This window comes from Pseudomonas rhizophila (assembly GCF_003033885.1).
GTDB lineage: Bacteria > Pseudomonadota > Gammaproteobacteria > Pseudomonadales > Pseudomonadaceae > Aquipseudomonas > Aquipseudomonas rhizophila.
Map to the genome: position 1 here is coordinate 5,896,472 of NZ_CP024081.1, position 52,044 is coordinate 5,948,515.

Genomic DNA, 52,044 nt, shown 5'->3' on the forward strand with positions numbered 1-52,044 from the left:
CAGTCTGGGCTGTACGCATGCAGATGAGGTGGCAAAGTTGATCGAGAGACATCTGGCCTGCGGGTGAGCGGGGGACTTGTTGCTACTGGGTCAGGGGAAAAGGAAGCAGGGGCATTTATGAAAATAAATCTGTCCCGTTTCTTCACGTTTCTTCACCCCTGACACCGCTCTCAAGTCTTGAAGGCTCGCCCCCCGTGGCGAGGGAGCTTGCTCCCGCTTGAGTGCAAAGCACTCACAGAAAAGCCCATCGCGTTCTCAATACCAGTCCGCCAAACAGCCAACACGCAACTTCAGCCAGCCTAGCGTTATCTTGCGCAGTTGCCGGAGACCGGTTGCATCGATAGCAGAAGGTCGCCCAAGAACCTCCCTTCGTCTCGTAAATTGGCAACCTGACTGACCCGTGCCTATAGTCTTTGGCGCTAGACAGCTACCGGAGGCATGGACATGAGCCAGAGCATTTCGCCCGCCGCTTCAACTGCGCAAAAAACAGGCATGGTCGCCACGACCTTATGGGGCTCGGACAAAATCGCAGGTATCACGGTCGATCCGGACGGTGCTATCTGGCTTGGCGCTTATAGTCGCCTGGGGCTGGGAGGCGAAGAGGATTCAGGTTTCACCGGCAGCCTGGTCCGGTTCAATGCCAACGGTAGCCTGGACCGCAACTTCAGTGGCGACGGTAAATCGCTCCTCCCTGTGGCGCTCGATATCGAGGACGGCGGTAATGCCGCCGTGCAGCCGGGAGGGAGCTACCTGGTGGCGCGCTACGTGAAAGTAGGCGACGCCTGGGTGTCGGGCATCACTCGTAACTTGGCCGACGGCAGCCTCGATACGAGTTTCGGGAACGGCGGCACCGTGACAGTGCCTTTCTATTGGAATGAAGATCTAGGCCAGCAAGCGTCGTTCTCCGTGCAACGCGACGGCAGCTTCTTCGCAAGCGCTGGGTATCCGTCCGGGGAGATCTATATCGCCCGCTTCGACGCGACGGGGGCCTTGATTTCGTCTTTTGGAGAGGCCGGGGTCCTGCACCTACCTGCGTCCATCGGCATTCACCCCAGCGGCACGCTCGACGTTTCGCTGCAGGGAGACGGGAAGGTATTGGTCACGGGGCAAGACACCCTGACCCGCCTCAACCCGGACGGTACGCTGGATAGCAGCTTTGCGAACGGCGGCAGCCTGGCCCTGGATGTTCACGCAGACGCCCTGGTCATCCAGGATGACGGCAAAATCCTGCTGGCAGGCGCCTCGGGCGGCGTGGCGACCGTCATCCGACTCAATGCCGACGGCTCACTCGACAGCGATTTCGGTGAACAAGGTCGGGTAAGTTGGGGCTCGGAAAGCGCTCCGTTCGCAGTCGCCGACATGATCGTGCTGGCCGACGGCAGGCTATTGATTGGTGGAAGCCAAGGTACGAGCGCGGACGGCTATCTGGCCGCCTTGGTCCAGTTGAACCCCGACGGTCGCCTGGACCACAGCTTTGGCAATCCAGACGACGGCTATTACCACCTTGACGGTGGCCACAACGATGACTTCTTGTTCGGGACCGCCTCGTTCGACGATGCGATCCTTGGCGGGGCCGGTAACGATCTGCTCGATGGCCAGCAAGGTCGCGACCTGCTGACGGGCGGTGCCGGGGCCGACACCTTCCGTTACCAGTCAGTCACCGACAGCTACCGAACCGCAACCGCGGCCCATAGCGACCGAATCACCGACTTCAACCCCGGCAGCGATACCCTCGACCTCTCCTCCCTGGGCTTCCTCGGGCTGGGTAATGGCCATGACGGAACGCTGGCGATACGCGTCAATGAAAGCGGGACGCGGACCTACCTCAAGAGTTTCGAGGCCAACGCCGATGGGGAACGCTTCGAAGTGGTCTTCGACGGTAACTTGGGCCAAACGCTGAATGAAACCAACCTCCTGTTTCAGCAAGCCAGGTTGATGGGCACCGAAGGGGATGATCGTTTACAAGGTAACGCTCGAAGCGAAATCATCGAAGGCTTAGCGGGCGATGATCGCCTTTATGGCGCGTTAGGGAATGATGTGTTGGTTGGCGGAGAGGGTCGAGACCTATTGGTGGGTGGCGGTAACAACGATGTGTTCCGCTTCGACGGATTGAGCGACAGCTACCGTACCGCCACCGAAAACCATACTGATCGCCTGATGGACTATACCGCGGGTGAAGACACGATCGACTTGTCCGCCTTGGGCTTTACCCGACTGGGGAATGGTTACGACGGCACGTTGGACGTGATTTTCAATGAAGCCAAGAACCTGACTTACTTGAAGAGCTACGAAGCCGATGCAGTTGGGGCTCGATTTGAGTTGAGCTTGGTGGGGGACCATTCCGGTTACCGCGACTTGAACATCATCTTCGCCGAGCCCTTGGAAGAGGAGGCTATTCAATTGATTGGAGTGGCTAACGACTTCTGGGTTTAAAACGCACTCCCTGCTGTGCTTCGGCCTGGATAAGGGCTACCTGGACCTCGGCGGCGTGAAACCACGCAAAACAGCGTTCTATGGCGAGGGAGCTTGCTCCCGCTTGAGTGCGAAGCACTCATAAAAAAGCCGACCACGTCTTCAATAACAGCCCGCCAAACAGCCAACACACAAAACCCTGTGGCGAGGGGATTTATCCCCGCTGGGCTGCGAAGCAGACCCAAAAAAGCCAACGGAATCAGTCTGACACACTGCGACTCCTGCGCATGACCAACACACCCTGCCGGCAAGGCGAAATGATTTGAATCCAATCCGCTCCTTGTAGAGAATCGCCACCTTTACCCCAAAAGGATGCGGGCGATGAAGTTCGAAGGGACTTTCCAATACATGGGCAATCACGGGATCGTCTTCAACGTCTCGCAGATCACCCTCACCGACAGCGAACGTGGGCGCTTGCGCGAGCTGCATTTTGGCGAAGCGAAAAGCGCCCACTATGAGGTCAACAGCAAGGTCGTCGAGGTGTACGACAAGATGCTGGCCAAAAACCTGCCGTGCGTGATGATGATCGGTATCTCCAAGCCGCTGACCCGGCAACAGGGCGATGCCCTCAATACCCAGCGCACCACGATCGCCAACCTTGCAGCTACGGCCTTCACTGCCGCCGCCAAGGCTGTGGCCCCCTCTTACGTGGCGGCATCTGTAGGGGCCGGTGTGCGCACGTATGCCAATGAAATCCTGCCCACCTACCATGCGGGCGACGTACTGGTCAGCATAGAAGCGCAGGTCAACGGCGGCATCGGTCCGCAACGCACTCTCTCGACATTGATCATCAAGGCCTGACCGGAGACGTACATGTCCGTAATTACTCAACTGGTCATTGCCTTGGTGGTGTCCTTTCTGCTCGATCGATTCCTCAAACCCTATCTGCTACGCAAGTGGCTAGGCGTGGTGTTGGTGGCGGCGGGTGTGGTTGGCTGCGTTTTGGCCGGTCAGACCCGCTTGTTGGGGTTTGATCTGGGGTTGCTGTCGGTTTTTGCCGTGGCGATAGGGATGGGGTTGTTCATGAAGCGGCGGCGGTTTGAGGAGGTTGGCTGAATGGTAAAGGGGAGAGTTCTTCTGAAAATGTATTCTTCGCCTTTCGCTCTTTTTATGCACCCGTCGCGATGAGGAGCCGTTGATGCAATTTCGAGGTTTTACGTTTGGCCACATTTGATGTCTAGGCGCCCGCTGTGGCCGATTCTCGACTGTCGTCACCGGCAGAGAGCGGCCAGAAGCAGCCAGAAGCAGCCTCCCAGAAAGCTAATGCTGATCGGTCACTCGTCAAACAAGGTCCAGCCATGGCAAATGCCGACAAAGTCTTTTGCCGTAAAAAATAACGTCAGTTCCTCTGGGTCAAATTCTTTGTAGGGCCAGTGCCCAGGAACTGGGCCTCTCGTTATTACGTATTCCAAGCGGTATTTTTGAACAGTTCCAAAGCTGAAGGAGCGTGAGTTCAACTCAAACCTATCACCTCTGTTGAGCGCCCATAGCTTTTCAACAAGACAATCATCAAGCACCACCTCTCCAGCTATCTCAATGAGATGCTGTGAATGAAGTTTCTTTTGAAGCCTAACGCTTCTGGCCATACATCAACCTACCTATGAACAGTCCGGGCATCGGCATAATAATACTGGAACATGGTGATGACCGCTTTGGGTAGAAAAAGCTGGTATTTCGAATGTCGCTTGATTTGGCGGGATTTCACTGTAAAAAGGCTGCGGACTTTCAACGAACCACCTGCTTCAAAAAGGTCACAGGAATGAGATCGGTAGAAAACAATCCCCCACAGTTCACTCATATTCCGCTGGCAGCCATCGGCGTTGGGCTGGGCCTTGCCGTTGCCGTCTACACAACCGGAAAAGGCCCCTTCTTCCTGGATAACTTTGCATACTCTTGGTTACCGCAAGCGGTAGTGCTTTGCATAGCGCTGCTGTGCAAAGCGTCACGAGAATCGCTAGGGGGAATGGCTACCGCTATGGGGCTGTACTTGTTCCTTTTCGACCTATGGGTCACAGACTCCATGGGTTGGCTTTTCTACTTATCCAGCTTTCCCGGCATCCTCATCGGGGCATTGCTTGGCGTTGTTTTCAGCCCCTCGCGGAAGGTATTCAAGGCGCTGGTAGCATTTGCGTGGGTGGTTTTCGGTATAGTGGGAAATTTGGCGGTTCTCGCTATTACGGTCATATGAGACTCCTCGCTGTGATGGGCAATATGATATGTACTAACAGGCGGCTTGCAGTCATGAGCAACTGATAGCAAACCAAGTGCTAGAAGTGAGTCAGTTTTTTATGAGCGAAGGTTGGCGCAACGACGATTACCTCATCGTCCTCACACAGGATGAAAGCCTACCGATTTGACCATTACCTACCGGGTAAACGTTACTGGGCCTAACGAGTTGGGACGACTTTATCGTCATCAACTCTTGCGGAGTAATGTTTACGGTGCCAACGCTGCCGCTCGATGCGTCCTGTGTTGCGCCGTTTGCGCTGCCCCAGCAGATGTCGCTAGAGCCTGGACTGAAAAGTGGACAGAATTATTTGCTGGAAATAAATTTGTCCCTTTTCTGCATGCCCTCTTTTTGCATTAGCGCACGATCAGCTTATGGCATCATCGGAACTGATGACCTACATGGCTTAAGACTAACCGAAGGAACGACTATGCTTCGCATCTCGCTTATGGCAGCAACCACCTTATTTATCAGCGCCTGTGCAGGCATCGCTCATGACACTCCCGAAGCTCAGCAGCAGATCAAGCAGGATTTGCATCTGGCCACTATCATAGACTCCTCAAGAATGAACTGGTGCGTTCATCCCTACGGCAGCGCTCCGGGGTGTAAGCCGGAGAAGGGCGTTGGCATTGTTACCCCGGACGGATTATTGATGGCCCATTTCGTCAGTGGTAAGTATGTGCTAGCACGCGTTCTCAAATCCGAGGACGTGATCTGTTCAGCGGTACCTGGCGGAGCATCTGCAAACGGGTATTTTTTCGCGTTCGCAAACAGCGTGGCTTATATGCTAGGCCCTCTGAAGTCTGATCGAGATGAAATCAATACGCGCTTCAAAGCCAACATGTTTTACTCTCTTCACAGTAGGGGGCAGCACAGCTACAGCGGATCAGAAGTGAATTTCCAGCGTCCGACCGGCGAGAAAATCAAACAGATAACTTTCATTCCAGTAGGCCTATCTAGCGTAACTAGGACAGAGATGATTGATGTACTGGAAATACACAATCCCTGCGCTGGTGACATTTAGAAGGCCATCGTTCAGCTCTACAGGGAGAGCGTTGACGAGTGCCCCAAGCTTTGAATGCTAGGCTTGGTCTCTGAGATATCTTGTGGCGTATTGCTGCTTTGGGTGTCTAAGCGCCATGGTTGCTTCTGGCCGAGATATAGCGCCAACCCCCGTTGGGGTTTTCCCACGTTTCGTTAGCGAGCCTCCAAGCCCTTGTGTATGCGCATTGTAGTGCTGGCCCTGGTCCTCACGCTGTTCGGCTGCGCTACCGCGTCGGACCCGGCGAGGGGCGAGGGTGGCGATTGGCGGTCCTTCTATGTAGTGAATCATGGCCTGCATACCGGGTTGGTCATTGCGCGCCCCGATCTACTTCAGGTGCTTCCCGCATTGGCCGAAGCGTTCAGCGACGGCGACTTCGTTGAGTTCGGTTGGGGGGACGAGGATTTTTACCGAGCCCCACAGGCCACCTTGAGCCTCGCCTTGCGAGCCTTGTTCGGGTCGACGGCAGCCGTGCTGCATGCGGTCAAGATTGACGGGGACCCCAGGCGGCGCTTCGCCGCGAGCGAGGTCATCGAGGTGCGGGTGACGGAGGACGGCTACCAACGATTGCTCGCGTTCGTGGCCAGGACCTTCACCCACTCAGCGACGGGCACCTTGGTGGTGCTCGGGCCTGGTCTGTATGGAGAGAGCCGGTTCTACCAGGCCGAGGGTCGCTATTCGCTGTTTTATACCTGCAATACCTGGGTCGCAGAGGCGCTGGCCGCGAGCAACTGCCAAATGTCGCCTACTGCAGTGATTACGGCGGGGAGCGTTATGTCGCAGTTACGCCGGGCGACAGCGGTCGGTGCATCCTGCGTTGACTGAAAAGGGGACGACTGAAAAAGGGAGACTGACAAGGGGAAAGAGAGATTTTCTGAAAATGAATCCCTTTGTCCAAGGAGAATCGTGATGTGGCCTAGTCAGTCGACACTTCCAATGTTCGCGAGAAAAATCCTGGTGTCCCGATTAGACCGCAGACAGACTACGCTGCATGCCGATGGCGCAGTCGCCACAAGTTGTTCCATCTTCGCTCGTGCTGATTTTTTCGTTCGCCACATGAACCTGAAAAACTCCGGCAGATTAGCCAGTCGTTCGGGGCAGTTCTCCGGCAAGTCAGGCCGAGATCGACCGTGCTTAAGCAGCGTTCTGAGCAGGACGCGCCAGAATCTAAGCGTCGCCGATCGATCAATCCATATCAAAAGATCTGCGCGGCTCAATCGGTTGTCCCAAGTGGCTGAATGGCCTCCTTCGAATATCCAGCGATCACGGGCCTCGACCTCGCGACAGAGGCGCGTTTTTTCGTCACGGGTTCGTTCGACCCATCCTGGCAGCCAGTGAATAGTGTCGATATGAACGACAGGCAAGCCCGTATGCTCGCCAAGCTTACGTGCCAAGGTGCTCTTTCCAGACCCAGGCTGACCAACAATCATCACCCGTTGCATCGAAGCTCCTTTTCGCTATGCATGCTGATTTTGGGGGCGCGATTTTACGTCGATGCGCGTCTCCGTCAACTGCAAGGTGGGTTTACGTCCTTGGCGCTACTTCGGAAAGAGACCACGATTTTGCGTTCACCTGTAACCGGACCGTCTCATCATCGTGGGCTGTCGCCGTTTCAGTGAGTGGCTAGGGAGCTGTTGTCCCGAATCTGGTTGATACACCACCGAATCCATTATCATCAGCCCGCGATTCGGTAGCCCCAAGCCCCGGAAAGGTCAGGGCACCCAATGGAAATCAGGGAGAGATGGATGTACCTCAATCAAAAGTCCGGCCGCTGTATCTTGTTGGCCGGTGCGCTGGTAATTAGCGGTTGCACTTCTTTTTTGCAGGGCAAGCAGTATGTCGTTCCCGGCCCCAATGAACCCTCCGCAACGGTTCGCCTCAAGGCTGGAAATGGTGCGAGACTGGATGCCATGACCTTCAGCGATAATGGATGCTATGCGGGTTACACAATCCTGCCCTCTAACGGCGACTACATCGAATCCCGGGTTGCCGTGAACAAGGAGCTGATCCTGACCTATGGGCAGGTCGCAGGAAGCAGCGTGTGTCAAATACCGTTCTCCTTCACGCCACAGAACGGCGCCACCTACACCTTGATCCAAGGCTCCTGGAGCAAGCCCAAGGTGGGCATTCTCCCAATCTTCAACCGCGACGAATACTTCTGCGGGGTAGGCGTGATCAAGAAAGTCGGCGATCAGGAGAGCGTCGAACCCATTCAACAGCTGCAAATCAAGACTGGGTTCGCATGCCTGAGGTTCGTTAAATAAAGGCACTGCACGGCATCCGTTGCGCGTCGGTTGAATCTTTTCGGACGGATACTGAAGAATGGCTTTGGCCTCGTTTTCAAATCTGCTCAACAACGCGGCACCGTCCGTAATACCAATAATTTCATTGATCATGGCGATTTTTTGGGGCGTGTGATCGAGCTGAAAATCTGAGTTGTTGCGGGAACTGGGGACAGATCACGATTTTGCGCTCACCTGTAATCGGACCGTCTCATAATCGTGGTCTGTCCCGTTTCCTTCCCCGTTTCCGCGCGTTTGCCCATGTCCCGTTTCCGCAGGCGGAAAAGGAAATGACCGAGTTTCTCAAGAAACTGGACCGTCACCCCTGATACCCCCCGGCGACTCGATCTACCGTGACGAGGGCGCTTGCCCCCGCTTGAGTGCGCAGCACTCATAGAAAACATCAGAAATAAATCCGCTTCTATTGAATGATAGCAATACATAGCAAAAACTAGGTATTTCAGCTAGCTTTAGCTATCTTTCTATAGATTTTGCTATTTCGTGAGGTCGACATGGATCCCTACCGTAATCCGTTTGCGCCCGGGGCGGGCAGCAGGCCCCCTGAACTGGCGGGGCGCGACCTGATTCTTGAGGCGGCAAGAATTGCCTGTGGGCGAGCCGTCAATGGGCGAAGTGCTCGTTCCATCATGCTCCTTGGCTTAAGAGGCACGGGTAAGACGGTCCTGTTGAATGAGATAGGAAAAATTGCAAAGGAGGAAGGTCTTTTCGTCTCCAAAGTGGAGGCGCCAGAACGTGAAAGCCTTGCACGTCTTCTTTATCCTGAAATGCGAAAGGTCATGCGCGCGCTTTCCAGCGTTGAGGTCGCCAAGCAAATTGCTAATCGTGGGCTAAAAGGACTTCGCAGCTTTGCATCAATCTTCAAGATTGATATTGGCGGTATTGAGATTGGTGTTGAGCCTGAGCCTGGACTCGCGGATAGCGGAAATCTTCAATACGACCTTCCAGATCTTTTTACTGTAATAGGTGAAGCCGCACAGGCCGCCGGTAAAGGCTGGATTCTTCTCATTGATGAAGTCCAATACCTCACCGAAGCAGATCTATCGGCACTGATTGTCTCTATCCATCGCATGTCGCAAGAAGGGCTTCCGGTGCTGCTGGTCGGTGCAGGTCTTCCGCAAGTTGCTCGGTTGGCGGGTGAGGCGAAGTCATATGCCGAGCGGCTTTTCCTTTACCCGGAGGTGGGGGCGCTTGATCAACCGTCTGCGGCTCAAGCCGTTCAAAAGCCGATCCTAGAGGAGCAAGCCTCTATCGACACTGCAGCTCTGGACAGCATTGTTGATCGGACGCAGGGCTATCCTTTCTTTCTTCAAGAGTGGGCATCCACGGCATGGAACAACGCCGAGGGACCTGAAATTACCGCTGACGATGTCGAGCATTCTTATTCGGAGACATTGGCCTCTCTCGATGCGGGCTTCTTCAGGGTCCGTATCGATCGGCTTACACCTTCGGAGGTTCAGTTTGTAAAAGCCATGTCCACCCTTGGCGATGGCCCCTATGCCATCGCTGATGTTGCGAAGGTTATGGGGCGTCCTCAATCATCGCTTGGTCCGACTCGGGCCAACATCATTTCCAAGGGAATGATCTACAGCACAGATCACGGATATCTGAATTTTACAGTTCCTCTTTTCGCAGAATTCATGCGTCGCCAGGAATGAGGGCCTGCAATGTGTGGCGAGGGGAATATCTCCTCGCCACACAGCTTGATGGTGTTGCGGTTAACGTGGGTCGACGTTATCCAACACCCGATTCGCCAACAACGAACTCAGCTCAATTAACTGCTGAATCCCCTGCGCCACATGGCGCCTCGATCCATCCAGATCAAACGCCAGATCACTCACCATGGCATCAGCCGAAGCCAGGGTTTCGCTGAGGTTGGCAAGCAAGCATTCGTTATCGAGACCTTTCACGACGGTGTATAGCTGCCCCGGTTTTGGGTCGTCTTGAGATTTTTCCGGCTTCGGTAGCAAGTAGTGATCAAGCACGCGTTTGGTGGTTTCGTCTTGCTGCTTGGCTTTCGATTTTGCGGATGTAGAAGTGGAATCTGCCTCTGGCGGATTCGGGGTTATTTTGAACATAGGTGTGGGCCTCATATTAGGCCGCACCATCTCGCTACTAAACGAAAGGGTGGCGGCTGTGCGCAAGTTAGTAGACCGGTAACCCACACCAAACCCGGCGCGCCCGAGGGCGCCATGCGCACAGCCACCATCGAGAACAGGCAAATGCCTGACTGATGAGACTTGTACAACCGAAGTGGGACCCGGGCTACTAAACCCGACCACTGATGGGCAGTGGCAGGAAGACAATAGAACCCCGGGACAAGGCGCACAAGCGGGCGGATTCTGGCGTAGTTGTAGGCAAAGGCGCAAGGATGCGTGGCTTGGTGAACGTGTGTAGGCAGGTTCTGTAGGAGCGGGGTTTGCCGGCGATGCGGGTGACTTGTTTTGGTCTGGAACCGCGTCGATTTCATCGCGAGCAGGCTCGCTCCCACAGGGGGCTGCGTTGGGCTGGATATTCGGTTCGACACAAACCACCTGTGGCGAGGGAGCTTGCTCCCGCTGGCCTGCGCAGCGGGCCCCTGCATTTCTTCAGGTCAACCGTATTGTGCGGTTTTGCGACTGCTGCGCAGCCGAGCGGGAGCAAGCGCCCTCGCCATGGGGGTGTCTGGGCAGGCGTCATCGCGAGCAAGCTCGCTCCCACAGGGGATCGGAGTGTTGCAGATACTGTATTCCCGCGGGGGCCTCGCCTTGGCCTTATTTACGCTTGAGCATCTCCGGCAACTGCGCCACCAGTTTCTGGTTGTTCAACGGCGCACGAATAAACCCGCGTTGAGTACCATCCGGCCCGATGACCGCGAGGTTGCCGCTGTGATCGACCGTGTAGTTGGGTTTGCTGGTGTCCGCCGGGATGAATGGAATGCTCACCGCGTTGGCCAGCTTCTGCAGGTCTTCGATCGATGACGGGGTCAGGCCGATGAACTGCGGGTCGAAGTAGCCCAGGTACTGCTTGAGTTGCTTGGGGGTGTCGCGGTTCGGGTCGACGCTTACCAGCACGATCTGCAACTTATCCACAGCCTCCGGCGGCAGTTCGCTTTTGATCTGGCGCAGTTGGGCGAGGGTGGTCGGGCAGATGTCCGGGCAGAAGGTGTAGCCGAAGAACAGCAGGCTCCATTTGTCTTTCAATCCGTCCATCGTTACTGGCTGACCGTCCTGGTCGGTCATTTTCACGTCCGGCAGGTTGCGGCTTTGAGGCAGCAGGATGATGCCGGCGTCGATCAGCGCCGTGGGGTCGCCTTCGCCTTTGCCGGTCAGCACTTTATTGATGGTAAGGCCGAGGATCAGCGCGATCACGGCCACGAGAATGAAGACGGTTTTCTGGGTTCGAGTCATAGGCTCAACAGTAAGTAGTGATCTACAAGCAGGGCGATGAACAGCAGGAACAAGTACCAGATAGAGTACTTGAACGTGTTGATCGCCGCGTGCGGCCGACTGCCACGGTACAACACCACGGCCCATTGCAGAAACCGGGCGCCCAGCACGAGGGCGCAAACCAGATACAGCAAGCCGCTCATCTGGATCACAAAGGGCATCAGGCTCACCGCCAGCAGCGCCAGGGTGTACAGCAGGATATGGATTTTGGTGTAGTGCTCGCCATGGGTCACCGGCAGCATCGGGATATCGGCCTTGGCGTATTCCTCCTTGCGATGAATCGCCAGGGCCCAGAAATGCGGCGGGGTCCAGGCGAAGATGATCAGCACCAGCAGCAGCGGTTCGGCGCTGACATGACCGGTGGCGGCCACCCAGCCCAGCAACGGTGGTGCCGCGCCGGCCAGGCCGCCGATGACGATGTTCTGCGGCGTCGCCCGTTTGAGGAAGCCGGTGTAGATCACCGCATAACCGAGCAAGGAGGCCAGGGTCAGCCAGGCGGTCAGCGGGTTGGTGAACGCCAGCAACAGCGCTTGGCCGGCCACCGCCAGTGCGAGGGCGAAGGTCAGTGCGGCGGCCGGTGAGACTCGGCCTTCGGCCAGCGGGCGTTTATGGGTACGGGCCATCACCGCATCGATGCGCCGGTCCACCACATGGTTGACCGCCGCCGCGCCGCCGGCACACAGGGCGATGCCCAGGTTGCCGAACACCAGCACCGTCCACGGCACCCCGGCGCGGGTGGCGAGGAACATGCCCACCAGCGAGGTGATCAGCATCAGCACCACCACTTTGGGCTTGGTCAGCTCCAGATAATCGCGCCAGATCGCTTGGCTGTGGCGTTCACCGGTCAAGGTTGCCATGGCATCTCTCCTTTTATTGTTATGGGGCTGGGGCCGTGTTTATGCGGGTTGAAGCGCCAGCGCAGCGGGACTTGATGCTTGACCCGGACCAGACTGGTACGGGCGTGATAATTGACCAACACCAGGCTCAACAACAGCGCGGCGCCTCCGGCGTTGTGGGCCACGGCGACCGGCAGCGGCAGGTGGAATAGCACGTTGCTGATGCCCAGGCTGATCTGGGCCGCCAGGGCTATCAACACCAGCGCCGCCAGGCGTGTCATGCCGACGGTCTTCAATTGCCAAGCCAGCCCCAACAGCACCACCGTCACCAGCAACGCGCCGATACGGTGGGTCAAGTGAATGGCGGTGCGCGCATCGCTGTCGAGCTGGCCACCGAGGTAGTTGGGGCCGATGTGCTGGGTCAGATGAAAGCCGTTGGCAAAATCCGCCGGTGGCAGCCATTGCCCGTGGCAGGTCGGGAAATCGATGCAGGCTACGGCGGCGTAATTGGAGCTGACCCAACCGCCGAGGGCGATCTGGCCGATCACCAGCAGTAACCCGGCGGTGGCCCAATGTTGCAGACGCTTGGGCACGGTCAGCGCCGGCAACACACCAGACAATCTCAACGTAAGCAGAAACAGCAGGCTGAGGGTCGCGAACCCGCCCAGCAAATGCCCGGTCACCACTTGCGGCCACAGCTTGAGGGTCACGGTCCACATGCCGAACGCCGCCTGGGCAAAGACCACCGCCAGCAGAAACAGGGGCAGCTTCAAGGGCAGGCCTGGGTGACGCCGGTTCATCCAGGCCCGGGCAGCCAGCACGGTAATCATCAGCCCCAGCAGGCCGGCGAAGTAGCGATGGACCATCTCGTTCCAGCCCTTGTGGGCTTCCACCGGGGCGTCGGGAAAGTGCAGTTCGGCATGTGCCAGCTGGGCTTCGCTCTTGGGTACGCTGATGAAGCCGTAGCAACCGGGCCAGTCCGGGCAGCCGAGGCCGGCGTGGGTGAGCCGGGTGTAGGCGCCCAGCAGTACGACGATCAGTGCCAGCAACGTGGCAAACAGCGCGAGGCGAAATCCAGGTTTGGCCATGTCGTTGCCCTCATCCGATGTTCGACAGTTTCAACAGATGTCGCAGGTCGTTGAGCAGTGCCTTGCCCTTGACCCGGGCGTCATAGCGCAGCACCAGGTTGCTATGGGGATCGATGATCCACAGCTGCGCTTCGCCGTTGCCTTGGGCGCCTTTCTGGTAGGCCGGCAGGTCCAGAGGGTAGCGTTGCAGTTGGGGGTATTCGCGTTGCAACTGGGCGTCGTATTGCGCGTCCAGCGGCTGGGCGATAGCCAGGGCATGGCTGGCGCGAGAGGCGTCGCGACCCAGGCCGATCTGCACCTGACGGGCCAGGTAGACCAGTTGCCGGCAATCGGCCGAACATTCCTGCGGCGCCGTGACCAGGATCTGCCAGCGCTGCTCATCGGCCTGTACGCCGATCTCGGCGCGGGTCTGGCCGTTGCCGATCAGTTCGCCGTGGTAGCTGCGGCTTTCCGGGACCCAGAACTGGAATTTGTACATGCCGGTGGCCAGGATCATCGGGCCGATCACCCCGAGCACGATCAGCAGCAGTTGCAGGCGCCCCTTGCGACGGTTGCGCGCCGTAGGTGCCTCAGACGTGTTGGTTGGATTCATGGTGGTTCCCATGCTGTCTCCCTGCGTTATGCCATCCGAGATAAAGAAAGAGGCCGAACAGCGCCGCCGCCATGGCGAACCACTGCACGGCATAGCCGAGGTGTTTTTCCGGCCCCATGGCCACTACCGGCCAATCGGTCCGATAGGCGCCGGGGCCACTTTGCTGGCGTAATTGGTAGGCGAAACCGTTGCGGCCCAGTTCGGCCCAGAGCTTGTCCGGCTCGACCGCGGTCACCAGTCGCGGCCACGGGGCGTCGGCTGGGTCGGCGTGGAGCTGGAACGTGGTGCCCGGAGCAACGTAGACCCAGGCTTGAAGGTTCACCGCTTGTTCGGGGGTGCTGAAGGCCGGCGGAGTGCGCCGGTCAGGCCAGGGCAACCAGCCACGATTGACCAGCAGCCAGAGCCCGGTCGCCTGGTCTAGAAAGGGTTGTAGCAACTCCACGCCGACCTTGCCGTCGTGCTGGCGGTTATCCAGCAGGATGCTGTGTTCGGCGTCGAACTGGCCCCGCAGGCTGACCGGTCGAAAGGCCGGGTCCGCCGTGTGTTGCAGCTCCACGCTTGCCATCGGCTGCGCCACGCGGCGTTCGGCGTAACTGTCCATGAGCACGCGCTTTTGTTCGCCCCGGCTCAATTGCCAGAACCCCAGGCACACCATCACCGGCAACAGCACGGCTACCACCAGTGACGGCACGATGCCTGGCCGGAAGCCTTTCATGGCGCCGTTCCAAAGCTGTCGAACGAGATAGCTATACTCACGTGCATCGCGTCCCCCCGGAGTGTCCCTAATGCTAAAAGCAGCCATCGTCCTGATGCTGATTGCCACGATTGCGAGCCTGTTCAGCGGCCTGTTTTTTCTGGTCAAGGACGACAGCAGTTCCAATCGCCTGGTCATCGCCCTGGCGATTCGGGTCAGTCTGGCCGCCGCCACCGTCGGCTTGATTGCCTGGGGTTTTTTCAGCGGCCAGTTGGTGTCGCATGCTCCTTGGTAAAGAGCCGCCTTGGTAACGGCTGCCTCAGAGGATGTAGACGAAGAAGAACAAGCCGATCCACACCACATCGACGAAGTGCCAGTACCAGCTCGCGGCCTCGAAGCCGAACTGATGCTCGTTGTCGAAATGCCCGCGCATGATGCGCATCAGCATTACGAACAAAATGATTGTGCCGATGGTGACGTGAGCGCCGTGGAAACCGGTGAGCATGAAGAACGTTGCGCCATAGATTCCCGAGCCCAGCGTCAGGCCCAGCTCTTTATAGGCGTGGATGTATTCCTCGGCCTGGAAGCCCAGGAAGGCGCAACCTAGCAGCACGGTGATAGCCAGCCAGATTTTCAGCGCCCCGCGATGGCCTTTTTTCAGGGCATGGTGGGCGATGGTCACGGTGACGCTGGAACTGACCAGCAGGATGGTGTTGAGCAGTGGCAAGCCCCAAGGGCTGATCACATCCTTGGGCGGTGGGAAGAGCTTGGGGTCGGGGTTGTTCAGCAACGGCCAGACGTATTCGAAGTTCGGCCAAAGCATCTCCGACAGGCCCTTGCTGCCTTCACCGGCCAGGCCCGGCGCCGAGATCATGCGCACATAGAACAGCGCGCCGAAGAAGGCGATGAAAAACATCACTTCAGAGAAGATGAACCAGCTCATGCCCCAGCGAAACGAGCGGTCGAGCTGCGCACTGTAGAGCCCGGCGCGGCTTTCCTTGATGACCGCGCCGAACCAGCCGAACAGCATGTAGGCCAGCAACAGGCCGCCGACAAAAAAGATCAGCGGGCCGTTGGAGTCGGGCCGGTCAGCTTTCAGGTCGTTGAACCAGGTCGCCAGGCCGTACACCGTGACGAACATCCCGACGGTGGCGATGATCGGCCATTTACTCTGGGCCGGAACGTAATAGTGTTCGTGAGTTGCCATTTATTGTTCTCCTTATCGGGCACGCTATCGGTCAGTGTTTACAGCCACCGGTGGATGACGAGCGGTGATATCGAACAGCGTGTAGGACAGCGTCAGGTGCTTCACTTCCTTGGGCATGTCCCGGTCAACGATGAAGCGCATGGGCATTTCGATACGTTCGCCGGGTTGCAGCACTTGCTGGGTAAAACAAAAGCATTCGGTCTTGTGGAAATAGGCCGCCGCGTTGCTCGGCGCGATGCTGGGGACTGCCTGGGCGCTCATCGGCCGATCGGTGGGGTTGTGGGCAATGAACACCATCTCGTTCACGGCCCCGGGCTGAACCACCAATTGGTCGGCTTTAGGATAGAAATCCCAGACCATGTCCACGGAGTTGGTCGACAGGAACTGCACGCGAACCTGGCGCGATTGATCGACGATTTGTTCACCTTCGTACTGCCCTGCGGTTTTGCCGTTGATGCCGAATACCCGGCACATCACGTCGTAGATCGGCACCAGGGCAAACCCGAAGGCAAACATGGCCACCACTACCACTAGCAGGCGCGTGACCAGTTTCTTCAGCGAAATCGAGTCAGCCATGACTCCTGCTCCTTGCACATAACCCTGTGGGAGCGAGCCTGCTCGCGATAGCTGTAGGCCTGGCACACCGCGTCGGGCCTATCGCGAGCAGGCTCGCTCCCACAAAAGCTTGCATGTTCATTTCACTTCCGGCGGCGTAGTGAAGGTGTGATACGGCGCCGGTGAAGGCACGCTCCACTCCAACCCTTCGGCCCCATCCCACGGCTTGGCCGGAGCCGGCTCGCCGCCGCGGATGGTCTTGATCACGATGAACAGGAAGAACAACTGCGTGGTGCCGAACATGAACGCGCCGATGGACGAGACCATGTTGAAGTCGGCGAACTGCAGGTTGTAGTCCGGGATCCGCCGGGGCATGCCCGCCAGGCCTACGAAGTGCATCGGGAAGAACGCCAGGTTCATGCCGACGAACGACAGCCAGAAGTGCAGCTTGCCGAGGGTTTCGTCGTACATGTGGCCGGTCCATTTCGGCAGCCAGTAGTAGGCCGAGGCGAAGATCCCGAAGATCGCGCCGGGCACCAGCACATAGTGGAAGTGCGCGACCACGAAGTAGGTGTCCTGGTACTGGAAGTCCGCCGGGGCGATGGCCAGCATCAGTCCGGAGAAGCCGCCGATGGAAAACAGGATCACGAACGCCACGGCAAACAGCATCGGCGTCTCGAAGGTCAGCGAGCCTTGCCACATGGTGCTGGCCCAGTTGAACACCTTCACCCCGGTGGGCACGGCGATCAGCAGGGTGGCGTACATGAAGAACAGCTCGCCCACCAGCGGAATGCCCACCACGAACATGTGGTGCGCCCAGACGATGAACGACAGGAACGCAATGGCGGCCGTGGCGTAGACCATGGAGGTGTAGCCAAACAACGGTTTGCGGGAGAAGGCCGGGATGATCGAGCTGACGGCACCGAAGGCCGGCAGGATCATGATGTACACCTCGGGATGGCCGAAGAACCAGAACACGTGCTGGAACAGCACCGGGTCACCGCCGCCGGCAGCACTGAAGAAGCTGGTGCCGAAGTGGATGTCCATCAGCATCATCGTCACGCAGCCGGCCAGCACCGGCATCACTGCGATCAGCAGGAACGCGGTGATCAGCCAGGTCCAGACGAACAGCGGCATCTTCATCAGGGTCATGCCGGGGGCGCGCAGGTTGAGGATGGTGGCGACCACGTTGATCGCGCCCATGATCGAGCTGATGCCCATCAGGTGGATGGCAAAGATAAAGAACGTCACGCTTTCCGGCGCATAGGTGGTGGACAGCGGTGCGTAGAAAGTCCAGCCGAAGTTCGGCCCGCCGCCGGGGGTGAACAGCGTCGACACCAGCATCAGGAACGCCGCCGGCAACAACCAGAAACTGAAGTTGTTCATCCGTGGCAGGGCCATGTCCGGCGCCCCGATCATCAGCGGGATCATCCAGTTGGCCAGACCGACGAAGGCCGGCATCACCGCGCCGAAGACCATCACCAGGCCATGCATGGTGGTCATCTGGTTGAAGAACTCCGGCTGCACGATCTGCAGGCCGGGCTGGAACAGCTCGGCGCGGATCACCATGGCGAACGAGCCGCCCAGCAGGAACATGGAGAAGGCGAACCACAGGTACAGCGTGCCGATATCCTTGTGGTTGGTGGTCAGTACCCAGCGCATCAGCCCTTTGGCGGGGCCGTGGGCGTGGTCGGCATGACCGTGGTCATCGATCACAGCACTCATGTCCTGTCTCCTTCGAACGAGTGGGCTGGGCGGCGCGCGGCGATGAGCTGCGACCGGTTGCGGGAACAAACGTCAGGCCGGCTCATTGGCTTTCTGCCTGTTTGAGTTCCAGCACTTGTTTAGGCGTAACCATGTCGCCCTTGTTGTTGCCCCAGGCGTTACGTTCATAGGTCACGACCGCCGCGATATCGACTTCCGACAACTGTTTGCCGAACGCCGCCATGGAGGTGCCCGGTTTGCCGTGGAAGACAATGTTCAGGTGATCAGCCACAGGGCCAGTGGCGATTTTCGAGCCCTTGAGCGCCGGGAACATCGGCGGCAGGCCCTGGCCTTCGGCCTGGTGACAGGCCACGCAGGTGGTGTGATAGACCTTGTCGCCACGTTCGATGAGCTCTTGCAGGGTCCATTCCTTGCTGGTCAGCTCTTTGAGTTGCGCGGCTTCGGCCTTGCGCTCGGCCAGCCATGCTTCGTAGTCGGGCTTGCTCTTGACCTCGACAACAATGGGCATGAACCCGTGGTCCTTGCCGCACAGTTCGGCGCATTGGCCGCGATACAGGCCGGGTTTGTCGACGCGGGTCCAGGCTTCGTTGACGAAGCCGGGAATCGCATCGCGTTTGACCGCGAACGCTGGCACCCACCAGGAGTGGATCACGTCGGCGGAGGTGACCAGAAAGCGCACCTTGGCATCGACCGGCAGCACCAGCGGCTTGTCGACTTCCAGCAGGTAATGTTCGCCCTTGGCGCTCTGGTTATTGATTTGTTCGGCGGGGGTGGCCAGGTTGCTGAAGAACTCGACGTCCTGCCCCAGGTACTTGTAGTGCCACTTCCACTGATAGCCGGTGACCTGGATATCGATGTCCGATTCGCTGGAGTCGTACATCTTGATCAGGGTCGCGGTGGCGGGAACCGCCATGGCAACCAGGATCAGGAAAGGCACGATGGTCCAGAGGATTTCGACGCGGGTGTTTTCGTGGAAATTGGCCGCGTTCTGGCCGGTTGAGCGGCGGTGCATCATCATCGACCAGAACATGGCGCCGAAGACGATGATGCCGATCACTACACAGATCCAGAAGATGGTCATGTGCAGGTCGAACACTGCATTGCTGATCTGTGTCGCTCCAGGCGCCATATTCACAGTCCAGGCCGCTTGCGCCTGGCTGAAAATCGACCACAACAGGAGGCCCATCCATACGTGTGGATGTCGCGTCATTGCGGGTTCCCCTTATCGTTCTTGTTATCCCGTCGGCGTAACGCCAGCGGCAAGGGATCGGCTACTTCAGACTACCAACTTGACTCGCCGCGCCTTGCTGCACATGCAATCGGGTGTCATCAGCTAACTCCATTCCAAACCGAGTATAGACAGCGACTGCAACCTCGCAACGCGATGGCGTAAATCGTTTGAAACAGGCAGGGCTTGCGCTAGAGCCCACGAATGGAGAAGGATGCGAACCTGAGTGATGGCAAACCGATATAACTGCGACGTATCAAGGATGAGTAGGTTTATGAAAAATAGGTCTTAGGAGTGTTTTTGCGCCAGCTAAGTTATGTCTTCCTTATTTCATTGCCTTGTTCCCTGGAGTTGTCATGAACACCGCCGCATTGCGCGAGCAGATCCAAAAAGCCCAACAACATGAGGCCGAGACCGGCCAACTGACGCGTCAGCTGGAAGCCCAGCTGCCGAACCTGCACGCCGCGATCCAACTGCCGGACATCGACGCCAAGGGCGTGATGACCCGCTTTGTCACCGCGTATATCGAGCAAGTGCCCGACCTGCTGGACGCAGCCAACGAGGTGGCCCGCGAAGCTGGCATCGAATCGCAGATCAAACCGGTGCTGAAAATCGCCGAGCAGTTTTTCCTCCAGCCACCCAAGGTCATGGAGGGTCACGTTGGCCTGGACAGCCTGCTGGACGAAGCCTACCTGGCCCATCGGCTGGTGGAGGAGGTCAACGACCTGTACATCAAGCACTTCGGCCAGCCGCTGATTCCGTTGGATATGACGGTGGCCAACCTGATCGCTCACCATTTGATCGGCGAACCCTTTGCCAATCAACTGGATGAAGCGGTGCATCACGCGGTCGATGAAATGCTCGACGAAGACAGCTTTGCGCTGGAGTCGGTGGAGTCTTACCGGGAAAAACTCAGCAACCCGGACACGGGCGCTGCCTGGAAACGCTGGCCGTGCCTGTCGCGGCAGTTGGGAGTAGGGCTGGAGCTGGATCAGCCGGCGGCTTGATCTGGCTGAAACACTCATCCCCTTGTGGGTGTTCACAGAAATTGTGTCCACCACAGATCCCTGTGGGAGCGAGCCTGCTCGCGATAGCGGTTGAACCTGCAACATTAATGTCGACTGATTCACCGCTATCGCGAGCAGGCTCGCTCCCACATTTTGCTCAAAGTGTCAGGTTGCCGCTGCGCCCACCCCCACCGTGGTGCGCAAGCGCCCTTCCAGCCTGCGCTTGAGCCCACGGGATTCGATCAACAGCTTCGAGCCCTTGCTGGCATTCGCCCGGCCCCATTCTTCCAAAAGCTCCAGGCACGAATGGTCGATGTAGCTCAGGTTATTGAGCGGCACATGCACCGTCGCGCCTGTGGGAATGGTGCCCAGCACCTGGGTCAGCGCCGGAACCTTCAGGAAGGTTGCCGCCCCCACCAGTCGCAATTCCATCTCACCCTCCTGGGGCAGATCGATCAGGCTGATTTTCAGTCGGGAGGCTTTCCAGGCCAGTTTTGCCAGGGTCAGGCCGAAACCGATCAATACGCCGGTCAGCAGGTCGGTGAAGATGATCGCCAGCGCCGTCGCGGCATAGGTGAACATCGGCATCCGGCCATACCGTCCCAGCCCGCGAAACGCCTTGAGATCCACCAGTTTGAAACCGGTGTACACCAACACACCCGCCAGGCTCGCCACCGGAATGCTCTGTAGCACGCTGGACAGCAACAGCACGAAGAGCAACAGCCACAGGCCATGGAAAATCGTCGACATCCGCGTGGTGGCCCCGGCCTGGACGTTGGCCGAACTGCGCACGATCACGCCGGTCATCGGCAGGGCGCCGAGCAGACCGCAGAGCATATTACCGATGCCCTGGGCGGACAGTTCCCGGTCGAAGTCTGCGCGTTCGCCGCTGTGCATGCGGTCCACGGCGGCGGCCGAGAGCAGTGTTTCGGCACTGGCGATGAAAGCGACAGCGAACGCGGCGATCAGCAACGTGGGGTCGGCCAGGTTCAGCAGGTCCGCCGGGCGCAGCCAATCAATGGCTTCGGCGAGGTTCTCCGGGACTTCCACGCGCTTGACCTGCAAGGCCAGCAGCAGGCTGGCAATGGTCGCCAGGCCCACGCCGAGCAAGGCCCCGGGAACAAAGCGCAAGCTGTGAGGGCGAAACTTTTCCCACAGCCACATCACCGCAATCGTCGACAAACCGAGCAGACCCGCCTGCCAGCCGAACGACGGCAACGCCTGGGCCACTGCCGCAGGGAACGCCGCCAGATTATCCAGCCCCGACGGCTTAGGCACCGCGTCGAGCATCACATGGACCTGGGACAACACGATCAGCACACCGATACCCGCCAGCATGCCGTAGACCACCGCGGGCGCGGTTACCCGGAACCAGCAGCCCAGGCGAAAGCGCCCGGCCAGTAACTGTAGAAGACCGGCCAACAGCAGAATCGGCCCGAGCATCGCGACGCCGTGCTGGCGCACCAGTTCGAAGACCAGTACCGCCAACCCGGCGGCCGGGCCGCTGACTTGCAACTTGGAGCCGGCCAGAAAACCCACCACCAGACCACCGATGATGCCGGTGATCAGACCTTTGGCCGGTGGCAGGCCGGACGCGATGGCAATGCCCATGCACAAGGGCAGCGCCACCAGAAACACCACCACGGAAGCCAACAGCTCCCGTGGCAGAACAGCTTTTAATTGAGCAGCACGCATGGCGACTCTCCCGAAGTTTTCTTCAGGCATGGCAAGGCCCGACCGCTCAAATGGCAGGCTGGGCTTGTACCACGCAAGGATGTTTAGGAGTGGTTAGAAGCGCGCTTTAGGCGTCGCCACCGGTATCGGATGGCTGCCATCGAGCGGCAGGAAACAGCCCTGGTCCGCGTCGTAGGCTTTGATCTCGCTGGTCTCGATGTTGTACACCCAACCATGGATGAACAATTGGCCGTTGGCCATGCGAGAGGCGACCGAGGGATGCGTTCGCAAATGCTGCAGCTGCGCGATCACGTTCTCTTCGGTGAGGATGGGCATGATCTGTTTTTCGTCGCCGCACGGGCAGTTGTCATGAACCATGGTCTTGGCCACTTCGGCGTGGCGCAACCAGGCTTTGACCGTGGGCATTTTTTCCAGAGTGTCGGGATTCAACACCGCACGCATGGCGCCGCAGTCGGAGTGACCGCAGACGATGATGTGCTGCACACCGAGGGCCAGCACAGCGTATTCGATGGCGGTGGAGACGCCGCCGTTCATCTGCCCGTACGGCGGAACGACGTTGCCGACGTTGCGGGTCACGAACAGGTCGCCTGGGGAGCTATGGGTAATCAGCTCGGGCACGATGCGCGAATCGGCGCAGGTGATGAACATCGCCCTGGGCGCTTGCGCCGTGGCGAGTTTCTTGAAGAGCTCTTCCTGCTGGGGAAAGATTTCGTGATGGAAATGCAAAAAGCCGTCAACAATATGCTGCAGCGCTGCATCGGCGGTTTCCGCCTCGGGTTGGGCTGAAGCCGACGCAGCCAACGGCTGTTTATCCTTGTCACTCATGATTCATCCTCTTTGACGGTATAGCGCCAGTGGCTGGTTAAAAAACATCCAGGTCGAAATGTTCGACTTGTCAGTCACTCGATGAACAAGGTAGCGACCGAAACTTAACTCAAACTGAATCAAAGGCTCTAGAACAACGATTACAGGTGTGACCGGGACGCAAGCGCCGCTCGTGCCTGCCCATGCCCCATGTTCAACTTTAATCAAATCAAGGACATCTGTCGGCCCGGCGGACAAAAGGCGTCGCAATCCAGATTGTAACCGTCCCGGCGCTCAAGCCCCAGACGCTTGAGCGCCTTGGCGAAACGCTGGGCCAGCAGGTCGGCGAACGGGCCTTCGCCACGCATCCGAGAACCGAAGCGGCTGTCATACAGTTCGCCGCCACGGCTCTGGCGAACCAGGCTCAGCACATGAGCGGCGCGTTGCGGGTAGTGCGCCTGCAGCCATTCTTCAAACAGCGGCGCGACCTCCAATGGCAGACGCAACATGATGTAGGAAGCACTCTGCGCGCCGGCGGCGTGGGCCTCGGCCAGCAGATTTTCGATCTCGCTGTCGTTGATCATTGGGATCATCGGCGAACACAGCACTCCCACGGGAATGCCCGCCTCGCGCATGACCTTGATCGCCCGCAACCGCGCCTTGGGCGCCGCCGCGCGCGGTTCGAGGATGCGCTTGAGTTCATCGTCCAGGGTGGTGAGGCTGATCATGACCTTTACCAGGCGCTGTTGCGCCAGCTCGGTCAGCAGGTCCAGGTCGCGCAGAATCAGCGAGCCTTTGGTGACGATGGTCACCGGATGACGGTAGCGCAACAGCACTTCGAGAATCCGGCGCGTAATGCGATGCTCGCGTTCGATCGGCTGGTAAGGGTCGGTATTGGAGCCCAGGTTGATTGGGGCGCATTGATAGCCACGCCTGGACAGCTGTTCCTCCAGTACGTCGGCGGCATTGGTCTTGGCGATCAGTCTGGTTTCGAAATCCAGCCCGGGCGACATGTCCCAGTAAGCGTGGCTGGGCCGCGCATAGCAGTAGATACAGCCATGTTCACAGCCCCGGTATGGATTGATGGAGCGGTCGAAAGGCAGATCCGGCGAGGTGTTGCGGGTGATGATGGTCTTGGCCGTTTCGATCCGCACTTCGGTGCCTTGGGTCGGCGGTACTTCCTGATACCAGCCATCATCTTCGACCACCGAGCGACTCGGGGCGAAGCGGTTGTGTGGGTTGGTGGCGGTGCCACGGCCACGGGGCGGAAGAGAGATGGACATTGGAAGGCTCCGTTGCTGTATGTGCATACAGTATTCGCTGGAATTCAATTAGGCCAGCGCCGTTCAGCAGCCCACCGCTATGGATCGTGTTCACGTCGTGTTGACGTCTTGCTCACAGGCCTTTAACCGGCTCGTGCCGAAACTGACCGTCTCGTTCTTCTTCGTTTCGGTCGTCCACGCATGTTCAAACTCTATTCCCGCTCGCTCCTCCTGTCCTTGTTCCTGGTCTTTGCCGAGTCCCAAGCCCTGGCGGCCGATCTGGGCGAGGCAAGGTCTTCCGAATGGGCCCAGCCGGTGGAAAAGCGCTACAACCTTTATCAAATGTTGCCGGCGCTTTACCGCAGCGCCTTGCCGGACGCTGATGCCTTGCCTCTGCTGACGAGGCTCAACATCGGCACAGTCATCACATTTCTGCCGGATTCGGACGCCAGTTGGTTATCCACACCCGGCGTCAAGCAAGTGCAGTTGCCTTATCGCACCAATCATGTGGACGACAGCGACATCCTCGCTGCCTTGCGCGCCATTCAGGCTGCCGAAACCGATGGCCCGGTATTGATGCACTGCAAGCATGGTTCGGACCGCACCGGGTTGGTGGCGGCCATGTACAGGGTGGTCGTACAGGGCTGGAGCAAAGAGGAGGCCTTGAACGAGATGACTGAAGGCGGCTTCGGCAACAACCCGCACTTCAAGGACGGGGTTCGTTACATGATGCGGGCCGATGTTGAGAAGCTCCGTGTTGCGCTGGCCAACGGCGACTGCAGTACCAGCGTTTTTGCTCTTTGCTCGCTGCAAAGCTGGGTCGGTTCCGTCATCACGACTCGTCAGCCCGACCCACAGGTTATTCGCCCTTCACCCTGACGGCTGACATCCCTGCAAAGGCTGCCACGGACTCGGCCAGAGGCCTTGAATCGCCAGGGCCGAATATTGTTTCACGCAACGCCCGGCCTGTTGTCCCGTTGAACAACCCCTCCTGCTCAAACCTTTGGAACGCGGTGATTGCCAACGCTTTTGACCAGGCATAGGCGTAAATCCGGGCCGCATAACCGGTCACCATGTAATCCAGGCCATTGGGCCAGCGTTCGCTCCCCCATGCGGGCAGATGCCCGACTTGGGCGCTGGCTTGATCGAATACCTGCTGAGCCGTGCGCCCATCGCCGTGGGTCAGGTGCAGTTCCATGTCAAACAGCGCGTTGCGCAGCAGCGAGGCGGTTTCCCAGCTGGCTTGAGTGTTGGCGAAGGTCAGCAACTGATCGGCGACGGCACCGGGCATGGCCGCGCCGGTCTGGTAATGCTTTGACAAACGGACCAGGCATTGCCGGGTAAAGCACCATTGTTCCAGTAGCACCCCGGCAAATTCCGAGGTGTCCCGGGAGAGCTCGGTGATGCCCGATACGTCGCGATACTCGGCGCGGGTCAACACATGGTGCAAGCAATGGCCGAACTCATGAAAGAGAATTCGCAGTTGCAGATGGTCGAGCAAGACCGGCGATGCATCTGAACTGCGCGCCAGCCAGCCGTGCAACACGGCGATGGGATGTCGGGGCCGGCCCTCGGCCGTGATGCGGCGGTTTCGCAGGGTGGTGGTGTTCGGGTAACCGTCTCTGTTCGCATCCTCGAACGGATCGAAATAGATGTAGCCGATGGTCTGGTCCCACTCGCGGACTTCGAAAAGACGCACGTCCGGATGCCAGGTGGCCGCGTCAGCGCGTTCGAGAATGTCCACCCCAAACAGATCCTTGGCGATCAGCAATAGCTGTGAAAAGGTGGACTCCAGCTCGAACCAGGCGCTGAGGGCCAGCTTCGAGATGCCGGCCGTGTGCTGACGAAGTTTTTCTACCAGATATGGGTAATCCCAAGGTTGAAGCTCGGTGAAACCTTGCCTTCGGGCAAATGCCCTGAGCTGTTCGGCGTCGCGGGCAAAGAGGTCCTGTTGTTGTTCAAGCTGATCGCGCAAGAACCCCATCACCTGTTCGGGAGACTCGGCTTGCTCAGGCTCGATGACCATTTGAGCGAAATTCGAATAACCCAGTAACGTGGCATATCGACGACGATCTTCCAGCAACCGTCTGAGCACCTCGCTGTTATCAAACCGGCCAGCGTCGGGGCCTTGGTCCGAGGCGCGCGTGCTGTAGGCCAGGTAAACCTCTTTGCGCAAAAGACGATTGTCCGCGTAGCTGGTGACGATGCCAAACGATGCATCACTGAGGGTCAGCAGCCATCCCGTGCGCCCGGCCTCGCGGGCCTGTTTGGCCAGCTGTTGTTTGAATTGCGGCGCCAGGCCGCTCAACTGAGCCTCATCGTCGAACGCTTTGCTCCAGGCCTTGTTGGCCTTGTGCAACTGATCGAGGAACAATTCCCGGCCCTGTTGAATGCGTTGCTGCAGGGCTTTCAAGTCTGACGGTGCGGTATGGGCCAACCCGTGCTGGCGAAACTGGCGCAGGGCCTTCTCCAGAACTCTTTTACGAGGCGGTTCGAAGTGCCTGGCAATCTCGCTGTTGGCCAAGCGATCATAGAGTTGGAACAATTGGCGATTGTGTCTCAGCGCGCTCTGGAAATCGTGCACCCGTTCGCTGCAGTCGAGCGAAGCCTGGGCCCAGTCGTCTCCTGGCCGGGTGGACGCCAGCAGATCCAGCAGGTCGTCGAAACCCTTCAAGCGGGCGTGAATCTCGTCCATGGCCAACACCAGGTCGTCCCAGGTGGGGAAAGGAGTCTGAGTCTTGATGATGTCGGCGACTTGATCGCGGCTCTCGGCAAGGATCCGGTCGAGGGCCGGTGAAAAATGTTTGGCTTGGATCTGCGCAAAGGGGGGCAGGTCATAGGCCTGCAACAGCGGATTGTCATTGTCGGGCATGGCAGCCTTCCTGTCTGTCTGGACTGGGGAACAGTCTGGAGAGGAAGGCGTGACGCGTTGCGGTATATATGTATCGCTTCCGGGCCGGGCGGCCCGGAAGGTGATGCCGAAGATTTCAGTCGGTTTTTTTCTTCAACTTGGGATTGGGGAAAAACTGTACCGCCTGGACCTTGGCGTCCGGGACTTTGAGCGCCGATGTGTTGACCCGGGTGCCCAACTCCTTGGGCACCGACAGGCCTTGTTCGTTGAGCGTGTCGGAATAACCGCAGGCCACACACTCACGGTGCGGCACGCCGTCTTCGTTCCACATCATCAACTTGTCCGGTTCGCTGCACGCCGGGCAGACTGCCCCGGCGATAAAGCGCCTTTTGGTAATCACAGGCCCCTCGCTCATGCTGCTGCGTCCTCGGTCAGGCCGCTGTGGCGCAAGAGTGCGTCAATCGATGGCTCACGGCCACGGAAGTCGACGAACAGCACCATCGGCTCCTGGGAGCCGCCACGGGCCAGGATCGCTTCACGGAAGGCGCGACCGGTGTCGGCGTTGAGCACGCCGTCCTCTTCGAACTTGGAGAACGCATCGGCCGACAACACTTCCGCCCACTTATAGCTGTAGTAGCCCGCCGCATAACCGCCGGCGAAGATGTGGGCAAAGCTGTTGGGGAAGCGGTTGTAGGCCGGTGGACGCATCACCGAGACTTCGTCGCGCACGCCTTCGAGCACTTGCAGCACGCTGCGTCCATCGCCATGGGTGGCGTGCAGCTCGAAGTCGAACAGCGAGAACTCCAGTTGGCGGACCATCATCAGGCCGGACTGGAAGTTTTTCGCCGCGAGCATTTTTTCCAGCAGGTCCTGGGGCAGCGGTTCGCCGGTTTCATAGTGACCGGAAATCAGCGCCAGGCCTTCGGGCTCCCAGCACCAGTTTTCCATGAACTGGCTCGGCAGCTCCACGGCATCCCAGGCCACGCCGTTGATGCCGGACACGCCGGCATGTTCGACGCGGGTCAGCAGGTGGTGCAGGCCATGGCCGAACTCGTGGAACAGGGTGGTGACTTCGTCGTGGGTCAGCAGCGCGGGTTTGCCGCTGTCGGCCGGGGTGAAGTTGCACACCAGGTTGGCGACCGGGCTTTGCAGCACGCCATCGAAGGTGCGCCGACGGTCGCGGGCGCCGTCCATCCAGGCGCCGCCGCGCTTGTTGGCGCGCGCGTAGAGATCGAAGAAGAAGCGGCCGACGTGCTGGCCGTTCTCCTTGATTTCGAACAGGCGCACGTCCGGATGCCAGCTGTCGAAACCTTTCAGTTCGGCGATCTCGATGCCGTAGAGGCGCTGCACGATGGCGAACAGGCCGCTCAGTACCTTGTCGATCGGGAAGTAGGCGCGCAGGGCTTCCTGGGCCACGCTGTAACGCTGCTGGCGCAGTTTTTCACCGTAGAAGCCGCTGTCCCAGCTTTGCAGGTCGGGGCAGCCCTGTTCGGCGGCGAACGCCTTCAGCTGTTCCAGATCCAGGGCGGCGAATGGTTTGCTGCGCTTGGCCAGGTCGCGCAGGAAACTGAGCACCTGATCGCTGGATTCGGCCATTTTGGTCGCCAGGCTCAACTCGGCGAAGTTGGCGAAGCCCAGCAGTTGGGCCAATTCCTGGCGCAGGTCGAGGATTTCTTCCATCACCGGAGTGTTATCGTTCTGACCGGCGTTGGGGCCTTGGTCTGACGCGCGTGTGCAGTACGCGGCATAGACTTCTTCACGCAGGGCGCGGTCTTCGGCGTAGGTCATCACCGCGTAATAGCTGGGGAATTCCAGGTTGATCAGCCAACCGTCCAGCTCTTTGGCCTGGGCGGCCGCGGCCATTTGCGCCTTGGCCGAGTCGGTCAGGCCGGCGAGGGCGGCCTCAGAGGTGATGTGTTTGGTCCAGGCTTGGGTCGCGTCCAGCAACTGGTTGGAGAAGCGGCTGCCCAGTTCCGACAGTTTGCTTTGCACTTCGGCATAGCGTTGCTGCTGCTCGGGCGGCAGATCGATACCCGACAGACGGAAGTCCCGCAGGGAATGTTCCAGGATGGTTTTCTGCGCCACGTCGAAACCGGCGGCTTCGGGGCTGTTCGCCAGGGCTTCGAAGGCCTGGAACAGCTCGCGGTTCTGGCCCAGCTCCGTGGAGTAAGCACTCAGCGCTGGCAGGCAGGCCTCGTAGGCTTCGCGCAGTTCCGGGCTGTTGCGCACGGCGTTCAAATGGCTCACCGGGCTCCAGGCCGCGCCCAGGCGATCATTGAGCTCGTCCATCGCCAGCACCAGGCCGGCCCAGGTAGGCTGCGTGGCCTGGGTCTTGAGGATCTCGGCAATGGCGGCACGGTTGTCAGCCAGGATCTGCTCGATGGCCGGTTGCACGTGCTCGGCACGGATCGTCGAGAACGGCGGCAGGTCGTAGGGTTGCAAAAGAGGGTTGTTCACGCTCACGGTTGACACCTTGGCTGGAAGAAACATGGACCCATCTTAATTACAATCGACGTTCACCGCAGCTAGCAGCGCCTATCACCGGATAAGAGAGAGCCTATCGTGACCCTTCGCACGTACCAGAATCACCGCCCACGGCTTGCCCGCGGCGCTTTTGTCGACAGCACCGCGGTGGTGATCGGCGACGTTGAAATCGGCGAAGACAGCTCCGTCTGGCCGCTGACGGTCATTCGCGGCGACATGCACCGCATCCGTATCGGTGCCCGTACCAGCGTCCAGGATGGCTGCGTGCTGCACATCACCCACGCCGGCCCCTTCAATCCCGATGGCTTCCCGCTGCTGATCGGCGATGACGTGACCATTGCCCACAAGGTCATGCTCCATGGCTGCTCGGTGGGCAGCCGGGTCTTGATCGGCATGGGCAGCATCGTCATGGACGGCGCGGTGGTTGAAGATGACGTGATCATCGGCGCCGGCAGCCTTGTACCGCCGGGCAAACGCCTGGAGAGCGGCTTCCTGTATGTAGGCAGCCCGGTAAAACAGGCCCGGCCGCTGACCGACAAGGAACGCGCTTTTTTCACCTACAGCGCGGCGAACTACGTGAAGCTCAAGGACCTGCATCTGGCCGAAGGCTACGACCAGGCCTGAACCGTCCCGCCACTGCCCAGGAATTTTCATGCATTACCCAACCGTACTCTTCGACCTCGACGGCACCCTCACCGACCCCCGCGAGGGCATCACCCGTTCGATCCAGTTCGCCCTGAGCCAACTGGGCATCGACGAACCCGACCTGACCCGTCTCGAGCACTTTATCGGCCCGCCACTGTTGCAGGCCTTCATGCAGTTTTATGACTTCGATGAGGCGAAAGCCTGGGAGGCGGTGAATTTCTATCGCGAACGCTTCAAAGTCACCGGGTTGTACGAAAACCGCGTCTTCGACGGTGTGATGCCCCTGCTGGAAACCCTGGGCGAGCAGGGCCGGCAGTTGTACATCGCCACCTCCAAACCCTGGGTCTTCGCCCGCGAAATCGCCCGCCACTTTGACTTCGCCCGGCACTTCAAAGTGATCTATGGCAGTGAGCTGGACGGTACGCGCACCGACAAAGTTGAGTTGATTGCTCACCTGATGGCTGAAGAAGGGCTCGACCCGGCGAATACCTTGATGATTGGCGACCGCAAACACGATTTGATTGGCGCTCGTAGCAATGGGCTGGATGCCGCGGCGGTGGGCTATGGGTTTGGCAGTTATGAGGAGCTGAATGCCGAGGGCCCGGCGTATCACTTTCAGACCCTGGATGAGTTGCATCGGGCATTTTTGCAGGGGTAGCCATATTGCTATCACGGACAAGCCTTGCTCCCACAAGGGGGCGGTGTTGTACATGCAAGCCGCGTTCACTGAGATCCATTGTGGGAGCGAGCCTTCTCGCGATGAGGCCGGATCAATCACCAGAACTTTTCGATCCTGCCAGCGCCTTCAGTGCCGCTTTGCGCTCATCAATCGGCAAACTGCCAAGCTTTTCCACTGCGGCATAAAACGCAACCCAGTCTCCGCCTTCCTGTTGAAACAGCGCCGCAAACGCTGGCACCCACTGGCTATACAACCCGAACGGCAATAGCCGTGCATTGTTCAGCGGCGCATAGACCCAGGCGTCGTAGCGTTTGTCGCCTGCCCACCGGGTGTCGCGCAGTCGCTGATAATCAGCGCGCAGGCGCTCGAACTCCTGGGCCTTGCGCTGGCGCATCTGTTCGGCTGGCAGGGGTTGGGTATAGAGCTGTTCCAGCCGCTGACGCGTGTCCAGGACCAGTTGGATGAATTGCTCGCGCTGGCGCATCCGTTTGCCATTGTCCGGGGCCAGCCCGCGACTGGCGCGCCATTGCCGGGTGCCTTGCTGTTCGACGAAGGTGGCAAAGGATTCATTGAATTCGGTGTCGTCCTTTACGTAGAAGCGCTGGTGCGCCAGTTCATGAAAGATCAGCGTCGCCAGGCGTTCGTCGCCCCAGTGCATCATTGAGCTCAGGATCGGGTCGTTGAACCAGCCCAGCGTCGAGTAGGCCTCTACGCCACCAATCGCCACATCCATGCCCCGCAAGCGTTGCAAGGCTGCCTCGCCACGGGCGGCGCCCTGGCTGTAGTAGCCGCGATAGGCCACGCAACCGGCGATGGGGAAACAGTGGTTTTGCGGGGCCAGGGAAAATTCTGGCGTGGCGAAGACATTCCAGACCACGAATGGGCGGCCAATGTCCGCATACAGGCGGTAGCTTTTGTTGTCCGGCAGGTGCAGCTGCGCACTGGCAAACGTTCGTGCCGCACGCGCCTGGGCCAGATGAGCCCGCAATGTGGGATCACGGGCGGGGTCGGCAATCACTTGGTCGATTGGCTCGCGGGCCTGCAACAGCCGTAGCTGTCCACTGGCGAGCTGACTGTAGTAACCCACGCTTGCACAACCGTTGAGTAACAAAAGCAGGAGGCCTGGAAACAAAATCCGGAAAACACGGTCGAGTAACCGATGGCTTGGATGCGGCCTGATCAATTGGAATCACCCTGGGAAAGTCTGCCCACAAGACTATCCCGCCTGCCTGGAGCTTCGCTATGCGCGTATTGATGCTGACGAGTGGCCTGTTGCTGCTGAGCGGTTGCGCCGGTTTGCCCGATCCCGATCCGTCGCAGGCATGGATCGACCTGGGAAGCCATCAGGACACGGCGCTGCAAGCGCTGGAAGTCGATGACAAGACGTCTCTCGACCGACGTTATTTTGAAGTGCAGCCGGGCAGCCATGAGCTGACGGTGCGTTATCAATTTGCCGTCGAGCCCGGCAACATCGGCCCGAATGCCGAGCCACTGTGGCGCGATTGCCGGTTGAATGTGAAGTTCAAGGACTTCAACGCAGGCCAGCGTTATCAGTTGCAGGCTGGCAACATCGGTTTCCGTCCATGGGCCAAGCTCTATGATCAACAGCGAAAAGTCGTGGGCCAAGGCACGCCAGCAGGCTGTCAGCAAAGCTGATCGGCGCTATTCTCATTGTCTGACTTCAGGAAATCATCATGCGCCTACCTCTGCTGCTATTGGCCTTTGTCTCCATGAGCGGCTGTGCAACCAGCCCGCCGCCCAAGGTTGATCCGAACATGGCCTGGATCGACTTCGCCACGCCCATGCCGGGCGGCAAGATGCTGATGGCTGAAAGCCTGGATGGCCAACGACTGCAGGACGGACGTTTCTTCCAGGTTTCTCCGGGCAGCCACGAACTGAAAGTGCGTTTCGACTTCGAGGTGCCTGGCGGTGGTGGGCTGGGTATGCAAGCCGAGCCGCAAGAGCGGCTGTGCTACATGCTTGTGCGTTACGACCATTTCGAGGCGGGCCAGCGTTATCGCCTGGAGGGTCGCAATCTGGCGTTTACCCCCAGCGCCCGACTCTATAACGCCAAGCGTGAAATCGTGGCCGAAGAACGGCAGGTCAATTGCGTTCCGTAGGACGGCTTAGCTGTCGTTCTTCTGGTAGATGATCTTTTTGGTGCCGTTTTCGCAACTGCCCACGACCATATTTTCATCATGCACTTCATCATTGGTCACGATTTCCAATGTGTAGGAAGGCACGTTATTCGCCTGGATCTTCGCTTCGATTTCAGCTTTCAGTTCTCCACAGGACTTGGGGGCCGCGAGGGCCGACGTGGCCAATGCGCAACTGATGACCGCCAGGGCGAATCGTTTCATGCTCGAATTCCTCATGACAGCGCGCACTGCCTGTGCGCTGAAACTGCAGGTGTGCATTCGACCACAATTGCTGCAGGGTAAACAGATCACAGCCTTCAGCCGCAGTTGAAGGCTGTGATGGGTATCGCATCAGCTCACCAGCGTCGCATCCAGCGTAATCTTGGCGTTCAGCACTTTGGAAACCGGGCAACCTTCCTTGGCCTTGTTGCTCAGCTCTTCGAATTGCTCCTGGCTGGCGCCGGGGATCTTCGCTTTAAGCGTCAGTTTCACTGCCGTAATCGCAAAACCGCCCTCGACCTGATCGAGGGTGACATCGGCGTTGGTATCGATACTGCTGGCTGTGAGCCCAGCCTCGCCAAGGATCATCGAAAACGCCATGGAGAAGCAGCCCGCATGGGCCGCGCCGATCAGTTCTTCCGGGTTGGTGCCCTTGCCGCCTTCGAAGCGCGCCTTGAAGCCATAGGGGGCTTCGCGCAGCACGCCGGTTTCCGTGGAGATGGAGCCGATGCCGGTTTTCAGGTCACCTTCCCAATGAGCCGATGCTTTCTTGATGATAGCCATGTCTGCCTCCTCAATATCCGGCGCGAGGGTTCGCGCCTGGGTGTTTTTCGTTGTCAGGGTTGTGAGGATAGACCGCCCGATAAAGTTCATCCTGTCGATTAGCCGACCGATTTAGTAGGAAATTTCATGGTAGCTATTGAAACTCGGGTATATGCCCACATTGCATGGAACACACCTATAGAAACGGCAGGCTTTTGCCCGTAGGAAAAGCCCCTCATGCCGTTGGAGATGCCGGCCCATGAAACAGCTGTCCGAAGTGAAGTTCTCGACCCTCGACCTCGTGCCTGTGCGCGCTGATGGCAACGCTGCCCAGTCCTTGCGCAACTCGCTGGACCTGGCGCAGCACGTGGAAAAATACGGCTACACCCGCTTCTGGGTCGCCGAGCACCACAACATGGATGGCATCGCCAGCTCCGCGACGGCGGTCCTGCTGGGCTATCTGGCGGGGGGCACTTCGACCATTCGGGTCGGCTCCGGCGGCGTGATGCTGCCCAACCATGCGCCGTTGATCATCGCCGAACAGTTCGGCACGCTCGAAAGCCTCTATCCAGGCCGTATTGATCTTGGCCTGGGGCGCGCGCCCGGGTCCGATCAGATGACTGCCCGGGCGTTGCGTCGCGAGCGCTCCGGTAGCGCGGACGATTTCCCTGAAGACGTGGCCGAACTGATGCGCTACCTCGGCCCACGTACGCCGGATCAACGCATCATCGCCATGCCCGGCACCGGGACCAACGTGCCGGTCTGGCTGCTGGGCTCGAGCCTGTTCAGTGCGCAACTGGCCGGCGAGCGCGGCTTGCCCTACGCCTTCGCTTCCCATTTCGCACCGCGCTACATGCATGAGGCGATCCGTATTTATCGCAATCACTTCAAGCCGTCGGCGGTGCTCGACAAGCCTTACGTGATGCTCGGCGTGCCTTTGGTGGCAGCCGACACGGACGAACAGGCTGATTACCTGGCGACCTCTGTGTATCAGCGGATCCTGGCCCTGATGCGTGGCCAGAGCCTGGTGCAGCGCCCGCCTGTGGAAACCATGAACGGTCTCTGGTTGCCCCATGAGAAAGAGGCGGTTGGTGACTTCCTGGGCCTGGCCATGGTCGGCGGCCCGCAGAAAATTCGCGCCAAGCTCGAAGTGCTGATCGAGCAAACCCAGGCCGATGAATTGATCTTCACCAGCGACCTGTATGAGCATGCTGATCGCCTGCACTCCTATGAGTTGCTGGCGCAGGTCATGAAAGGCTGATCACGCGCATAAAAAAGCCGACGCATGCGTCGGCTTTGACCTTCCTGAAGTATCAGCCCTTCTTGTAGACGATTTCCTTCGTGCCGCCTTCGCAGGAGCCGACGACGTCTCCGTCAGTAGCCGTACCCTTATCGACAATTTCCAGCGTATAACCCGATGCACCTTTGGCATCGATTTTCGCTGCGATCTCGCTTTTCAGCTCCTCGCATGGCTTGCCGGCGGCAAACGCAGTACCCGCAAGGCTCAGCAAACCCAGGGCCAACATCAAATTTTTCATCGCTCGCACTCCTTGGTCGGATCAATAGGGCAGGGATCGAACAGACATGACGCGCTTGCCAGATAGCGCATCGCCATTCCCTATGGCACTCCGCCAGCGTGCAAGTTCACAGCCCGTCAGCTATTGGCAATGCGGAAGCCGACTTTAATGGTCACCTGAAAGTGCGCGGCCCGGCCATTTTCGATGTGTCCGCGGGTTTCCGTGACTTCGAACCACTCCAGGTGCTTGAGGCTTTTGCTGGCTTCGGCCAGCGCATTGTTGATGGCGTCTTCGATGCTGGTGGGAGAGGAGCCGACCAGTTCGACTTTTTTGTACGTGTGGTGATCACTCATGACGTTCTCCTTGGTTGTCTTTAACAGCCTAGCAGCGAATTTTCGCCTTACGTGTGTCGCCTTTTACCGGGTGAAAGTTCAGATTTACTGCACTTTCAGAAACGGCTGGAGTCCCAATTCACACACGCCACTCAACCACTGCAGGAGAGAGCCACCATGGCCAGCAATTCGTTACGTAAAGCCTCGTTGCAAAGCATGGAAGCGGAGATCGAGAGTCTGCTCAAGTCGTTGGAAAGCCTGAAGGACGACGCTTCGGACGAGTCGCGTAAGACCCTCAAGTCGCTGAAGGCAAACGCCGAAAACGCGCTGAAACATTCCCGGCATCTGCTGAGCGACGCGTATGAAGAGGTCAAGGTGAAAACCCGTGAAACCGGAATCGCCACCCGTGATTACGCTCAGGAGCATCCTTGGACCACCGCTGGCGTCGCGGTCGGGGCCCTGGGTTTGTTGGCGGCTTATTTGCTGTGCAAGCGCGGCGACTGAGTCGGCTGGTTCAGCTCATGCCTGAGCCATTGCGCCAATTGCCGAGCGCGCCCGTCCGCGGCGCGCTTGGGTAGCCACAACGCCAGTCGCGCCGGGGTTTCGTCAAAGCCCCACGGCGCGACCAGGCGCCCGGCGCGCACATCCTCGGCGACCAGCGGTTCGGGTGCGATGGCCACCCCGAGCCCCGCCACGGCCGCCTCCAGCAAGTAATACAAATGCTCGAAACCCTGCCCGAACTTCAGCGCCTTGGGCTCAAGGGCGTTTTGTCGTGCCCAGGTGGGCCACGCCTGGGGACGGGAGGTGGTATGCAGCAGCGCCTCGCCCAGGATTGCACTTGGCGGGGCGTTTTGCAGACGGGCGAAACCGGCGTAATGAGGGCTCATGACCGGGCCGATCCGCTCGCTGACCAGTTCATAGACCTGCATGTCTGCCGGCCACGGCGGTTCTGCGAATACCAGCAACGCGTCAAGCCCCGGTCGCCTCGGGTCCAGGTCGCCTTCGCCAGCGGAGAGATGCAAACGCAGATCCGGCAGGTCGGCGTTGAGCCGGCCCAGGCGAGGAATGAACCAGCGCGCCAGCAGACTACCGGAACAGCCCAATACGAATGGTGCATCTGCCGTGCTTTGCGTCAGCTGCGCACAGACGGTACGTAATCGCTCGAACGCCTCGGCGCTGGCGTCGCGCAGACGCATGCCCGCATCTGTGAGTTTAAGGCCGCGCCCCTCCTTGATGAACAGGCTGACGCCCAAGTGTTCTTCCAGCACCTTCAACTGTCGGCTAACCGCACCATGGGTGACATGCAGCTGTTCGGCCGCCTGACTGACGCTGTTCAGGCGGGCAGTGGCTTCGAAGGCGCGCAAGGCGTTGAGAGGGGGAAGGTCATGGCTCATTTTATCTGTGAGTTTTCCTGACAGGTTGCAGCGATCTTATCGGTTTTCAGCGCGGGATGTCAGGGGTAGAGTGGACCTCATTGTCTTTTTACGCATTCGCCTGGAGCGCCCGATGACCCAGCCTACAACCCCTTTCAACCTGCGCAGTGGCCCGGACGCCAACGGTCTGTTCGGTGCATTCGGCGGTCGTTATGTGGCCGAAACCCTGATGCCGCTGATCCTCGATCTGGCCCGCGAATACGAAGCGGCGAAGGAAGATCCGGCGTTCATTGAAGAACTGGCCTACTTCCAGCGTGATTACGTCGGACGCCCAAGCCCGCTGTATTTCGCTGAGCGCCTGACCGAATACTGCGGCGGCGCCAAGATCTACCTCAAGCGCGAAGAGCTGAACCACACTGGCGCGCACAAGATCAACAACTGCATCGGCCAGATCCTGCTGGCGCGGCGCATGGGCAAGAAACGCATCATTGCCGAGACCGGCGCCGGCATGCACGGCGTGGCCACGGCGACCGTGGCCGCACGTTTCGGTCTGGATTGCGTGATCTACATGGGGACCACCGACATCGAGCGCCAGCAGGCCAACGTGTTCCGCATGAAGCTGCTCGGTGCCGAAGTCATCCCAGTGGTCGCCGGCACCGGTACCCTCAAGGATGCTATGAACGAGGCGCTGCGCGACTGGGTGACCAACGTTGACAGCACGTTCTACCTGATCGGCACCGTGGCCGGCCCGCACCCGTACCCGGCCATGGTCCGCGACTTCCAGGCAGTGATTGGCAAGGAAACCCGCGATCAGTTGCAAGCCCAGGAAGGTCGTTTGCCCGACAGCCTGGTGGCGTGCATCGGCGGGGGCTCCAACGCCATGGGCCTGTTCCATCCGTTCCTGGACGACAAGAGCGTGGAAATCATCGGCGTCGAAGCCGCCGGCTACGGTATCGAGACCGGCAAGCATGCTGCCAGCCTGAACGGCGGCGTCCCCGGTGTATTGCACGGCAATCGTACTTTCCTGTTGCAGGACGACGACGGCCAGATCATCGATGCCCATTCGATTTCCGCTGGCCTCGATTACCCGGGTATTGGCCCTGAACACGCCTGGTTGCACGACATTGGTCGAGTCCAGTACACCTCGGTCACCGACGCCGAAGCCCTGGAAGCCTTTCACAAATGCTGTCGCCTGGAGGGAATCATTCCTGCCCTGGAAAGCGCCCACGCCCTGGCTGAAGTGTTCAAGCGTGCCCCGAACCTGCCCAAGGATCACCTGATGGTGGTCAATCTGTCCGGCCGTGGCGACAAAGACATGCAAACCGTAATGCACCACATGGAACAGTCCCAGCAGGAGAAACACTGATGAGCCGCCTGCAAACCCGTTTTGCCGAACTCAAGGAACAGAACCGCGCCGCCCTGGTGACTTTCGTGACCGCTGGCGACCCGGACTACGACACCTCGCTGGCGATCCTCAAGGGCCTGCCGGCGGCGGGTGCTGACGTGATTGAGCTGGGCATGCCGTTCACCGATCCGATGGCCGACGGCCCGGCGATCCAGTTGGCGAACATCCGCGCCTTGGGCGCACAGCAGAATCTGGCGAAAACCCTGCAGATGGTTCGCGAGTTCCGTGAAGCCAATAGCGATACGCCGCTGGTGCTGATGGGCTACTTCAATCCGATCCATCGCTACGGCGTGCAGCGTTTCATTGGCGAAGCGCTGGACTCTGGCGTGGACGGGCTGATCGTGGTGGACATGCCACCTGAGCACAACAGTGAGCTGTGCGAGCCGGCCCAGGCGGCCGGTCTGGACTTCATTCGCCTGACCACGCCGACCACCGATGACGTGCGTTTGCCGACCGTGCTCAACGGTAGTTCTGGCTTTGTGTATTACGTCTCGGTGGCCGGCGTGACCGGCGCCGGCGCCGCGACGCTGGAACATGTGGAAGAAGCCGTGACGCGCCTGCGTCGTCACACCGATCTGCCGATCAGCATTGGTTTTGGCATTCGCACGCCGGAACAAGCTGCGGCCATCGCACGGTTGGCCGACGGGGTTGTGGTCGGTTCGGCCCTGATCGACCATATCGCCAGCGCTGAGACGCCGGAGCAGGCGATCGATGGGGTGTTGAGCCTATGTGCTGCCTTGGCTGATGGGGTGCGTAAGGCGCGGATTAGCTGATTGCCTGATTGAGTCTGCCAGTAATAAAAAGGGGTTCAGAACCGAGTTCTGAACCCCTTTTTGGCTTCAAGGCAACTCCAACCCGCCACCCGCCTTGTGCAGCTTACGCAAATGCTCGCCTATCTCTTTGACGTTAGCCTCACTGGCACTGATTTCTGCCGCGCGGCTTGGCTCAAGCAAGGCCCTGACTTCCTTATCCAAATCCCCTGTCAGTGTTTGAAGCTGTTTCTGACGCAAGCTGCTTTCGGATTCCAGTCGCTGCCATTCGCTGGGCTGCGGTAGCCCGTAACCGCTGCTGCCCAGCAACTCGGCGGGGCGGCTCAGGAAACCGCTGTTGGCGAGGATCTGCTGCAGTGTCGCGTTGGCCCTTTCCATGCCGCCGTTCTGTAATTCACGGGCACCGAGGTAGCGCTGCTTGACCTCATCCTGGGCCAATAACAGTTGTCGGCGATAGCTGGCCTGTTCCAGCAGGAGTAACGCCGCGCTGGTGCGCAGGTCGGCCCGTTCAAACCATGGCCGGCGTTCTGCGGCGCTCAGGGCCAGCCAGTCTTCCACGTTTTGTTGCTTGATCGGCAAGTGTTTCTTCAGCACTTCGAACATGGCCTGATACCGCTCCCGGAATGAGTCGAAGCGGTAGCCCAGGCGCAAGGCTTCCTTGGGATCATCGAGCACGCTGGTATCCGCCAGACCTCGCCCCTTGAGCACTTCCAGCAAACCGTTGGGCATGATGCTGTCCAACCCCTTGAGCTGCGCATTGTTGCTGCCGCTGCGCAGCAATTTCAGGCTTTCCACCGCGCAATTGTTGGACAGGAAGTAATAGTTGCCGTCATAGCTCCAGTGCATTTCGGCGGCGTGTTCAACCGTGTCCTCGATCTCGGACCGTGTCAGGTTCAGCGGCACCGAGGCCAGGCTGCGCAGTTCGGTCTTGGTGTATTCATCGATGACCTGGGCCAGCGGCAGTACGAACAGGCGCGACGGGTATTTGCCCACCAGGCCATCCCAGCTCGACAGCTGCACATCGCCCACGAAGGCGCGGTATGACAGCACCAGGTGTTGATCCAGATCCAGCCGGCAATCCGGCCCACGGGGGCGGTCCGGCGCGCAGATCACCAGCCGCAGCATGCTGTGGCCCCAGCGGCTGACCCAGTTCTGGTTGGCTTCGGCCAAGAGGTAATCGATGGCGTAGACCCGCTCTGGATCAACCTTGCCCAGTGGCGTCTTGGCAAAGTCGTTGCCGGCGTTGAGGAACGCGAATGACGGGGCGCAGGTATTCTTGGCGGCGGGGGCCCAGCCAAAGTGTTCCTGATAATAGCGATACAGTGCTGGCCGTCGGCAGGCGTAACTCGGGTCCAGGAGAAAGTACTCCATGTTGACCGCGACGAACTCCTTGGGGCTGCTCGTTTCGTAGATGTCCGGGCTGCGGGCGACCTGGCGATTATGCTGTTCCCGTTCACCACGACGGCCGACGTATTGCGGCCAGCCGGCGAGGTCCAGCAAGCGGGGATCATCACTGAGGGTGAAGCGGCGGTCGTTCTGGCCCCGGCATTCATCGGGAAGGCCGATCAGCCCGGCGCTGCTGGTGCGTCGGGTGCAGCGTTGGATCAGCGCGCGTTCGGCGTTTGGCCATAAACGCGAGCGATCATAAATGTGGGTCAGTTCATGCAGGACCGTGGCGAGCATTTCCCGCCGCACGGTGCCGTGGGGCCGATGGGTCTTTTGCGTGGCGGCACTGCCGTCGGTGAGGCTGTCGAGCAGGTTGCGATTGAGGTCCAACTGCGACACCAGCGAGGCCTGGCCGTAGGCGTTGGCGGGCATCCGGTCGGTCCAGCCCACATTGATGCGTCGGTCCAGCTGTTCGATGAATCGCGGCGGCAGGGCCTGCATCGCTTCATCGAGCAGCGCCTGGCTGGCCTGCTGTTGCGCCGGGGTCAGTCCTTCGTCGTTAAGGTGCAGTTGCAGGCCGGCCTGGGCGGTGCTGCTCAAGAGCAGCACGACCCCGGCCGTCAGCCAGACGGCGAACGGCCTCACAATGCGAGGATGGCTTCGGCGAGAACCTGGTCACTGGCGTCGCGGGCTTCCGGTACGCGGGTGCGCAAGGTGTCGAAGGCGGCCTCGAGGTGAGCGCCACGAATTTCCCCGTTACTGGCGACGAAACTGGCCGCATCGTCATGGGCTTCACGAACGATTTTCGAGTCACGGATGGATGTGGTGGTGTCGGAGGTGAAATCGATCGTGCGCTGGGAGGCGCGAACGACGATGTTACTGGTGGCTACCAGGGTTTGTGCCTGGGCCACATCGGCCAACACCAGCAGGCCTAGGGTGGCAGCAATCAGCGGGCTACGCATGGAACGACTCCGAAGAATAAAGATAACTATTGGACGAGAATTGCCTGTGCCAGTTCAAGGTCGCTGACGTGAAGTTTTGGTTGGGTCCGGTGTAGATAATCCAGGGCCGACTCCAGTTGCGCACCTCTCAACTGCCCATCGCTGGCAACGAATGCCGCAGCGTCATCGTGGGCGGCGGCGATCAGTTTATGGTCGAAGGGCGCGGAGGTCACCATGCTCGTGGCATAGCCGCTGATCACGACTTGCTGGGTGGAGACATCGAAAGCATGGGCCGGAACGGACCAGCATAAAGCGCTGAAGAAAAAAGCGAGGGACAGATCTGAGTAGAAACGCATGGGACTCGACTGTTGATGGTGAGTCCGAAGGCTAGCGCAAACCACTGCGCCAGAGCCAGCGCTGAAACATCGGAACACCATTGGCGTCCCGATGTTTCATGTCTGGAATCAGATCACCAGGATGGCTTGGGCCAGCTGCGCGTCGGAGGCGTTCAACTGCGGCGCCTGCTGACGGATGTAATCCAGAGCGCTTTCCAGTTTCACACCGCGGATGGCGCCGTTGCTGGCGACGAAACTGGCCGCATCGTCACGAGCGGCCAGGACAATTTTGTCGTCGCGAAACGACGAAGTGATATCGGACGTTGCGTCGGAAGTGGCCTTGAGCGCACCCACGAGGGAGTCGGTGGTGACGATAAAACTACTGGCATTGGAGTGTGCGGCTACGGCCAGCAGGGCGGCGGCGCTGAGCAGACGAAGACGGATCATGATGAAACTCCTTGAATAATGAAGTGGTGCCGGTGCGTGTAGCTGGAAGAGAAGACGCATGCTCGACCCGCTTCGCCACGTTCGTTTCGATATTAGGTCAGAACGAGGTGGATGACAGCTTGGCCATTGGCAATTTCCACGCTTCTACAACAGCTCGATAAAACTGTACTGGTTATTTTCTAACTATTCTTAACTGTGCAGGTGCGTGGTTTTTGGCAAAACCAGGCCTCTGAAACGACAAGACCCGTCGCGGTTTCCCGCGACGGGTCTTGTTTGTTCAATTCGGTGCTGGCGGTGGACCCGGTGGGTCAGGGCCAGCGACGCTGAGTTAGCGCCAGAACGGCTTGCTCAGCTCTTCGTAGCGTTGTGCTTCGCTGATACCGGCGTCAGCCAGCAGGCGTGCATCCAGACGGGCCAGTTGGTGGCGGCTGGCGATGCGGCGCTGCCACAACATCAGGTTAGCGATAACGCGAAGAGGCAGGGAAGCCTGGTTTTTTTCAGCTTTGTCTTCGAAGAACAGCTCGGAACTGAGTGTACGTTCCATGGTTGACATCCTTCCGCTTATGGCGGGATTAGGTAGTGGTTTAACTGGTGCCCATGATCCTCTCGTTTGGCCAGTCTCTCTAGATACAGTTCACCTGTAATGTGAGAGACCAGTTAACTGTTAAACGGTGGTGTACTGGTCGATATTGAGGCAACTGTACCTGTGTGCACTATTTTCGTGCGTTTTTGCTGTGAAAGCGGAGATGTGTAGGAGTTTGCTGTAGGAAATCACAGGTACAGTAGTACAGTTTTTGTGGTTTGTGGGCTGAAAGCGATGGCCAGTGAAAACTGTATTTGCTGCCAGGGTGATCCAGCTGTATTAAACCGCCAGCATCTGCCCGGTCTCTTCCAGATTCAGGTGCCAACTCAGTGCATCGCGCAGGATGTGCGGTGTATGTCCGCCCAAGGCGCACGCCGCTTCAAAATACTCGTTCAATGCCTGGCGATAGGACGGATGCACGCAATTGTCGATGACCACCCGCGCCCGCTCCCTTGGCGCCAGGCCACGCAGGTCGGCCAGGCCAATCTCCGTCACCAGGATGTCGACATCGTGCTCGGTATGGTCCACGTGGCTGACCATCGGCACGACACTGGAAATTGCGCCGCCCTTGGCGATCGACTTGGTCACGAAAATCGCCAGATGTGCATTACGCGCAAAGTCCCCCGAGCCGCCTATCCCATTCATCATCCGCGTGCCGCAGACATGGGTGGAGTTGACGTTGCCGTAGAGGTCGAACTCCAGTGCCGTATTGATGGCGATGATGCCAAGGCGGCGTACCACCTCGGGGTGGTTGGAAATTTCCTGGGGGCGCAGGACCAGCTTGTCCTTGTACTTCTCCAGATTGCCGAATACGTCGGCATTGCGCCGGCCCGACAGCGTAATGGAGCTGCCAGAGGCGAAGCTCAGTTTGCCGGCGTCGATAAGGTCGAATGTAGAGTCCTGCAGGACCTCTGAATACATGGTCAAGTCTTCGAATGGGGAGTCGATCAGCCCGCACATCACGGCATTGGCGATGTTGCCGATCCCGGCCTGTAATGGACCGAGTTTATTGGTCATGCGCCCGGCGGCGACTTCCTGTTTGAAGAAGCCGATCAAATGATCGGCAATGGCCTGGGTGTCGCTGTCCGGCGGCATGACTGTCGAAGGCGAATCCGGCTGATTGGTGATGACAATGGCGGCGATTTTTTCCGGCGGTATCGGGATGGCGGTGCTGCCGATACGGTCGTCGACCTTCACCAAGGGAATCGGTGTGCGGGTCGGGCGATAGGTCGGGATATAGATGTCATGCAACCCTTCCAGATCAGGGTTGTGGGCCAGGTTGATTTCAACAATGACCTGCCTGGCGAAAATAGCGAAGCTGGCCGAGTTGCCCACCGAGGTGGTGGGCACGATATGGCCCTGCTCGGTAATGGCCACGGCTTCGATCACTGCAATGTCCGGCAACTTGAGCTGGGCGTTACGCAATTGCTCGACGGTTTCCGACAGGTGCTGGTCGATGAACATCACCTCGCCAGCGTTGATCGCCTTGCGCAACGTGCTGTCGACCTGGAATGGCATGCGCCGGGCCAGTACGCCGGCTTCGGTGAGTTCCTTGTCGAGGTCGTTCCCCAGGCTCGCACCGGTCATCAGACTGATTTTCAGTGGCGTGACCTTGGCGCGCTCAGCCAGGGCGTGGGGCACTGCTTTCGCTTCTCCGGCGCGGGTGAAACCGCTCATGCCGACGGTCATGCCGTCCTGAATCAGCAAGGCTGCTTCTGCAGCGCTCATCACTTTGTTCAACAACGAGGGCAGGCGGATGCGATCACGGTACATGGGTGGTTATCTCGGGCTGGAAGCTGGATGCGCAGTCTAGTGAATTCGCGCCGTGCCCGACCCGCTACAAAAGTCGCATTTAAGGCGTCTATTACGGGCGTTTCAGGCAAAACATTATTACCGGATCGGTAACGTTCGGCCTTGATACAAATCAAAACGCCCCGACAAGTCGGGGCGTTAGTGGCGAAGCAGTGAGCGTTATTCCACCGCTTTGACCATGTCTTCGATAACCTTCTTGGCGTCACCGAACACCATCATGGTCTTGTCGAGGTAGAACAGCTCGTTGTCCAGGCCGGCGTAACCGCTGGCCATCGAGCGCTTGTTGACGATGATGGTCTTGGCCTTGAAGGCTTCGAGGATCGGCATGCCGGCAATCGGCGACTTCGGATCGTTCTTCGCCGCCGGGTTGACCACGTCGTTGGCACCCAGTACCAGCACCACGTCGGCCTGGCCGAACTCGGAGTTGATGTCTTCCATCTCGAACACCTGGTCGTAAGGCACTTCGGCCTCGGCCAGCAATACGTTCATGTGCCCGGGCATACGACCAGCCACTGGGTGGATCGCATATTTGACGGTCACGCCGTGATGGGTCAGCTTCTCGGTCAGCTCTTTCAGCGCGTGCTGCGCCCGTGCCACCGCCAGGCCATAGCCCGGCACGATGATCACGGTATCGGCGTTGGTCAGCAGGAAGGTGGCGTCGTCAGCCGAGCCGGATTTCACCGGACGGGCTTCTTTGGAGCCTGCCGGGCCAGCGGCATCCGCCGTGTTGCCGAAACCGCCGAGCAGCACGTTGAAGAACGAACGGTTCATCGCCTTGCACATGATGTACGAGAGGATCGCACCGCTGGAACCCACCAGGGAGCCGGCGATGATCAGCATCGAGTTGTTCAGCGAGAAGCCGATACCCGCTGCAGCCCAGCCGGAATAGCTGTTGAGCATCGACACTACCACCGGCATGTCGGCACCGCCGATCGGGATGATGATCAGCACGCCCAGCACAAACGCCAGGGCCAGCATCAGGGCGAATGCCCCGAGGTTGCCGGTGAACATGAACATCAGGCCCAGACCCAGTGTTGCCAGGCCCAGGATCAGGTTGAGCTTGTGCTGGCCGCCAAACTGTACCGGTGCGCCCTGGAACAGGCGGAACTTGTACTTGCCCGACAGCTTGCCGAAGGCGATCACCGAACCGGAGAAGGTGATTGCACCGATGGCGGCGCCAAGGAACAGCTCCAGACGGTTACCGGCCGGAATTGAATCCCCTAGTTGCTTGACGATGCCCAGGGACTGCGGTTCGACCACGGCGGCGATGGCGATAAATACCGCGGCCAGGCCGATCATGCTGTGCATGAACGCCACCAGCTCGGGCATCTTGGTCATCTCGACGCGCTTGGCCATGATCGACCCGGCAGTGCCGCCGACCAGTAGACCGACGATCACATAGCCGATGCCTGCGGTAGCCAGCTCGGCGCCCAACTTATAGATGAGACCCACGGTAGTGAGCACCGCCAGCGCCATGCCGAGCATGCCGAACAGGTTGCCTCGGCGAGATGTAGTGGGGTGCGACAGGCCTTTGAGGGCCTGGATGAAGCAGATCGACGCGATCAGGTAGAGCGTCGTTACCAGGTTCATGCTCATTACTTGGGCGCCTCTTCTTTTACGGCTTTCGGGGCTTTTTTCTTGAACATCTCAAGCATGCGGCGCGTCACCAGGAAGCCGCCGAACACGTTCACTGCGGCCAGGGCCACGGCGAGGGTGCCCATGGTCTTGCCCAGCGGGGTCACGGTCAGTGCGGCGGCAAGCATGGCGCCGACGATCACGATGGCCGAAATGGCATTGGTCACCGCCATCAGCGGTGTGTGCAGCGCGGGCGTTACGTTCCAGACCACGTGGTAACCGACATAAATCGCCAGCACAAAGATGATCAGGTTGTAGATACCGGGGGAGATAAGCTCTTCCATTGTCTGAATCCCTGCTTAGGCGTTTTTGCGGATGACTTGGCCGTCGCGGCACATCAGGCACGCGGCGACGATGTCGTCTTCCAGGTTCACGTCGAACTGACCTTCCTTGGTGAAGACCAGCTTCAGGAAGTCCAGCAGGTTACGGGCGTACAGCGCCGAAGCGTCTGCCGCGACTTCGCCGGCCAGGTTGGTCGGACCGCAAATGGTCACGCCATTTTCGATCACCACCTGATCGGCCACGGTCAGCGGGCAGTTACCGCCCTGGGCTGCCGCGAGGTCAATGACCACCGAGCCGGGTTTCATCTGTGCGACGGTTTCGGCACTGAGCAAAGTCGGTGCCTTGCGGCCCGGAATCAATGCGGTGGTGATGACAATGTCAGCCTGCTTGGCGCGCTCGTGCACGGCCTGGGCCTGGCGCTGCATCCAGCTGGCGGGCATGGGTCGGGCGTAGCCGCCAACGCCGACGGCGCATTCACGCTCTTCGTCGGTTTCGTAAGGTACATCGACGAACTTGGCGCCGAGGGATTCGATTTGTTCCTTCACTGCCGGACGCACGTCCGACGCCTCGATCACCGCACCCAGGCGCTTGGCCGTGGCAATCGCCTGCAACCCAGCCACGCCAGCACCGAGAATCAGCACCCGCGCCGCTTTCACGGTACCCGCGGCGGTCATCAGCATAGGCATGAAGCGTGGGTAATGGTGGGCGGCCAGCAGCACGGCCTTGTAGCCGGCAATGTTCGCTTGAGACGACAGCACATCCAGGCTCTGGGCGCGGGAGGTACGTGGCGCGGCCTCAAGGGCGAAAGCGGTAATGCCGCGTTCGGCCAGCTTGGCAATGGTTTCGTTATTGAACGGATTGAGCATGCCCACCAGAACGGTACCGCTCTTGATCAGCGTCAGTTCGCTGTCGCTGGGGGCGACCACCTTGAGAATCAGTTCGGCCCCGAAAGCATCACTGGCGCTGCCAATGGTGGCGCCCGCTGCTTCATAGGCACTGTCGATAACGCTGGCCTTGATGCCGGCGCCGCTTTGAACAGTGACCTTATGGCCTTGGCCGATCAGCTTCTTGATGGTTTCCGGGGTTGCAGCAACCCGCGTTTCACCCGTCTGGGTTTCGAGAGGAACACCAATGTGCACGTCAAATCTCCTGCGTGATCTTATTGAGTAAACCCAGGCACTTCGGATGGTGCGGCTGGGGCGGCCGATCAGCACGATCCCGCCGAATCAGGCGGGGCGCGGCATTTTGCAGGCGAAAATTCAGCCCTTCAAGGGATTATGACGGGTGACGGAAAATTAACTACAAGTCACCCTGTGACCGAATGTCGCAATGATCGGCATATATCCCTTGTAGGCTGGGCTTTCCAGGGTTTCAGGCCAAATTTGACGATTTTTCCATTGGCGACGTGAATGAACCCTGATGAGCTGCGTAACGTGGCTCAAAGCCACGTATTTGAACGGTTATGAGACTACGGTACTGATTTCGTAACAGATTGACTGTATGCGACATAAATTTATATCTGTAGCGCTTTTGATTAGCTTACTACCGGAGTCGGATATAGAGTTTTTCCTTGTTAATCAAGGCTGTAGCTACTAGCTTGATTGACCAGCCAATCGCGAAAAGCCCTCAGAGAGGCCGATTCGACCTTTCGTTCGGGGATCATCAGGTAGTAGGCCTTGATGCTCGACAAGGCATTTCGATTGGCAACGACCAATCGTTTCTCGGCCAGCTCGCGCTGGATCAAAAAAGGTGGAATCAAGGCGATTCCCATGTCATGCATCGCCGCTTGGGCAAGCATGGAGAATAGTTCATAACGCGGGCCTGTCAGGTCTCGCGCGATATTGAGGTTTTGAGCGTTGAACCACTGGCGCCACGCATACGGGCGGGTGGTTTGCTGAAGTAGGGGCAGTTCGGCGATGGCTTGCGGTGTCAGGCTGTTCCGGTTGCCCAGTAAGGTAGGGCTGCACACGGGCATCGGGTTTTCTCCCATCAGCTTGTGGGATTCGGTACCGGACCAGTCCGCATCGCCGAAATAAATGGCTGCGTCAAAATCCGTATCCGCAAAGAGAAACGGCCGCGTGCGATTGGTCAGATTGACCGTGACTTCTGGATGCTGCTGTTGGAAGTCCTTGAGGCGCGGTAGCAGCCATTGAGTACCAAACGTCGGAACCACTGCCAGCTCTATCACGTTGGCGCCGGTATGCCCCATCACTGAAAGAGTATCGCGCTCCACGGCGTCCAGTTGAGTGGCAACGCGGCGGCTGTAGGAAAGTCCGGCCTCTGTCAGTTTGACTCCCCGCCGTGAACGTCGGAACAACTCCACACCGAGGAAGTCCTCCAGGCTGGCGATCTGTCGACAAATAGCGCCCTGTGTGAGGGAAAGCTCCTGTGCGGCCTTGGTGAAGCTCTCATGACGTGCGGCGGCCTCGAAGCTGACCAGAGCGGCGGTGCTGGGGATTTTTCTGCGCATGTACATCAACCTCACTCGTCAGGATCGTAAACGGGGTTCAGGGCGTTTACGGAGTGAGAAATTAGCACAAGAGCGTGCGTAATCCTCGTTTGCTCTGATAGGAAAGCGCGCCTAGGATCAATCCACGATTTTTAATCTGATTGGCGAGGATTCTTTCATGGCCGGTAAAGCGAGTTTCAACTGGATTGATCCATTGTTGTTGGACCAGCAACTCACCGAAGAAGAACGCATGATTCGCGACACTGCCGAGCAGTTCGCCCAACAGAAGCTCGCGCCGCGGGTGTTGGAAGCGTTCCGTCATGAAAAAACCGACCCGGCGATTTTTCGTGAGATGGGTGAGGTCGGCTTGTTGGGCGCAACCATTCCTGAACAGTACGGCGGCAGCGGCTTGAACTACGTCAGCTATGGCTTGATCGCTCGTGAAGTGGAACGCGTTGATTCAGGTTATCGCTCGATGATGAGCGTGCAGTCCTCGTTGGTCATGGTGCCGATCAATGAGTTCGGTACCGAAGCTCAAAAGCAGAAGTACCTGCCGAAGCTGGCTTCCGGCGAGTGGATCGGTTGCTTTGGTCTGACAGAGCCGAACCACGGTTCCGACCCGGGAGCGATGATTACCCGTGCGCGCAAAGTAGAAGGCGGCTACAGCCTCACGGGTAGCAAGATGTGGATCACCAACAGTCCGATTGCCGATGTATTTGTCGTCTGGGGTAAGGATGACGCCGGTGACATCCGTGGCTTTGTTCTCGAGAAAGGCTGGAAAGGCCTGAGTGCACCGGCGATTCACGGCAAGGTCGGTCTGCGCGCTTCGATCACTGGCGAGATCGTCATGGATAACGTCTTCGTTCCAGAAGAAAACATCTTTCCTGATGTGCGTGGGCTGAAAGGGCCTTTTACCTGTCTGAACTCGGCTCGCTATGGCATCTCCTGGGGGGCCTTGGGTGCTGCCGAATTCTGCTGGCACACCGCGCGCCAGTACACCCTGGATCGGCAGCAGTTTGGTCGTCCTTTGGCTGCCACTCAGTTGATCCAGAAAAAACTGGCCGACATGCAGACTGAAATCACCCTTGCCCTGCAAGGATGCCTGCGTCTGGGTCGTATGAAGGATGAGGGTACGGCCGCTGTTGAAATCACATCGATCATGAAGCGCAACTCCTGCGGCAAGTCCCTGGATATTGCTCGCATGGCGCGGGACATGCTGGGTGGCAATGGCATCTCCGATGAGTTCGGCATCGCTCGCCATCTCGTCAACCTGGAAGTGGTGAACACTTACGAAGGTACTCATGACGTTCATGCACTGATCCTGGGGCGTGCGCAAACCGGTATCCAGGCGTTCTATTAATAGGGGGAACGGCATGGGCGCGCTTTCGCATCTGCGGGTACTGGATTTATCGAGGGTGCTGGCCGGGCCGTGGGCTGGTCAGATCCTGGCGGACCTGGGAGCTGAGGTCATCAAGGTCGAGCGGCCGGGTGGTGGCGACGATACGCGCGCCTGGGGACCGCCGTTCCTGAAGGATGCGTCTGGCGAGAATACCACCGAGGCGGCCTATTACTTGTCGGCCAATCGCAACAAGCAATCGGTGACCATCGATTTCACGCACCCCGAGGGGCAAAGGTTGGTGCGGGAGTTGGCGGCCAAGTCCGACATTCTGATTGAGAACTTCAAGGTAGGTGGGCTGGCGGCTTATGGCCTGGACTACGACTCGCTGAAGGCGATCAACCCGCAACTGATCTATTGCTCGATTACCGGGTTTGGTCAAACCGGTCCTTACGCCAAGCGCGCCGGATATGACTTCATGATCCAGGGGTTGGGGGGCTTGATGAGTCTCACCGGCCGGCCTGAAGGTGATGCGGGGGCGGGCCCGGTGAAGGTAGGGGTGGCGCTGACGGATATCCTGACTGGTGTCTATTCGACCGTGGCCATCCTGGCAGCGTTGGCTCACCGCGATCATGCCGGCGGCGGGCAGCATATCGACATGGCCTTGCTGGACGTTCAAGTGGCTTGCCTGGCGAACCAGGCGATGAATTACCTGACCACGGGCAACGCGCCGAAGCGGTTGGGCAACGCTCATCCGAACATAGTGCCTTATCAGGACTTTCCTACGGCTGACGGTGACTTCATCCTTACGGTAGGCAATGACGGTCAGTTCCGAAAGTTCGCCGAGGTCGCGGGTCAGCCGCAGTGGGCTGATGACCCGCGTTTTGCGACAAACAAGTTGCGGGTGGCGAACCGTGCAGTATTGATACCTTTGATTCGCCAGGCGACGGTATTCAAGACCACTGCCGAATGGGTCGCTCAGTTGGAGCAGGCTGGTGTGCCCTGTGGGCCGATCAACGATTTGTCCCAGGTGTTTGCTGATCCTCAGGTCCAGGCGCGTGGGCTGGCGATGGAGTTGCCTCATGCACTGGCGGGTAAAGTGCCGCAGGTTGCCAACCCGATCCGGCTGTCCGAGACCCCGGTGGAATATCGCAATGCGCCTCCTTTATTAGGGGAGCACACGCGGGATGTCCTGCAGCGAGTATTGGGGTTGGATGAGGCGATGGTGACGGGGTTGAGAGAGGCTGGGGTGCTCTGATTCTCTCTTCTATATAGAAGAGGCTTTTTGAGGGGCGCGGTGGCTTTTTCGAATGCCCTGCAACTTATTGATAGAAAAACGAAATTAAGGGTTGACGGCAAATTCTGGACGTCTATAATTCGCCCCACTTCCGGCGCAGTCGAAACGAAAAACTCATTAAGTTTCAATGAGTTAAACGATTTTAGGCAGCGCAGGGCTTCAGGTCATCGAAGCTTGGGAAGCAGTTGGTGGGGCGGTTTTCCTGGCTCCGTTAACGATTCGATCTTCTCGATCGAAAGCGTCAAAAAGAGGTGTTGACAGCAGCGAGTAACGCTGTAGAATTCGCCTCCCGCTAACGAGAGATCGGAAGCGCAAGTGGTTGAAGTTGCAGAGGAAACTTTGAAAACTTCTTAAAATAACCGCTTGACAGATACYCGGGGCGCTGTAGAATGCGCGCCTCGGTTGAGACGAAAGGCTCAACCC

General features: G+C 59.0%; 56 protein-coding genes (1 of these 56 running past the window's edge). 22 read left to right on the top strand and 34 right to left on the bottom strand.

Annotation, left to right across the window (positions count from 1 at the left end; translation table 11 throughout):
• The 4 genes from CRX69_RS27285 to CRX69_RS27300 form a co-directional block, all read left to right on the top strand.
• Positions 1-67, top strand: partial view of an alpha/beta fold hydrolase gene (locus CRX69_RS27285; protein ID WP_107323194.1) — the final stretch only. The gene continues 548 nt to the left of window position 1, outside the view; 67 of the gene's 615 nt are visible here — the last part of the coding sequence; its start codon lies off the left edge, out of view; its stop codon occupies positions 65-67.
• 377 nt (positions 68-444) lie between these two features.
• Positions 445-2,433 carry a M10 family metallopeptidase C-terminal domain-containing protein gene (locus CRX69_RS27290; protein WP_107323195.1) on the top strand — a complete coding sequence of 663 codons (1,989 nt, stop codon included), beginning with the start codon at positions 445-447 and terminating at the stop codon, positions 2,431-2,433.
• Between the two features lie 360 nt (positions 2,434-2,793).
• Positions 2,794-3,273: a hypothetical protein gene (locus tag CRX69_RS27295; protein WP_107323196.1), complete on the top strand. Its 480-nt coding sequence runs from the start codon at positions 2,794-2,796 to the stop codon at positions 3,271-3,273.
• Between the two features lie 12 nt (positions 3,274-3,285).
• Positions 3,286-3,528, top strand: coding sequence for a hypothetical protein (locus CRX69_RS27300; protein ID WP_107323197.1), 243 nt, complete (start codon positions 3,286-3,288; stop codon positions 3,526-3,528).
• Positions 3,529-3,746: 218 nt separating this feature from the next.
• Here the strand turns inward: CRX69_RS27300 and CRX69_RS27305 are convergent, their stop codons facing one another.
• On the bottom strand, positions 3,747-4,058 hold the full coding sequence (locus CRX69_RS27305) for a hypothetical protein (RefSeq protein ID WP_107323198.1): 312 nt from the start codon (positions 4,056-4,058) through the stop codon (positions 3,747-3,749).
• Between the two features lie 92 nt (positions 4,059-4,150).
• On the opposite strand from CRX69_RS27305, the gene CRX69_RS27310 reads away from it, so the two are divergent.
• From CRX69_RS27310 to CRX69_RS27320, 3 genes are all read left to right on the top strand, one after another.
• Complete coding sequence (locus tag CRX69_RS27310) at positions 4,151-4,660, top strand: hypothetical protein (RefSeq protein WP_240539575.1); 510 nt, start codon at positions 4,151-4,153, stop codon at positions 4,658-4,660.
• A 469-nt stretch (positions 4,661-5,129) separates the two neighbouring features.
• The gene (locus CRX69_RS27315) at positions 5,130-5,723 is read left to right on the top strand and encodes a hypothetical protein (RefSeq protein ID WP_107323199.1); all 594 of its coding nucleotides are present in this window, start codon (positions 5,130-5,132) and stop codon (positions 5,721-5,723) included.
• A 198-nt stretch (positions 5,724-5,921) separates the two neighbouring features.
• On the top strand, positions 5,922-6,566 hold the full coding sequence (locus CRX69_RS27320) for a DUF2459 domain-containing protein (RefSeq protein WP_107323200.1): 645 nt from the start codon (positions 5,922-5,924) through the stop codon (positions 6,564-6,566).
• A gap of 95 nt (positions 6,567-6,661) precedes the next feature.
• Here CRX69_RS27320 and CRX69_RS28040 read toward each other — a convergent pair whose 3' ends face one another.
• The gene (locus tag CRX69_RS28040; RefSeq protein WP_107323201.1) at positions 6,662-7,183 is read right to left on the bottom strand and encodes a P-loop NTPase family protein; all 522 of its coding nucleotides are present in this window, start codon (positions 7,181-7,183) and stop codon (positions 6,662-6,664) included.
• A gap of 303 nt (positions 7,184-7,486) precedes the next feature.
• Here CRX69_RS28040 and CRX69_RS27330 point away from each other — a divergent pair, with 303 nt between their 5' ends.
• Together CRX69_RS27330 and CRX69_RS27335 are read left to right on the top strand one after the other, a co-directional pair.
• The gene (locus tag CRX69_RS27330; protein WP_107323202.1) at positions 7,487-8,005 is read left to right on the top strand and encodes a hypothetical protein; all 519 of its coding nucleotides are present in this window, start codon (positions 7,487-7,489) and stop codon (positions 8,003-8,005) included.
• Positions 8,006-8,535: 530 nt separating this feature from the next.
• Complete coding sequence (locus CRX69_RS27335; protein ID WP_107323203.1) at positions 8,536-9,699, top strand: ATP-binding protein; 1,164 nt, start codon at positions 8,536-8,538, stop codon at positions 9,697-9,699.
• 60 nt (positions 9,700-9,759) lie between these two features.
• Here CRX69_RS27335 and CRX69_RS27340 read toward each other — a convergent pair whose 3' ends face one another.
• The 6 genes from CRX69_RS27340 to CRX69_RS27365 all read right to left on the bottom strand — a co-directional run bounded on the left by CRX69_RS27340 (position 9,760) and on the right by CRX69_RS27365 (position 14,700).
• Positions 9,760-10,119, bottom strand: a complete 360-nt coding sequence (locus CRX69_RS27340) for a DUF6124 family protein (protein ID WP_107323204.1) — start codon at positions 10,117-10,119, stop codon at positions 9,760-9,762.
• 675 nt (positions 10,120-10,794) lie between these two features.
• Positions 10,795-11,430 (bottom strand): SCO family protein, encoded by a 636-nt coding sequence (locus tag CRX69_RS27345; RefSeq protein ID WP_076383131.1) that lies wholly within the window; start codon positions 11,428-11,430, stop codon positions 10,795-10,797.
• Positions 11,427-12,326 (bottom strand): heme o synthase, encoded by a 900-nt coding sequence (gene cyoE / locus CRX69_RS27350; RefSeq protein WP_107323205.1) that lies wholly within the window; start codon positions 12,324-12,326, stop codon positions 11,427-11,429. The genes CRX69_RS27345 and cyoE overlap by 4 nt, the downstream gene beginning before the upstream one ends.
• Positions 12,314-13,393, bottom strand: a complete 1,080-nt coding sequence (locus CRX69_RS27355; RefSeq protein ID WP_107323206.1) for a COX15/CtaA family protein — start codon at positions 13,391-13,393, stop codon at positions 12,314-12,316. Before CRX69_RS27355 ends, cyoE begins: the two co-directional genes overlap by 13 nt.
• 10 nt (positions 13,394-13,403) lie before the next feature.
• Positions 13,404-13,997: a hypothetical protein gene (locus tag CRX69_RS27360; protein ID WP_107323207.1), complete on the bottom strand. Its 594-nt coding sequence runs from the start codon at positions 13,995-13,997 to the stop codon at positions 13,404-13,406.
• Positions 13,963-14,700: an SURF1 family protein gene (locus CRX69_RS27365; protein ID WP_047230050.1), complete on the bottom strand. Its 738-nt coding sequence runs from the start codon at positions 14,698-14,700 to the stop codon at positions 13,963-13,965. The genes CRX69_RS27360 and CRX69_RS27365 overlap by 35 nt, the downstream gene beginning before the upstream one ends.
• 70 nt (positions 14,701-14,770) lie before the next feature.
• On the opposite strand from CRX69_RS27365, the gene CRX69_RS27370 reads away from it, so the two are divergent.
• Positions 14,771-14,974 (top strand): twin transmembrane helix small protein, encoded by a 204-nt coding sequence (locus CRX69_RS27370; protein WP_014335867.1) that lies wholly within the window; start codon positions 14,771-14,773, stop codon positions 14,972-14,974.
• Between the two features lie 24 nt (positions 14,975-14,998).
• Here the strand turns inward: CRX69_RS27370 and CRX69_RS27375 are convergent, their stop codons facing one another.
• The 4 genes from CRX69_RS27375 to coxB form a co-directional block, all read right to left on the bottom strand.
• Positions 14,999-15,886 (bottom strand): cytochrome c oxidase subunit 3, encoded by an 888-nt coding sequence (locus CRX69_RS27375; RefSeq protein ID WP_047230051.1) that lies wholly within the window; start codon positions 15,884-15,886, stop codon positions 14,999-15,001.
• Between the two features lie 24 nt (positions 15,887-15,910).
• Positions 15,911-16,462 carry a cytochrome c oxidase assembly protein gene (locus CRX69_RS27380; protein ID WP_047230052.1) on the bottom strand — a complete coding sequence of 184 codons (552 nt, stop codon included), beginning with the start codon at positions 16,460-16,462 and terminating at the stop codon, positions 15,911-15,913.
• A gap of 117 nt (positions 16,463-16,579) precedes the next feature.
• Entirely contained in the window at positions 16,580-18,166 is a 1,587-nt protein-coding gene (gene ctaD / locus CRX69_RS27385; RefSeq protein ID WP_047230053.1) for a cytochrome c oxidase subunit I, read from the bottom strand.
• Between the two features lie 82 nt (positions 18,167-18,248).
• Positions 18,249-19,376 carry a cytochrome c oxidase subunit II gene (gene coxB, locus CRX69_RS27390; protein WP_047230054.1) on the bottom strand — a complete coding sequence of 376 codons (1,128 nt, stop codon included), beginning with the start codon at positions 19,374-19,376 and terminating at the stop codon, positions 18,249-18,251.
• A gap of 374 nt (positions 19,377-19,750) precedes the next feature.
• On the opposite strand from coxB, the gene CRX69_RS27395 reads away from it, so the two are divergent.
• A complete protein-coding gene (locus CRX69_RS27395) occupies positions 19,751-20,401 on the top strand; it encodes a hypothetical protein (protein WP_047230055.1) in 651 nt (216 codons plus the stop codon).
• Positions 20,402-20,566: 165 nt separating this feature from the next.
• On the opposite strand, the gene CRX69_RS27400 is transcribed toward CRX69_RS27395, so the two are convergent.
• The 3 genes from CRX69_RS27400 to CRX69_RS27410 form a co-directional block, all read right to left on the bottom strand.
• Positions 20,567-22,096: a SulP family inorganic anion transporter gene (locus CRX69_RS27400; RefSeq protein WP_047230056.1), complete on the bottom strand. Its 1,530-nt coding sequence runs from the start codon at positions 22,094-22,096 to the stop codon at positions 20,567-20,569.
• Positions 22,097-22,189: 93 nt separating this feature from the next.
• Positions 22,190-22,921 carry a carbonic anhydrase gene (locus tag CRX69_RS27405; RefSeq protein ID WP_047230057.1) on the bottom strand — a complete coding sequence of 244 codons (732 nt, stop codon included), beginning with the start codon at positions 22,919-22,921 and terminating at the stop codon, positions 22,190-22,192.
• A 203-nt stretch (positions 22,922-23,124) separates the two neighbouring features.
• A complete protein-coding gene (locus tag CRX69_RS27410; RefSeq protein ID WP_107323208.1) occupies positions 23,125-24,183 on the bottom strand; it encodes a PA0069 family radical SAM protein in 1,059 nt (352 codons plus the stop codon).
• Between the two features lie 180 nt (positions 24,184-24,363).
• On the opposite strand from CRX69_RS27410, the gene CRX69_RS27415 reads away from it, so the two are divergent.
• Positions 24,364-25,041 carry a phosphatase domain-containing protein gene (locus tag CRX69_RS27415; RefSeq protein WP_107323209.1) on the top strand — a complete coding sequence of 226 codons (678 nt, stop codon included), beginning with the start codon at positions 24,364-24,366 and terminating at the stop codon, positions 25,039-25,041.
• Here CRX69_RS27415 and CRX69_RS27420 read toward each other — a convergent pair.
• The 3 genes from CRX69_RS27420 to prlC all read right to left on the bottom strand — a co-directional run bounded on the left by CRX69_RS27420 (position 25,022) and on the right by prlC (position 29,476).
• On the bottom strand, positions 25,022-27,034 hold the full coding sequence (locus tag CRX69_RS27420) for a M3 family metallopeptidase (protein WP_107323210.1): 2,013 nt from the start codon (positions 27,032-27,034) through the stop codon (positions 25,022-25,024). The two genes, CRX69_RS27415 and CRX69_RS27420, sit on opposite strands and share 20 nt — an antisense overlap.
• Positions 27,035-27,149: 115 nt before the next feature.
• Positions 27,150-27,428: a YheV family putative zinc ribbon protein gene (locus tag CRX69_RS27425; protein ID WP_047230061.1), complete on the bottom strand. Its 279-nt coding sequence runs from the start codon at positions 27,426-27,428 to the stop codon at positions 27,150-27,152.
• Positions 27,425-29,476, bottom strand: a complete 2,052-nt coding sequence (gene prlC / locus CRX69_RS27430) for an oligopeptidase A (RefSeq protein WP_107323311.1) — start codon at positions 29,474-29,476, stop codon at positions 27,425-27,427. Before prlC ends, CRX69_RS27425 begins: the two co-directional genes overlap by 4 nt.
• A 99-nt stretch (positions 29,477-29,575) precedes the next feature.
• Here prlC and CRX69_RS27435 point away from each other — a divergent pair, with 99 nt between their 5' ends.
• Complete coding sequence (locus tag CRX69_RS27435) at positions 29,576-30,121, top strand: gamma carbonic anhydrase family protein (protein ID WP_107323211.1); 546 nt, start codon at positions 29,576-29,578, stop codon at positions 30,119-30,121.
• A gap of 28 nt (positions 30,122-30,149) precedes the next feature.
• Positions 30,150-30,800 carry an HAD family hydrolase gene (locus tag CRX69_RS27440; protein WP_107323212.1) on the top strand — a complete coding sequence of 217 codons (651 nt, stop codon included), beginning with the start codon at positions 30,150-30,152 and terminating at the stop codon, positions 30,798-30,800.
• 112 nt (positions 30,801-30,912) lie between these two features.
• On the opposite strand, the gene CRX69_RS27445 is transcribed toward CRX69_RS27440, so the two are convergent.
• Positions 30,913-32,004: an aminopeptidase gene (locus CRX69_RS27445; protein ID WP_107323213.1), complete on the bottom strand. Its 1,092-nt coding sequence runs from the start codon at positions 32,002-32,004 to the stop codon at positions 30,913-30,915.
• Positions 32,005-32,063: 59 nt separating this feature from the next.
• On the opposite strand from CRX69_RS27445, the gene CRX69_RS27450 reads away from it, so the two are divergent.
• Both CRX69_RS27450 and CRX69_RS27455 read left to right on the top strand, forming a co-directional pair.
• The gene (locus tag CRX69_RS27450; RefSeq protein ID WP_047230066.1) at positions 32,064-32,477 is read left to right on the top strand and encodes a PA0061/PA0062 family lipoprotein; all 414 of its coding nucleotides are present in this window, start codon (positions 32,064-32,066) and stop codon (positions 32,475-32,477) included.
• Positions 32,478-32,515: 38 nt separating this feature from the next.
• Positions 32,516-32,941: a PA0061/PA0062 family lipoprotein gene (locus CRX69_RS27455; protein ID WP_047230067.1), complete on the top strand. Its 426-nt coding sequence runs from the start codon at positions 32,516-32,518 to the stop codon at positions 32,939-32,941.
• A 6-nt stretch (positions 32,942-32,947) separates the two neighbouring features.
• On the opposite strand, the gene CRX69_RS27460 is transcribed toward CRX69_RS27455, so the two are convergent.
• Positions 32,948-33,181, bottom strand: coding sequence for a DUF1161 domain-containing protein (locus tag CRX69_RS27460; protein WP_107323214.1), 234 nt, complete (start codon positions 33,179-33,181; stop codon positions 32,948-32,950).
• A gap of 129 nt (positions 33,182-33,310) precedes the next feature.
• Complete coding sequence (locus CRX69_RS27465; protein WP_047230069.1) at positions 33,311-33,742, bottom strand: OsmC family protein; 432 nt, start codon at positions 33,740-33,742, stop codon at positions 33,311-33,313.
• Positions 33,743-33,980: 238 nt separating this feature from the next.
• Here CRX69_RS27465 and CRX69_RS27470 point away from each other — a divergent pair, with 238 nt between their 5' ends.
• A complete protein-coding gene (locus CRX69_RS27470) occupies positions 33,981-34,982 on the top strand; it encodes an LLM class flavin-dependent oxidoreductase (protein ID WP_058544936.1) in 1,002 nt (333 codons plus the stop codon).
• Positions 34,983-35,034: 52 nt separating this feature from the next.
• On the opposite strand, the gene CRX69_RS27475 is transcribed toward CRX69_RS27470, so the two are convergent.
• Positions 35,035-35,259, bottom strand: a complete 225-nt coding sequence (locus CRX69_RS27475; RefSeq protein WP_047230071.1) for a DUF1161 domain-containing protein — start codon at positions 35,257-35,259, stop codon at positions 35,035-35,037.
• 116 nt (positions 35,260-35,375) lie between these two features.
• On the bottom strand, positions 35,376-35,591 hold the full coding sequence (locus CRX69_RS27480; protein WP_003177209.1) for a dodecin: 216 nt from the start codon (positions 35,589-35,591) through the stop codon (positions 35,376-35,378).
• A gap of 156 nt (positions 35,592-35,747) precedes the next feature.
• Between CRX69_RS27480 and CRX69_RS27485 the strand changes: the two genes are divergently transcribed.
• Positions 35,748-36,074 carry an ElaB/YgaM/YqjD family protein gene (locus CRX69_RS27485; protein WP_003196426.1) on the top strand — a complete coding sequence of 109 codons (327 nt, stop codon included), beginning with the start codon at positions 35,748-35,750 and terminating at the stop codon, positions 36,072-36,074.
• Here the strand turns inward: CRX69_RS27485 and CRX69_RS27490 are convergent.
• A complete protein-coding gene (locus tag CRX69_RS27490; RefSeq protein ID WP_047230072.1) occupies positions 36,047-36,964 on the bottom strand; it encodes a LysR family transcriptional regulator in 918 nt (305 codons plus the stop codon). The two genes, CRX69_RS27485 and CRX69_RS27490, sit on opposite strands and share 28 nt — an antisense overlap.
• Before the next feature lie 112 nt (positions 36,965-37,076).
• On the opposite strand from CRX69_RS27490, the gene trpB reads away from it, so the two are divergent.
• Together trpB and trpA are read left to right on the top strand one after the other, a co-directional pair.
• Positions 37,077-38,309: a tryptophan synthase subunit beta gene (trpB, locus tag CRX69_RS27495; RefSeq protein ID WP_047230073.1), complete on the top strand. Its 1,233-nt coding sequence runs from the start codon at positions 37,077-37,079 to the stop codon at positions 38,307-38,309.
• Complete coding sequence (gene trpA / locus CRX69_RS27500) at positions 38,309-39,121, top strand: tryptophan synthase subunit alpha (RefSeq protein ID WP_107323215.1); 813 nt, start codon at positions 38,309-38,311, stop codon at positions 39,119-39,121. Before trpB ends, trpA begins: the two co-directional genes overlap by 1 nt.
• Before the next feature lie 66 nt (positions 39,122-39,187).
• On the opposite strand, the gene CRX69_RS27505 is transcribed toward trpA, so the two are convergent.
• From CRX69_RS27505 to CRX69_RS27550, 10 genes are all read right to left on the bottom strand, one after another.
• Entirely contained in the window at positions 39,188-41,149 is a 1,962-nt protein-coding gene (locus CRX69_RS27505) for a DUF7844 domain-containing protein (RefSeq protein ID WP_107323216.1), read from the bottom strand.
• Entirely contained in the window at positions 41,146-41,466 is a 321-nt protein-coding gene (locus tag CRX69_RS27510; RefSeq protein ID WP_047230076.1) for a DUF2388 domain-containing protein, read from the bottom strand. The genes CRX69_RS27505 and CRX69_RS27510 overlap by 4 nt, the downstream gene beginning before the upstream one ends.
• Positions 41,467-41,492: 26 nt before the next feature.
• Positions 41,493-41,801 (bottom strand): DUF2388 domain-containing protein, encoded by a 309-nt coding sequence (locus tag CRX69_RS27515; protein WP_047230077.1) that lies wholly within the window; start codon positions 41,799-41,801, stop codon positions 41,493-41,495.
• A 108-nt stretch (positions 41,802-41,909) separates the two neighbouring features.
• On the bottom strand, positions 41,910-42,227 hold the full coding sequence (locus CRX69_RS27520) for a DUF2388 domain-containing protein (protein ID WP_047230078.1): 318 nt from the start codon (positions 42,225-42,227) through the stop codon (positions 41,910-41,912).
• A gap of 328 nt (positions 42,228-42,555) precedes the next feature.
• Positions 42,556-42,771, bottom strand: a complete 216-nt coding sequence (locus tag CRX69_RS27525; RefSeq protein WP_047230079.1) for a DUF1127 domain-containing protein — start codon at positions 42,769-42,771, stop codon at positions 42,556-42,558.
• Between the two features lie 318 nt (positions 42,772-43,089).
• Positions 43,090-44,583, bottom strand: a complete 1,494-nt coding sequence (locus CRX69_RS27530) for an acetyl-CoA hydrolase/transferase family protein (RefSeq protein ID WP_047230080.1) — start codon at positions 44,581-44,583, stop codon at positions 43,090-43,092.
• Between the two features lie 198 nt (positions 44,584-44,781).
• On the bottom strand, positions 44,782-46,218 hold the full coding sequence (locus CRX69_RS27535; protein WP_047230081.1) for an NAD(P)(+) transhydrogenase (Re/Si-specific) subunit beta: 1,437 nt from the start codon (positions 46,216-46,218) through the stop codon (positions 44,782-44,784).
• Complete coding sequence (locus CRX69_RS27540) at positions 46,218-46,541, bottom strand: NAD(P) transhydrogenase subunit alpha part 2 (RefSeq protein ID WP_003187010.1); 324 nt, start codon at positions 46,539-46,541, stop codon at positions 46,218-46,220. The genes CRX69_RS27535 and CRX69_RS27540 overlap by 1 nt, the downstream gene beginning before the upstream one ends.
• 15 nt (positions 46,542-46,556) lie before the next feature.
• A complete protein-coding gene (locus CRX69_RS27545; RefSeq protein ID WP_047230082.1) occupies positions 46,557-47,678 on the bottom strand; it encodes a Re/Si-specific NAD(P)(+) transhydrogenase subunit alpha in 1,122 nt (373 codons plus the stop codon).
• A 434-nt stretch (positions 47,679-48,112) separates the two neighbouring features.
• Positions 48,113-49,009 (bottom strand): LysR family transcriptional regulator, encoded by an 897-nt coding sequence (locus CRX69_RS27550; protein WP_076386503.1) that lies wholly within the window; start codon positions 49,007-49,009, stop codon positions 48,113-48,115.
• Positions 49,010-49,166: 157 nt separating this feature from the next.
• Here CRX69_RS27550 and CRX69_RS27555 point away from each other — a divergent pair, with 157 nt between their 5' ends.
• Positions 49,167-50,348 carry an acyl-CoA dehydrogenase gene (locus CRX69_RS27555; protein ID WP_025216186.1) on the top strand — a complete coding sequence of 394 codons (1,182 nt, stop codon included), beginning with the start codon at positions 49,167-49,169 and terminating at the stop codon, positions 50,346-50,348.
• A gap of 13 nt (positions 50,349-50,361) precedes the next feature.
• Positions 50,362-51,582, top strand: coding sequence for a CaiB/BaiF CoA transferase family protein (locus CRX69_RS27560; RefSeq protein WP_076383120.1), 1,221 nt, complete (start codon positions 50,362-50,364; stop codon positions 51,580-51,582).
• Positions 51,583-52,044 lie beyond the last annotated feature (462 nt).

What these genes read in the sequence shown, in the direction of transcription:
- CRX69_RS27290 (WP_107323195.1), top strand. Translation starts at nt 445, where the DNA reads ATGAGCCAGAGCATTTCGCCCGCCGCTTCAACTGCGCAAAAAACAGGC.
- CRX69_RS27295 (WP_107323196.1), top strand. Translation starts at nt 2,794, where the DNA reads ATGAAGTTCGAAGGGACTTTCCAATACATGGGCAATCACGGGATCGTC.
- CRX69_RS27300 (WP_107323197.1), top strand. Translation starts at nt 3,286, where the DNA reads ATGTCCGTAATTACTCAACTGGTCATTGCCTTGGTGGTGTCCTTTCTG.
- CRX69_RS27305 (WP_107323198.1), bottom strand. Translation starts at nt 4,058, where the DNA reads ATGGCCAGAAGCGTTAGGCTTCAAAAGAAACTTCATTCACAGCATCTC.
- CRX69_RS27310 (WP_240539575.1), top strand. Translation starts at nt 4,151, where the DNA reads ATGTCGCTTGATTTGGCGGGATTTCACTGTAAAAAGGCTGCGGACTTT.
- CRX69_RS27315 (WP_107323199.1), top strand. Translation starts at nt 5,130, where the DNA reads ATGCTTCGCATCTCGCTTATGGCAGCAACCACCTTATTTATCAGCGCC.
- CRX69_RS27320 (WP_107323200.1), top strand. Translation starts at nt 5,922, where the DNA reads ATGCGCATTGTAGTGCTGGCCCTGGTCCTCACGCTGTTCGGCTGCGCT.
- CRX69_RS28040 (WP_107323201.1), bottom strand. Translation starts at nt 7,183, where the DNA reads ATGCAACGGGTGATGATTGTTGGTCAGCCTGGGTCTGGAAAGAGCACC.
- CRX69_RS27330 (WP_107323202.1), top strand. Translation starts at nt 7,487, where the DNA reads ATGTACCTCAATCAAAAGTCCGGCCGCTGTATCTTGTTGGCCGGTGCG.
- CRX69_RS27335 (WP_107323203.1), top strand. Translation starts at nt 8,536, where the DNA reads ATGGATCCCTACCGTAATCCGTTTGCGCCCGGGGCGGGCAGCAGGCCC.
- CRX69_RS27340 (WP_107323204.1), bottom strand. Translation starts at nt 10,119, where the DNA reads ATGTTCAAAATAACCCCGAATCCGCCAGAGGCAGATTCCACTTCTACA.
- CRX69_RS27345 (WP_076383131.1), bottom strand. Translation starts at nt 11,430, where the DNA reads ATGACTCGAACCCAGAAAACCGTCTTCATTCTCGTGGCCGTGATCGCG.
- cyoE (WP_107323205.1), bottom strand. Translation starts at nt 12,326, where the DNA reads ATGGCAACCTTGACCGGTGAACGCCACAGCCAAGCGATCTGGCGCGAT.
- CRX69_RS27355 (WP_107323206.1), bottom strand. Translation starts at nt 13,393, where the DNA reads ATGGCCAAACCTGGATTTCGCCTCGCGCTGTTTGCCACGTTGCTGGCA.
- CRX69_RS27360 (WP_107323207.1), bottom strand. Translation starts at nt 13,997, where the DNA reads ATGGGAACCACCATGAATCCAACCAACACGTCTGAGGCACCTACGGCG.
- CRX69_RS27365 (WP_047230050.1), bottom strand. Translation starts at nt 14,700, where the DNA reads ATGAAAGGCTTCCGGCCAGGCATCGTGCCGTCACTGGTGGTAGCCGTG.
- CRX69_RS27370 (WP_014335867.1), top strand. Translation starts at nt 14,771, where the DNA reads ATGCTAAAAGCAGCCATCGTCCTGATGCTGATTGCCACGATTGCGAGC.
- CRX69_RS27375 (WP_047230051.1), bottom strand. Translation starts at nt 15,886, where the DNA reads ATGGCAACTCACGAACACTATTACGTTCCGGCCCAGAGTAAATGGCCG.
- CRX69_RS27380 (WP_047230052.1), bottom strand. Translation starts at nt 16,462, where the DNA reads ATGGCTGACTCGATTTCGCTGAAGAAACTGGTCACGCGCCTGCTAGTG.
- ctaD (WP_047230053.1), bottom strand. Translation starts at nt 18,166, where the DNA reads ATGAGTGCTGTGATCGATGACCACGGTCATGCCGACCACGCCCACGGC.
- coxB (WP_047230054.1), bottom strand. Translation starts at nt 19,376, where the DNA reads ATGACGCGACATCCACACGTATGGATGGGCCTCCTGTTGTGGTCGATT.
- CRX69_RS27395 (WP_047230055.1), top strand. Translation starts at nt 19,751, where the DNA reads ATGAACACCGCCGCATTGCGCGAGCAGATCCAAAAAGCCCAACAACAT.
- CRX69_RS27400 (WP_047230056.1), bottom strand. Translation starts at nt 22,096, where the DNA reads ATGCGTGCTGCTCAATTAAAAGCTGTTCTGCCACGGGAGCTGTTGGCT.
- CRX69_RS27405 (WP_047230057.1), bottom strand. Translation starts at nt 22,921, where the DNA reads ATGAGTGACAAGGATAAACAGCCGTTGGCTGCGTCGGCTTCAGCCCAA.
- CRX69_RS27410 (WP_107323208.1), bottom strand. Translation starts at nt 24,183, where the DNA reads ATGTCCATCTCTCTTCCGCCCCGTGGCCGTGGCACCGCCACCAACCCA.
- CRX69_RS27415 (WP_107323209.1), top strand. Translation starts at nt 24,364, where the DNA reads ATGTTCAAACTCTATTCCCGCTCGCTCCTCCTGTCCTTGTTCCTGGTC.
- CRX69_RS27420 (WP_107323210.1), bottom strand. Translation starts at nt 27,034, where the DNA reads ATGCCCGACAATGACAATCCGCTGTTGCAGGCCTATGACCTGCCCCCC.
- CRX69_RS27425 (WP_047230061.1), bottom strand. Translation starts at nt 27,428, where the DNA reads ATGAGCGAGGGGCCTGTGATTACCAAAAGGCGCTTTATCGCCGGGGCA.
- CRX69_RS27440 (WP_107323212.1), top strand. Translation starts at nt 30,150, where the DNA reads ATGCATTACCCAACCGTACTCTTCGACCTCGACGGCACCCTCACCGAC.
- CRX69_RS27450 (WP_047230066.1), top strand. Translation starts at nt 32,064, where the DNA reads ATGCGCGTATTGATGCTGACGAGTGGCCTGTTGCTGCTGAGCGGTTGC.
- CRX69_RS27455 (WP_047230067.1), top strand. Translation starts at nt 32,516, where the DNA reads ATGCGCCTACCTCTGCTGCTATTGGCCTTTGTCTCCATGAGCGGCTGT.
- CRX69_RS27460 (WP_107323214.1), bottom strand. Translation starts at nt 33,181, where the DNA reads ATGAAACGATTCGCCCTGGCGGTCATCAGTTGCGCATTGGCCACGTCG.
- CRX69_RS27465 (WP_047230069.1), bottom strand. Translation starts at nt 33,742, where the DNA reads ATGGCTATCATCAAGAAAGCATCGGCTCATTGGGAAGGTGACCTGAAA.
- CRX69_RS27470 (WP_058544936.1), top strand. Translation starts at nt 33,981, where the DNA reads ATGAAACAGCTGTCCGAAGTGAAGTTCTCGACCCTCGACCTCGTGCCT.
- CRX69_RS27475 (WP_047230071.1), bottom strand. Translation starts at nt 35,259, where the DNA reads ATGAAAAATTTGATGTTGGCCCTGGGTTTGCTGAGCCTTGCGGGTACT.
- CRX69_RS27480 (WP_003177209.1), bottom strand. Translation starts at nt 35,591, where the DNA reads ATGAGTGATCACCACACGTACAAAAAAGTCGAACTGGTCGGCTCCTCT.
- CRX69_RS27485 (WP_003196426.1), top strand. Translation starts at nt 35,748, where the DNA reads ATGGCCAGCAATTCGTTACGTAAAGCCTCGTTGCAAAGCATGGAAGCG.
- CRX69_RS27490 (WP_047230072.1), bottom strand. Translation starts at nt 36,964, where the DNA reads ATGAGCCATGACCTTCCCCCTCTCAACGCCTTGCGCGCCTTCGAAGCC.
- trpB (WP_047230073.1), top strand. Translation starts at nt 37,077, where the DNA reads ATGACCCAGCCTACAACCCCTTTCAACCTGCGCAGTGGCCCGGACGCC.
- trpA (WP_107323215.1), top strand. Translation starts at nt 38,309, where the DNA reads ATGAGCCGCCTGCAAACCCGTTTTGCCGAACTCAAGGAACAGAACCGC.
- CRX69_RS27510 (WP_047230076.1), bottom strand. Translation starts at nt 41,466, where the DNA reads ATGCGTAGCCCGCTGATTGCTGCCACCCTAGGCCTGCTGGTGTTGGCC.
- CRX69_RS27515 (WP_047230077.1), bottom strand. Translation starts at nt 41,801, where the DNA reads ATGCGTTTCTACTCAGATCTGTCCCTCGCTTTTTTCTTCAGCGCTTTA.
- CRX69_RS27520 (WP_047230078.1), bottom strand. Translation starts at nt 42,227, where the DNA reads ATGATCCGTCTTCGTCTGCTCAGCGCCGCCGCCCTGCTGGCCGTAGCC.
- CRX69_RS27525 (WP_047230079.1), bottom strand. Translation starts at nt 42,771, where the DNA reads ATGGAACGTACACTCAGTTCCGAGCTGTTCTTCGAAGACAAAGCTGAA.
- CRX69_RS27530 (WP_047230080.1), bottom strand. Translation starts at nt 44,583, where the DNA reads ATGTACCGTGATCGCATCCGCCTGCCCTCGTTGTTGAACAAAGTGATG.
- CRX69_RS27535 (WP_047230081.1), bottom strand. Translation starts at nt 46,218, where the DNA reads ATGAGCATGAACCTGGTAACGACGCTCTACCTGATCGCGTCGATCTGC.
- CRX69_RS27540 (WP_003187010.1), bottom strand. Translation starts at nt 46,541, where the DNA reads ATGGAAGAGCTTATCTCCCCCGGTATCTACAACCTGATCATCTTTGTG.
- CRX69_RS27550 (WP_076386503.1), bottom strand. Translation starts at nt 49,009, where the DNA reads ATGCGCAGAAAAATCCCCAGCACCGCCGCTCTGGTCAGCTTCGAGGCC.
- CRX69_RS27555 (WP_025216186.1), top strand. Translation starts at nt 49,167, where the DNA reads ATGGCCGGTAAAGCGAGTTTCAACTGGATTGATCCATTGTTGTTGGAC.
- CRX69_RS27560 (WP_076383120.1), top strand. Translation starts at nt 50,362, where the DNA reads ATGGGCGCGCTTTCGCATCTGCGGGTACTGGATTTATCGAGGGTGCTG.